We start from the raw sequence: 57,671 nt of genomic DNA, 5'->3' as shown, positions 1-57,671 counted from the left end.
CCGTTTTTGCCAAAGAATCTTTTAAATTCTTCTATGCTAACAGCCTTTGGAGATTGTTCATTAAATGGATAAAATGGCTTGATAAGGCTTTCAAAATCATCAAAAACATCATCTCTATATGCTGTTGATAAAAGTGCTGAAGCGCCATTTTCTACTTGTTTCCATGCAAGCGTCGATAACTTTTGATAATATTCATTTAACTCATCCGGAAGCTTCTTAGCATCATTATTTAAGACAACGAATGGGTCATTTTCATTTTTTATACCATTTATTGCATAAACTATTTTATCATCGTTACTTTGAAGCATTTCGAAGTTATAGTCACTAACTTTTTTATAAACGCTTGTTACATCGTTACTTATAATATCTAGCAAGTCATTAGAATTTAACGCATGATAGTTAGTAAATTTAGCACTAAAATCACTGAAAACACGCTTTATCTCACTTGAAGCAAATCCTAGAGAGTAGATATATTTTAGTAAATTCTCATCATTTAAATTTGTATTTTGATTAGTTAATTTTATTAAAGAATTTAAAGGATTTTCTCTCTTTGACAAGATGTCGAGCTCTTCTATGACCTCTTTTTTTGTGCTAAATTCATTTGGCTCTATTTCTCTTAAAATTTGGCTCCACTTATCAGCATAGTTTTGCAAATAAAGCTCTATTACAGCAATGCTTAACTCTTTCTTATCATTTGAGCTAATATCTTTTAAAGAAGAATTTGTCTCCATTAGCCAAGATTCTATTCCAGCTGTTTGATCTATGTTTGAGCTAAGCTTTGACAAGAAATCTCTTAAATTTTCTTTTGTATAAATTTTATTAAATGGCTTAAATGCTTCTTTTTCTTGGACTACTGTGTATAAATTTTCAACATCTTTTTTAATATCGTAAAAAGATTTATCGTCCTTAAATGATATGAACTCAAGTATATAATAGAGCCTTTGTGCTCTTTGAACAGGTGATAGCCTCGTATTTGCTATACTTTGAGCAACTGTATCTGCAGTTATGTTTAAATTTTCTGCCTTTAAAATAGCCTCAATATGAGCTAAAAATTCATCTTTTGCAACGCCATATTTTTCAAATTTATCCCAGTTTGTACTAATCCAAATTTTAAATAAATCCACATTTGTGTAGTCTTTGTCAAAGAGCGAATCATACATATAAAATGCTTTTATTAGCTTATCTGGATCAATTTCATTTTTTAGTATATTTTCCATTTCAGTTAAAACTGTATTTTTGAAAAAATCAGCATTCAAATCATAGTAAAGTGCTTTAACTGGAGTGAAGCCTTTATACGAAGTATCTAGTGTTATATACTCAAATTTAGTATCACCGCTAAAGATTCTTGGATAGTCATTTAGACTTTGTTTTAGTAAATTTAGAAGCTCAATCTTTTGTGTTGGAGAGAGATCCTTATATTTTTTACCATCAAGGTATGAAGAAATTTTATTTGCATTATTTATAGCATTTTGCTCTTTTATATTTTTGGTATCTAGAATAAAACTAGAACCCAAATATACTCCAGCACAAAGTATGGCTACTAAAATAAAATTTGCAAATTTTGTAAATCTATTTTGAGCACCAAATTTATTTAAGTTAGCTTTAAAAGCTATCTCTTTTAAAAATGATTTTACAAAATAGCTTTGTTTACTATAGTTATTTACTGCTCTTAAAAGTGGTTTTTTAATGTTATATCTATCGCAAATAGTATTTGTAAGGTAGTTTATAGGTATATTTTCTTGGTAAGCACTGACGAAATAAATTCCATTTATGGTTGAGCTATTTTTAAGTGCATTTTGAGAGCTTAGCTTTGTTACAAAATCTTTCACTAAAGCAAAAAAATTATCAAGTTGTTTTAAAAATAGATATGAACGTTTTTTATCCTCCAATAGGTGTGAAATAGAGTTCTTACTCATGAGATGTTTAAATAGTGACTCACTTAGGCCTTTTAGTTCAGTTTCTAGTGATTGTTTTGAGAAATTTGGATCTAAGTTTATTCCTAGAGCCTTATTTGCCACATCTTCATTGAAAAGCCTGAAATAATCTCCCATACCATCTATTAAGTCAAGTTTGCTAAAAACAATATAAATAGGGAATTTAATATTTAGATGCTTCTCGCAGTCATTAACCCTTTTTACCATATATCTAATTAATTCATCAAAATATTCTTGAGTGCCCTCGAGAAATTTTTTAGTATCTATGATTAAAACAGCACCACTTAATCTAGCGTTAAAATCATTTCGTTTTAAAAAGTGTAAAAATTCACTCCAGATACTTTTTTTAAGCAAGTAATCCCTATTTTTATCCACATCATCTTCAGGAAGCTCTTCAGTAGCTGTTGGCTGGTACAAGCTCTCTTGTGCAAAATGTATACCCTCAGTATCTAAAAGTGCGCCAAATTTTGAAATATAAAGATTAAAGTTTGTTGTACTTTTGTGTATTTTTTTATAAGTATCTAAACTATCAGATAGTGGAAATTCGATATTTGAATAGTTTATAAACGCACTCTTTCCAGCACCTTCGTTACCCATTATCATTATTAAAGGTAATTTTTTAAAATTTATATCTTTTTTCCATGTTGTTTTGGCATCTTTCAAAGAAAGCATAAAATTTCTTTTTGCCTTACCAAAGCTATCCATAGACTCTTTTTTTATCTCTTTTAGCTTATTATTTTTTTCATCTTTTTGAGATGCTAAATAGTGCATTAATGGCTTGATTAAAACAAAAAATAAAATAACTGCCCAAAATGCAATTAATATAGTGACTCTTGAACTTATACTAGCAAAGCTATATACATCGTTAAAAGCTATAAGTGGAGCGTAAAGCCAAAATAAGATGCTTAATGCAATAGAAGCTACCAAAATGGTACTGTGTTTAAATCTAAAAAAGACAAAAAATCTTCTTAGGTAATCGATAAATGCCATTGATGCACATCCTTTTACAAATAAATATATTTCTTTAATGTAATAATAACAAATATTTTAGATTTTATATCTAAAAATTTAAGAGCAAAGCCTAAATTTTATAAAATTTGACATATTTTTATTACTTTTAAGCCTTGCACCAAGGCCTATTTTACTATAACCTTCATCCATCCCAAGCTTTAATTGCATCTTTGGAGAATAGTTTATTTTTATGTATAAATCGGCGACAAATTCATTGTTTGTAAAAAAGATAAGAGTATCTTGAAGCTCTTTAAATTTTCTTCTTTTTGGGAAAAAATCAATAGCTTCTTCATAATCTATACCATTTATATAAACTGCTATCTTAGTTTGTTTCTCAAAAAGCTTTTTGCCAAGTATAAAATTTCTGCCCAAAGTCCTATTTTTAATACCAAGTGAATTTAAATTTGAAGGAGATATAAAAATTTGATTTGGTAGATTTTCTAGCAAAAATAGTTTATTTTTTAAATTAAAATGCCGCTGCAAGGCAAATTCGATCTCTTTTTTAGGTCTTCTTTGACTAATAATAAGCGGAGAAAATGGTAAAAATTTTTTTGCTAATTTTTTATTGCTTATGTTTAATATATCTAATAAAATCTTTGAAATTTTATCATCAAGCTCTTTTTCAAAGGATCTTGCATAATTTTTTAGACTAATGCTATCAAAGAAAAGCCAAAGCAAGTAATTGTCAAAAAAGTCAAAAAATTTCTCAAAATTATTATCGCTACTCTTTGAAATCTTCTCCAAAATATAGCTTGTAAGATGCGAGCCACTTCCCAAAAGACCCATAAAATTTACGACAATTTTTATTGCATCCTCTTTATTTAAGCTCTCAAGCTCATTAATCGGATAAGCAAAACTTGGGCTATTTTTTAAAAAAATATCTCTTCTATCGTGGTGCTTTAGGCAGTTTTTTACTAACTTAAAAAAAGAAGCTTGATTTAGTTCTTTGTTCATATTAATTTTTTTGTACCACCTAAAAAGTCATAATTAAGCAAAATTTTACTCTTTATACACTTTATTTTAAGCTCGCAAAATGAATTGATTGAGGCAAATTTTGATAAAAATTTAGCCAAATTTATACCTAAAGTATATACATTTCCAATACTCTCAAATTCGCTTTCATCTATATAGAATATGCATAGTAACCCTCTTTTTGCAAAGCCTTGGTCAACTCTATAAATTTGCTTCGTTTTTATATCATAAAGCGAGTTTGCAAATTTTTTAAAAAACTCATCATCTGGTGTGCTAAAGGTATTAAGAAGTGCTAAAAAAGAGCCCTTCTCTAGTATACTTTGATAGCTAAAAGATAAGATACTAACCAGTTTCCAAAGAAGATTTCCATCTATTTTTACTCGCTTTACACTAGTTGGAATGGTTAAATTTTTAGTTGTTACGCCTTGATGGGACAAAACTCTATCTATCTCGCCAAGTCTTAATTTACAAGGCAAATCACCATTGCAACAAAGTGTATCTATGCTAATGGTTTGATCTTTAGTGTCGCTTTTAAAAAAGGAAATTTCTTTATAAGAGTTTAGTTTTATATCTGTTTTATTGCTGACAAAATAATAATCTTTTGCTCGCTCATCATTTAAAAATTCAAATCTCTCAAAACTTTTATAGTTTTTTAATATCCTTTTTTCATTATTACTACTATGAGCGACCACCTTATTGATTGAAACGATTTCGTAAGCATCGATATTTGAGCGATCTAGAAAAATTCTATATTCGCTTCGTCTATTGTTATTCAAAATAGGCTCGGCACTCATTGCAAATAAATTTATTGCAGGCGTAACAAAAAGAGAAAAATATTCTAGCCTTGGCACATATCCACTTGGCATATCTTTTGAAAATATGAATTTAACATTAAAGCTTTTTGTAGAAAAATTTTTAAGAAAACTAAGACCGTTTAATCGTACAAAATTTAACTTTGAAGGAAAAAATGATAGCTCTTTTAAAAGCTCAAATGCTTCAAATCCAAACTCATCACTCTTTATCAAACGCTCGTCAAACTCATCTAAACTAAGTTTATCAGGGCTTAACTTTATCTCTTGATCGCTATCTTCAAAACTTATTGTAATAAATTTCAAGTAATTTTTTAGCCACATTAAGAGCGTAGAAGAGAAGTAAACATTATCTCCAAGATATAAATTTAAAAAATCTATATCAAATTCTTTAGTGCTAAGCTCGTCCTTTGTAACGCTTATATTTAAATTTAGAAGATAATCGCTCTTATTGTTTGACATAAAAGCTTTTGTTATCTTTAATGGAAGCAAATTTATGTCAAAGATCGTTTGAAATTTGCACGTTATGCCATTGATCTGCTTTGACTCAACTATACTCCCTTTTGGTATAAATTCTCTCACCCCCGAGAAGTCATCTCTTAAGGTAAATTCTTGCATACAAACTGATGGAAAAGGATTTGTATAGCTTGGCATTAAGATATTTACCAAAGACTCAGCGATTAGTGGGATATTTTCATCTAGTTCTTGCCTAATCCTAGATGTTAAAATAGCCATATTTTCTATTATGCTCTCAACATCAGGATCTTTGCTTTTAGTATCTAAAAAGGGTGCTACTTTTGGAAAATTTTTAATAAAAAGGGCTCTTGTTTCATCAAGATATGCCATCTCTTTTTGAAAATAAGCTAGATTATTTTCATTATAATCCATTATAAAATCTCACAATATCTATTGTTTTTAAAAATAACTTTTAGCAAATACTCTTTGAAATTATCGTTTTTATGCTTGTAGTTTATATTAAAGATAATACGCCAAGGCTTTAGTGAGTCATCGTATCCGATAGATGTTACTTCTATTCTATTCTCATTTGAGCTGATTAATTCATATATTGCCATGCCAAGTTTATGACCAAGCTCGTTTATCTCAACACCCATCGACCAAAGATCAATAATGCTATCATTTAATCGGCCGTAGTTACCAAGTCTAGAGTTTAAGATAGTATCAATGTGATCTTTTATGTCGCTGTCTAGATCTTTAAAATATGGACGTAGTTTTGATTCATCACTAAATTCATATAAAATTTTATCTATCAGCGACATAGCAAGCTTACTCTTTGTCTAGTTTTCCGACCAAAGAAAGCTCGAAATTTGCTCCCATAAATTTAAAGTGAGGTCTAGCCAAAAGCTCTATTTTATACCAACCAGGCTCGCCAGCTATATCACTGACGATTACTTTTGCGCTCCTAAATGGTCTTCTACTTCTAACATCTGCTGGTGGATTTTCCTGATCTGAGATGTATTGTCTTAGCCATTCATTTAAGCCGCGCTCAACATCGCTACGCTCTTTCCATGTACCTATCTCTTCTCTTTGAAGCACTTTTAGATAATGAGCCAAACGAGAGATCAAGAACACATAAGGCAGTTGGGTTCCGAGCCTGAAATTTGTCTCAGCAGCTTTACCTTCTGGAGTGTTTGGGAAAATTTTAGGCTTTAGTGCAGAGTTTGCTGAGAAAAATGCAGCGTTATTGCTATCTCTTCTTAAAGTAAGAGCGATAAATCCATTTTCTGAAAGTTCAAATTCTCTTCTATCTGTGATCAAAACTTCGGTTGGAATTTTTGTTTGAACGCTTCCATAATTTTCATAAGTATAAGTTGGAAGATCTTTTACAGCACCGCCACCTTTTGGCCCAATAATATTACCGCACCATCTATAATCAGCAAAACTATCTGTAAGCCTTGTAGCAAACGCATAAGCTCCATTGCCCCAAAGCATATCATCGTGATTATTTACAGTTTCTCTATAATTAAAGCTCTTTATAGGATTATCCTCTGGCACATAAGGAGATCTTGTAAGAAATCTATTTACCATACAACCTGTATATTTTGCATCTTCATTTTCTCTAAAAGTTCTCCATCTTGTATATTGTGGGCCTTCTAGCATACTTTTTAGATCTTTTATATTTTCAAGCTCACCAAAATTATCAAGTCCGAAAAATTTAGCAGAAAGAGATGTAAGAAGTGGTGAATGGCTCATTGCAGCAATTGATGACATTTTATTTAAAAAAGTCATATCTTGATTTGATTTATCTAGCTCATAGTCAGCCACTATCGCACCAACTGGCTCACCACCAAATTGTCCATATTCAGCTGAATAAATTTGTTTATAAAGTGTACTTTGAGTTATATCTAGGTTGTTTTCAAAATCATCTAAAATTTCTTCTTTTGTAGCGTCCAAAAGATCAATTTTTACATTTTCATTAAAATTTGTTCTCTCAACCAAAAACCTAATTCCACGCCAAGTTGATTCTAGCTCTTGAAAAGATTTATTGTGTAAAATTTCATCCATCTGAGCAGATAAAAGGGTATCAATGTGAGCTATCATCTCATCAAGTGCGAGCTTGTTTATTTTATCTTCAGCATTATTTGTTGTGATTATATTTGAAATAAACTCAGCAACTCCTTGCTTTACAACGCTATAGCTCTCATCATCTTTTGAATATTTACTCCTTTGCATTATGCTTTCAATGATAGGAGTTTTAACTTTAGTTTCAGACATTTTTATTCCTTATCTTGTTCGTCTTTAATCTCTAAAAGAAGTTGTTTTCTACTATCTTCATCTTTTATAGCTTCTAAAACCGCTTTTCTAAAATCAGGCATATTGCCCATAGGACCTTTTAGTGCAACTAAAGCTTTTCTAAGCTGTAAAAGTTTTTTTAGCTCAGGAATTTGATTTATAATATTGTCTGGATTAAAATCATGGATGCTCTCAAAATCAAGGTCAATATTTAAATCTTCATTATTAGAATTTAGCTTATTTTTTACAGAGAAATTTGTATGAATATCTAAGCTTTTCATAACCTGATCAAAATTTATTTTATTGATAGAAATCACTTCACGATCTTCAAGTGGAGTTTTGTTTTCACCAGTTAAATTTGCAACTACCATAAGTTTTAATGGAAGCTCTACATCAGCCTCTTGGTCATTTGTCTTAGTTTTATAAACTATATTTATGCGTTCTTTTGGTGGGATTAGATTATCTGCCATAGTAACATCCTTTTTTCATAAATGATTTAAGAATTATATTTAAATAAAATTAAAGGTGATTTAAAAAAACATATTTTATCACACAAATGTTTTTGCCTTTATATATATGTCTGATAAATAATCTTTAAGCTCGGTATTTTCTATGAAATTAACTATTTGTGCATAGGTAGCTTTTGCGTTATTATTCATGCCTTGTGCAGTAAAAATTTTTGATAATTCAAGCATAAAATTAAGCTCGCTTTGAGCACTTGAAGCATGCTTGCTTTTGTCTAGTTCTTTTATTAGATCTTCAAAACTCATATCTTTTTTACTATCACTGCTGGAAGTAAATTCCAAAGAGTTGCTTTTAATAAAAAATTTACTTATATCTTCACTAAAGAAAGCTTCTCCGCTTTGAAATTTGAGCTTTTTTATATCTGGAAATTTATCAATAAAATTTAAAACCATATCACAAACAAGATCACTTTGCCTTGCAAGTCCAGCACTATTTAAAAACTCGCAAAATATCTTAATGCCTTCTATCCAAAATGGATTAAGCGCTAAATTTCTTATAAATTTTTCTAAATCATCAAGATTTAGTTCCTTACTTTTTTTAAAAAGCATAATTAGATTTTCATCAGGATAACGTATCTGAGTTATTTGATCGCTACTTGATGGAAGTACCTTTATTCTGCCCCACATTGCTTCAAAAATTAAAGTATAAGCGGTAAAATTTTTAATATCACTCCTTAAAAGTATTAGTGATAAATTTATAAAATATTCTCTAAATTCTCTATCATTAAATGTGCTAATGTCATTGCCGCTAAATGAAACGCTTTGATGGTAAGTTGGCTCAGTTTTAGTAATTACTTTTGGCTCTTTAGCTTTTAAAATTTCTTCTTTTTTTTCTTCTATATAAAGCGTATCAAAATGTGTGCCAAACTCTTGCGAAAGCTCAGGCACAAGGTCATTAAACGCTTTTGCGTCAGCTTGATCCAAAGCTTTATCATTAGCTTGCGTAAAAAGCTCTATTGTTTGAGCTATTATCTTTTTTTTAGCAGGTAGTTGTTTTTCATTTTTTGCAAGTAAATTTGGCTCTTTTTTTAAAATAGATAGAAAAAAGGCAAAAGCTTTTATAAGCGTCTTAAAAGCCTCTTTATCGTTTAAATTTATAGCAGAAATCGCTAAAAAATTTAAAAGCTTGGCATCAAGACTAAACTCACTTAAGGCTTTTAAAGATGAGCTAAATACGTGATCCCACTTTATGCTATCATGCATCAAAGTTTTATACTTTGACATTTCATCAGTTAAACTAATATAAAGCTCATTCTCTAAAAAATCTTCATTAAATTTATTACAAAAATTATCTTGCACTTACTTATTATCCATAAAATTCTCTATCTTATTATTTAGGATGCTATCGTTTCTGATATTGTTTTGATCCATAGAATATATACTATATAAAAATGCAGCTGCAATCATGGCAATAGCTAGCAAAATGAAATAAAATTTTAAACGCTTTAACGAAAATACCTCAAGAAAACTTTTCTTTGTCTGTTTTAAGTAACTCTTTTCAAATACATTTTCATCGGCCTTTATGAGCGGAGAAACGGCTGCAGCTATATTTTCACAAAGATAAGAAATTTTTTCATTGCAATCTTCTTGTGTTTCATATTTTCCTTTATAGCCAAGCACCAAACAAGCATATATAAATTCTAAGAAATCTTTATTTTTGCCAACATTTTCAAACCACTTATCCATAATGCCAAAGAATTTATTTCCGCCTAGATTTTCATTAAAAAATCTTGTTGTCAGGGTATTATTGGCCCAAAAGCTGTTCATAAAAATTTCATTTTTTAGCAAGCTCTCATCTATAAAGACACAAAGGCAATATCTAAGTCTAATAATATCGTCTTCCTCGTAAATGCCTAGATTTGATATCTTTGAAGTAGTGCTTAAGATATCGTTTATCAATTTTTCACGTAAATTTGCCATTTCACTTTGTGAAAAATTTTGTAATTTTGAAACCCTATTTGCCAAAAGAAGCAATGGTAACACATGATCTAGTGCAAGATTTGTGCCAAGGCCTAAAAGATTTGTTTGACTTAAAACTGAGGTTTCATTTTGATTTTCGTTCATTTTTATCCTTATAATAAAGCCCACATTTTAATATCAGCATTTGGTAAATTTGCCGTTATATAAACGCTAATTATATTTTGATTTACAAAGCTTTTAAAAATTTCATCTTTTTTGTCTATCTTATAGTAGATATAATCGTTTAACTTCGGTAAAGTACTAGGAACAACAGAAATTTGCTCTACGTTTATACCCCTTAGCTGTGAAGAAACTATGCCTTTTATATTTGATTGAGTATGGATTTTGCATTGCTCTTTGAAATTTTTAAGAAGATACTCATTTTTTGTATCGCTGTGAATAGCAAAATAAATTTCTGAGTTTTCAATAATACTTGGATTATCAAAAATACAGTCATAAAAGCCGTGATTATTTTTAACAATCTGTGCCATTATATATTTTGGAGATAAGATATGTGAGAATAAAAGTCTTAGATTATTTATCAAAGGCACAAAAGTTTGAGTTAGATTATTGTGATCGTATGCTATAAATTCGCTAAAACTATTATCGTGACTAAGCGCCAACAGATCAGCCTGAAAATCAACTAATTTTTCATACAAATACTCTGGATGAAATTTATCTTTCTTTAACAAATAAGAGAATATTAAATGCCATTTTTTTAGCATATTTAGTGTTAAATATGTTGAAAAATCAAGTCTATTTTTAGCTTGATCAACACCTCCTAACAACCCAAAATAACTCTCTTGATGTTGCTTTGTAGCAAAGCTAAGCTCCTCTATAAAATTTGTTATGAAGGTGTTTTTACTGATGTCAATACAAGTTGGAATAAATTTTTCGTCAAGCGTTATTTGTTTATTTAGATCTATATTTTTTATTTTACAAATTGGTATGCTAAGCTCGTAAGGCATCTTTGAGCCAAATACTCCAAGAGATGATCTTTGGCTTGCTAGGATTAGATTTTCTTTATCTTGTGTAAAGGCAGAAGATAGTTCAAAATCATCTTTATCGTCTAGCTCGTTTAATATATCGTTGCTAGCTTCATCATGCACTCTTGAGCTAATAAGTGCTTGCTTGGCTGTAAATTTTAAATTTGGTAAATTATTTTGCAAGCTAATATCAACCAAACCTGAGCTAATAGGTAGTTTTAACACTACAATGGCTGAGTTTAGCTCACTTGGACTTATCTCAAGTGGCTCTGGTAATTCATCTTGATCTGGCGCGTTAAAAATCGTACCATCTTGAGAGATACAAGAAATTTTAGTTAGCCCTATTTTGCCTTGAAGCAAAAGATCGCTTGAAATTTCTAAATCTAAAACACCGTATAAATTTGAAAAAGAAGAGATGGTTTTTAGGTTTAAATTTCTCTCAAAATATCTTTCTTGTTGCTCGAAATGAACCTTATCAACGTTCATTCCGTTATACCAAACGACTTTTAGCTTTTCAGACATTTTATTTGCTTGCTTGTATTTTAGAGCTACTAGCGTCTAAAACATTTACGCCATTTTTTGTTATTTCAAAAACTATATTTTTTTCTTTTATCTCTTTTGTAGCTTTATAAGCCTTGATATTTGTCTTGCTCTGATCGGCATAAAGTACCAAAATACCGACATACGGAACCTCGTCAGGATATACATTTGTAAAAGCATATCTATTTGTATTTGGCTGAATTTGTGTTTTTATAGAGTCAATCTTATCATAGCCAAGTATTTCGCCATTTCTCTCGGCTAGATCGATAATGCTAGCTTCTTTAAATTTAGCCACATCTCTTAATTTATAAGCTATGATAGTTATAGGAACATTATCGCCATGATAGTTTAAATTTGAATTTGGCATATTGCTTATAATAAGATCTTTTGCACATCCTGTAAGAAATAGCATAAATACTAAAAAAGATAGAAATTTAAATATTTTTTTCATGAGTTCCTTTACCTGATTTTAATAATATAACTTTTGCGTAATTATATCTAAAAATTTAGATGATGTTCATTTTAAAATTAATGTTCTTAAACAAAACTTTTATATCTGTTCTTATTCTTTTTTATCGTTTTTATTATATTTATTGATCATACTATCTACAGCCACCTGTGTTATTTCCAGTAAGTATACTTGCTCCAGCTTCAGCCGCGGTCTTATTCTACTCGCCCACTTTTATGTTTACCCTCTTGTGGCGTTGTAACCAATCCACATTATAAATACAAATATGGCCTGTATCAAAGAGACGCCGCCTATCGTGACGTCCATTTCTTTCAAATTCTTTTTCGAAAAGTCGCTCTTTTTTATGCCGTTTTTTATCATAAAATATACATTTGTAAGCATGATTAATGCGACTACGGCATCAACATAATATTCTCCGAAAAGAAGTTTTAGGATTATTATACAAATAGCGCCTACTATAAAAAATGCTATTGACCCAAAAAATACAATCCAATTATTCTTCATTACTTATCTGCTTTTTTGTTTTATCTTTTTTACTTTCTACGCTATCTGCAATAGCTTGTCCGGCTGTAGTAATAAAATTTGTTCCTACTTCGGCCGCAGTCTTTAAATCCCCATTGCCTATTTTTATGTTTTTACCAAAATTTCCTGCTATATTGCCGAATGCACCAAAAGTTCCACCGGCAAAACCTTTTCCAACCACTCTCTCTGCATCTACATCTTTTGATCTGTCTTTAAGCTGAGAGTATAGCTCAGTAGATGAGTTGACAAAAGCGCCTCTGACTATTGCTGAGAATAAACCGCTAGCAGCTCCGCCATATGCACCGCCTAATGCATTTATTACTACTTCTGTATGGTCAATATTTTTAAAACTATAGCCGTTATTTATATACTGCGATCCAATATCTATACCTCCGCCTATGGTGGCGCCTGCTACTATACCAGGGGTTTTTGAGCTATCATAAAATTTAATATCTTTTGTTGCATCTTTTATTAAAGTACTAGGACTGCTTTCCGAAGCAGAGAGCTTTGGTTTAGAAGCTGTCACTAAATAACCTTTATCGTTAGTAATTTTATAAACCTCTACCGGTTTATTATTTTTACCTAATTGTTGATATACCACTTTATTTCCCGTTATATCCATACTATGAGCTACATACTCTTTGCCGTTATGTCTTAATATACCGTCGCTACCCAACTTTCCTCCTTTTGGAGTATTGGCTAATAGTTTTTCGTTTATTCTTTCAGTCATTCCTATTTTAGAGATATTTTTAAAATTTCTATTTATCACCGCTGCTTTGTTTATTTTTTAATTTTACATTTGTAAAATTAAACGAATTATTACTTTTTTCAAATTTAACTTTTTGCTTCTTTTGTTTTTTAGGGTTTCTATTTTGTGGTTTATCTGGTATAAATTTTTCAGGTCGAAAAGCCCAAAAAATCACACCGATAGTAGAAATCCACGAAAAGATGCAAAAATAAACTAAATACCCATTTGATTTGTAAATTGTAAATTTAACGAGAAAGTAAAAAACAATAACAATAGGAATAAACAATAATATACCTATTTTTAAAATTTTTATATTTTTAGATTTATTATAGATTATATAACAATGGCAAATAAACTTAAAACAAAAATATAGTACGAGCAAACCCAAAAAATATAAGATAATCCAAGCAACTAATGGGTGATGATTGGCTAAATATACGATTAAATCTACGATTTTATATTGAAATTCTCGCCAGAAAGCATTAAAAAAATCATTCATTACCACTACCGCCGATAGTATTGTCTTTTATTGTATTGCGAAGTTCATAATTTGCTCCTTGAAAAATTGTATGTCTAAAAATATTTCCACCATTTTCTATCATATTATTTAATAATTTATCTTCCCTATTTATTGATTTTGTATTTAAGAAATCTCTCCATTGCTTTGATATTGCCCCAATTGAATGCTTTACTTCTCGCAAAATTTGAGAAATTTGATTCATACTTAGTATCATCATCTCTATTTTTGTTTATATCTCTATGATCTTGTATATCCATCGATCTTTGGTTTTCATGAGTTATGGTCTTTACCAGATCTTTCGTATCGGTTATGTTTTTGAAATTTATATAACTAGCACCGGTTTGCAAACTCGTATAACCTTTTATTTTTTCGTCATTATATCCTCCTCTTTCATTTTTTGTACATAAGGCTATGCGGTATAGTCTTTCTCAAAGCTTTCTTGAAAGCCTTTAAGAAAATTCTTTACAAAGGCTCTACTATGAAGCTCTTCATCTTTACTGTTAAGCTTACTGAAGCTTAACAGTTGGCAGTAGCTGGATATTCCTTGGGGTATTTTAAAGGTAACCTAAAATAAAAGATAGAAGCAAGAATTTAAAGCAAATTTATTTTTATGGTATTAAAAGGGTGATGACTTTATAATCGTTAGAATTTTTAAGAGACTGTCCCACTTTAGCAACTAAGTGTTCCACTCTTAAAGGAAATTTTAAAGAAAGGGAAAGAACAAAAGCATCACTGCTAGTGCCTAAAATAGTGTGTTTTGGTGTCACGGGGGAGACTTGAACTCCCGACCTCCGGCTTATGAGGATTTTTTATGTGAGCTCACAAAAGCCTGAAATACGCACTTTAGACGATTTTTTACTTAGTCGTTACATAAAACTGTTCCATTTTTGACCGGTTGGCTATTAAATATGGGACAACACTTAAGGGAGCGAAACGGTATATATTACTACCGAGTCACACTTGCTCCAAGCATCAGAAAATTTTTTAACGAAAAGCGAGAAATTTGCTTCTCCACATCCACTAATCTCTTGGAAAAAGCCAGAAAAAGGGCTAAAATTCTAGATAATAATCTTTACCTGATAAAAAGGGCGGTTCACATGAATCTTAGTGATAACATAATCCAATCTTTTGTAAATTCTTTTATGAAAGTAAAGCTTAGCAAGAGCATCAAAGAGCACTCTCTTCTTAACAAGAAAATGGATGTAGAATTTCTAAATGCGCTCAATGACTACTTTAAACAAAGTTTGATAGATGGCGATCTACCTCAAATTTTAATTAAGGATATAAGCAATATCACTAACACTGCTGGCGCTCTTGGTAGTAAGGATAAAGAGAACATAGGGCAAACTCTTTTAGAGAAGAATATACTAACACTTAACTATCTTGTATCAAAGCTTGAGAAGAGCAGCGTGCTCTTTGATGATAAGCGTGAGCAATACTTTCTCGAAGATGATTCTAGTGATAACTTAGCCAAACATGCCAAACCTAGTTCGTTTGACGCTAAGGACATAGCTTCATTCCAAGAAAATATAAAAGAGCTTGAAGATAGCGGTTGTTTGCCTATTACGGATGGACAGCTTAAGGCTATGGCTCAGAGGATTAGCGAAACGGTTTATGCCATACTAGATCAAAAGTATGGCTCGACCTCAAATTTAAAGCTAGTAAGAACAAATAATAGCCATAGAAGCATGGAAGATATCATAATGGATCCAAATCCACCAAAAAATATCAAGATAAAATTAGATGACGATAGTAGCTTTAGTATTTTTAATCCTAGCGCCCAAGTAACACAAGAGTATGAGATCAGGCAAGCATTGCAAGTGGCATCTGGCTCTAGCAATCAATTCACAGCTTTAAATTTAGAAGATCAAAAGAGCTTAAAGGATGCATTTCATATATTTGAAACAAACACTAAAAGAGCTGACAAGTGGTCGCCAGATACGCAAAGATTAGTTACTGGCGTAAAAAAGCTCTTATTTTTATACTTTAAAGAAGATACGCCAGTTTATAAGATCACGAGAGATAACTTGCTTGAATTTAGAGATCTTCTTTATAAAGTTCCAACTAAGCTAGCCCAAAAGAGTAGGTATAAAGATAAAAGTTTATCTCAGATACTTAAGCTAGGTGAAAAGGACGATAAACTCTCTGAGCCTACTATCCAAAAATATATGATAAGGGTTATTCAGTTTTTTAACTACTGCTTTGATAGTGGCTATATAGGTAAAAGCATAACTGCAAAAATGAACGTCAAGATAGACATAGACCCTAGCGAAAGGGCAGTGCTTCCATACGAAGCATCAGAAGCTAGGAAGATCTTTGAGATAGTAACTAGTATCAAACAAAGTGGTAAATCACCAAGTTCAAGGATAGAGGCTAGTGAGCTCTACTACGTCACAATGATAGCTGCTTATAGTGGCATGAGGATAAAAGAGATCACACAACTTCATAAAGAAGATATAGTCTTAAAAGATGGAATTTACTGCTTTAACATCAATACAAATGATGGTAAAACTACCAAGACTAAAAATAGTATTAGATTTGTGCCTATTCATAGTAAGCTCATAGATCTAGGTTTGCTAAAATATGTTAATAGCAAGAAAAGCGGAAATATATTTAAGGTAAGCAATAAGGACTTCTCTGAAATTTTTAGAAGCCAGATCCAAAGAAAGTTTATAGACAAAGACTCTAAAAAGACCTTTTACTCTTTTAGACACTACTTTATAGACTATCTAGTGCAGCGCGAGGTAGAAGCTAACCTTATAGCTCAGATAGTAGGACATGAAAAGCAGTATAAAATTTTGCTAAACACTTATGCTAAGCCTATTAATGCAAACACACTAAAGAGTAAAGTAGAGATGGTATCGTATGAAAATGAATAGGAATAAATTTCAAAGCATGAGCTTTAAGACTATTCTTATATCTTATTTAGTATTATTTTAGGTATTAAATAAAGGATAAAAATGCAAACCATACGCAAAGCAATATCATATGGCACAGCACTTAAGGAAAAGAAGTTGAATTTTGAGGCTAACTACTCTAAAACTAAATGCTTTTATATTTTATAAGTATTGTTATATAATTCATAAAAATTAAAAAGGTTTTTTGTGACTTACAGAGTAGGAAGTTTATTTGCTGGAGTTGGTGGTGTGTGCCAAGCATTTAAAAATTCAAATTGTAATGTTGTATGGGCAAATGAAATTGATAAAGACGCTTGTAAAACTTACAGATTGAATCACGTCAGCACCAACCTCATTGAAGGAGATGTTAAAAAGTTAAATGGTAAAAATTTAAGTGATATAGATATATTAACAGCAGGTTTTCCTTGTCAGCCCTTTTCACTTGCTGGACATGGCAGAGGGTTTGAAGATGAACGTGGTAAGCTTTTTTTTGAAGTATCAAGATTACTAAAAGAATTAAGGCCGAAAGCCTTTTTTTTAGAGAATGTTAAAACCATAGCTTCTCATAATAACGGTGAAACTTTTAAAACCATTAGAAATGAGATAAAAAGAGCTGGATATTCTTTTATACCATTTATATTAAACGCTGCAAAGTATACAGACATACCACAGGGAAGGGAAAGAATTTATATTGTAGGCTTTAAGGATGAAGACGACTATTTATTTGAAAAACCTATAAAAGAAAATATAAAAGAAACGGAACAATCCAATCTACTATCTAGCAAGTTTAAAATTCCCAAGGAAACAAATAAGAAACCAAAAAGTATAAAATTCTTTCTAGATAACTCGTGCGTTACCTTGACTGATATTTATAACGACAAAAATAATAAAATTCACCGTAAAGTGATAGAGAGTGTTGTGGATGAAAATATTGTTTATCAGTATAGACGCTATTATGTTCGCCCTAATAAATCAAATGTGTGCCCTACTCTAACTGCAAATATGGGTGCAGGTGGACACAATATACCAATTATATTAGATGATGGTGTAATAAGAAGATTAACCCCAAAAGAATGTTTTAATTTACAAGGCTTTTCAAGGGACTTTATACTCCCATCAAACATATCAAGAGCACAGTTGTATAAGCAGGCTGGAAATTCTGTTGTTGTGCCAATGGTTGAAAAAATTGCAAAAGAGATTGTAGCGGTGTTGGATGGATCCGATAGAAATTAATCCAAATGTTGCAAATTTTATCAAATCGCTTCGCGACATAGGGTATACTTTCGAGGTAGCAGTTGCAGATATCATTGATAACAGTATATCAGCTGGCGCAAATGATATAAAAATTTATGCCATACAGCATCCTGAACCGTTTTTTTGCATTCTAGATAATGGTGCGGGAATGGACGAAGATGAACTAATAGAAGCTATGAGGCTATCATCAAAAAATCCAGATGAGAAAAGAAATGATATCGCACTTGGTAAATTTGGTTTAGGTCTTAAAACGGCTTCATTTTCTCAATGTAAAAAACTTACCGTTGTATCAAAAAAATGTAATCAGATAAACATTAAACAATGGGACTTGGACTATATCTCTAAAAGCGATAAATGGCTACTTTTGACGCCTGAGTTGAGCGAGTATAAAAATCTTGAAATCTTTAAAGATTTTTATAAAAACGATAATTCTACTCTTGTTGTATGGGAAGATATGGACAAAATCGAGCAAATTTCAGAATGTTTAGAACCGCTAAGAGAGCATTTGTCTTTGGTTTTTCATCAATTTTTAGAGGGAGCTGACGGCGCAAGAAAAATAAAAATATCCATCAACAATAATCCATTAATACCTTTTAATCCGTTTAATCCAACACATGATGCAACCTTTATGAAATCTACAGAAATAATTAAATACAACGAAAAAGAAATAAAAATTACTCCATTTATCTTACCGCATCATTCAAAAGTGACTTTATCGGAATGGGAAAAATATAGTGGGAGAGAAGGCTATATAAAATCTCAAGGTTTTTATCTATACAGAGCCCACAGGCTACTTGTTTACGGTAAATGGTGGGGTATTCTTAAATCTAGCGATACAACAAAGCTTGTTCGTATAAAGATTGAAATTTCAAACGATCAAGACGAGTTGTGGAATATTGATGTAAAAAAGTCTATCGCAAATCCAGTTGCTGGCTTGAAAGAAGAGCTTAAAAGAGTTGCTCTATACTCCATAAAAGATGGGGTAAAGCCCTTTTTCACTCGTGGTCGTAAAATAAATGACAAAAATGTTATTAGATTTTGGGATTTAGTTTGCGAAGATAGCAAAATTTATTTTGCAATAAATAAAGAAAATCCAATGCATCAAAAATTATTAGATTTATTGGATTTGCAAACGAGAGAACTATTTCAGCTATACCTAAAATCACTTGAGGCATGCATACCATTAGAAGCTATACAGGTACAGGTCCAGCAAAATCCACATAATTTTAGGCAAGAGGGTATTATTTCAAATACAGAAGCGGTTAAAATACTGGAATATCTAAAAAATATAGGACTTAGCGAAGATGAAATTAAAAAAATAGAGATTTTTAAAAAATATAAGGAGCCGTTGGATGGAATGTAGTTTTTATGAAGAAGTTTTTAATTTTTCAAAAAGTAGTTTGACCAACAAGTACTCTAAACAGAATGAGGTTTTACAAGAGGAAGATATTGACAACGAAATATCTCGAGTAAAAAGATTTATTAAGTCCGACATTAAAGTTGATATATTTAACCAAGACGGCGATTTTTCAGATAATGATTATGAAAAACTAAAAGACGACTTAGAGAAATATTTTAATGTAAGGATGAGTACGGGCTTAGTAATAAAAGGCGATGAACAAAAACGACGCAATACGTCTTGGTATAGCATAAACACAAAAGCCAATAATAGTAATTTTTACTGGGATAGATTGGAAAAATTTTATAAAGGCTTATTGCCTCCGCAAGTTATCAAGACTGTAGATGATGATACTGATATGATAATGAATCAAATTGGAGATCCAAGAGAGAATAAATTTAGTGTATACGGTATGGTTGTAGGGCATGTTCAGTCTGGCAAAACTTCAAACTATGCTTCCTTGATATGTAAGGCTGCCGATATTGGTTATAAATTTATAGTTATTGTTGCTGGAGATAAAAACAATCTTAGAAACCAGACTCAAATTCGTATAAATGAGGCTTTTGTTGGTAAAAATGACTCAAAAATAGTCGGGGTTGGACTTGATGATTTGCCTAATGCAAATAGAATGCAACCCATTAGCTTGACTACGGAAATAAGCGATTTTAATACAACAGATGCACGTAAAAACTCACAAGGTGTAAATTTTGATAATATTAATACGCCAGTACTTTTGGTTATAAAGAAAAACGCAAGCACTCTTTCCAATGTCATAAGATGGATCAAGTTTCATTATAATAATAAAATTTCAAAACATGCCATGTTATTGATAGATGACGAGTCTGACTATGCCTCCATAAATACAAAAGAGGAGGGTGATCCAACCACTATAAATAAAGAATTAAGGGCTCTTTTGGAGCTTTTCGAAAAAAGCTCTTATGTTGCATATACTGCCACACCTTATGCAAATATTTTTATAGATCATACAATAGAAGATGAGCAAAGCGTAAAAATTAAAAACATGAATGAGCAGATTTCTAAAGATTTATTTCCAAGAGATTTTATATATGCCCTTGATGCACCAACTAATTATTTCGGCGCCGAAAAGATTTTTATAGATAATCCTGATAAATATTTAATAGATATTAATGATTATGATGAAAAGATTCCTTTAAAACATAAAAAAGATCACCTTATATCAGAATTGCCACAAAGTCTATACGAGGCTATAAATGTATTTATACTAAATGTGGCAACAAGGGATTTAAGGGGTCAAATTAAGCATAATAGCATGCTTGTTAATATTAGTCGCTTTTCTGATGTGCACGAAAAAATTGAATGTTTGATAGATGAATATTTAAAAGCGTTAAAAAATGATATTAATGCTTTTATTTTACTTCCAAATTCAGTAAAACAAAGTAGCTTGATACTAAACTTAAAGAATATTTTTGAGACAAAATTTGATATAGAATTTTCATGGTTAGAGATTTCAAAAAAATTATCCGAAATCGCAAATAGTATTCAAGTAATAGCGGTTTACCAAAATAGTAAGAAGCCGCTTAAATATAATACTGGCGAAAGAGTAAATGTCATTGCGGTTGGAGGACTTAGCCTATCACGTGGCTTTACTCTAGAAGGACTCAGTGTTAGTTATTTTATAAGAAGTACAATATTCTATGATACGCTTATGCAGATGGGTAGATGGTTTGGGTATAGACAAGGCTATGAGGATTTATGTAAAATTTATATGCCAAAAGATATTCAAAACTATTTTAGATTTATTATTGAGGCTACAAATGAGCTTATGTATAAATTTAAAGAGATGGCGGAAGATGGTCTAACTCCTTATAATTTTGGACTAGCTGTCAGACAAGATCCAAACAGTCAATTACAAATTACAGCCAAAAATAAGATGAAAAACGCAGAAGAAAAATGTATGTCATTGGATTTAAGTGGAAAGCTAATAGAAACCGTAAGATTTGCTAAAAACCCACAACTACACGATAATAATTTAAATATTTTAAAAGAGCTTATAGAATCACTTAATAGAGGTAGTAAAAAAGGAAGCGCCACTATATATAAAAATATAGATAAAATGGAAATATTAAAATTTATAAATAACTTTAGTGTTATAAAAGCACATATGCAGTTAGATTTTATAAGGGCGTATCTGGAAGATAAGAATACAGTGTGGGATGTTGTTCTTTATGGAGGAAGGGGTATGTTTTTAGAAAAATTTGGGATAAATATGGAAGAGCGCTCAAAATTGCAAGACAAGGGTGATTACATAGAACTTGGGAATAGAAAACTATCGGCAGGAGATCCTGAGAAAGCATTACTAGATGATGAAATTTATGAACAAAGCAAGAAAGAAAAAAGGGGCGACAGGTCTTCATTTTTAAGAAAAAATTTGAAAAATCCAATTTTAATGTTACATATACTAGACACTAAGAACAATCAAATCGGCTTTGGTTGCGATATATTACCAGCCTATGGCGTTTGTTTTCCTAATGATGGTGTTTGTAGTAGCTCTCAAACTATTAAATATTTAATCAATAAGGTATATCAAGAAGAGATGCTTTTTGAATTTGAAGAATTAGAAGAGCAAGATGATTAATCCTTGGAATGATATGAAAAATAATACCAGAAGAAGGATTAATGGTGACAATAGATATGATATTTTTTGGATAGTGGATTTGGATGGAAGATATACTTTTGGCATTGAACTAGATTTTTGTATAAAAACTAGTAAAAAGAGTATAAAATTTATTGGTTTAAATACACTAAGAAAAGATTTTAAAGATGCTACCAAATTTTATATAGCACTAAACGATAATTCCAATTGGCAACTATTTGTATTGGTTTGCAACGATATTATTTCTCTTTTAAATACTTGCAATAATAATGAAAATGTTTTAGACAATATAGAAGCAAGACTCCTAAAATGGAAAAAATTTTTTATTTCAAATGATGATGATTTTGGGACAGAAAGGCAAATGGGGCTATTTGGTGAACTTAGTTTTTTAAATAATATTGCAGCTAAACAAGTTGGTTTTGAAGAGGCATTAAGTTCTTGGGTTGGGGCAGATTTTGATAAACAAGACTTTTTATTTAATGACTGCGCTGTTGAGATTAAAACGTATAAAGCTTCAAAGTCACCACATGTTATAATTTCATCTGCTTATCAACTTTATACAACTAAAGAAAAATTATATCTCGCGGTATACTCTTTATCTATAAATTCGCAAGGACTTAGTGTTGAGGATATCATAAAGAGTATAGAAGTAAAGGTCGCTGACGTAGAATCATTTTATAAAAAGCTTTTTTCGTATGGCTATAAATCAAATTTCCAAGTAGAACTATTAAAATTTAAAATAGATAAAATTTTATTTTTTAATGTAGATAATAAATTTCCAAAAATTACTTCCATAGATATAGATTCCAGAATTCATAACGTAAAATATACGGTAGATTTATTAAAATGCAATGAATTTTTGTTGGATAGAATAAAACTTTAAAGGCAAAAAATGGTTAGTTTAGATGACTTTCATCAAGATTTTATGCAGGATATCGTGAGTCAAGCCCAAAGCCGAGGTATAAGCAAACAAGAAGCATTTTTTGAGTCGGTCTGTGACTCTCTTGTTGACGAAGGAGAGCTATCGCAAGACTACATGATTGCTGAATACAATAAAAGAGATATGGAAGTAAGTGGATATGACTTTGATGTAGAGCGTGGTAAGCTTAGTCTTCTAGTGCATTGTTTTTTTCAAAGTGATGATATACAAACTCTCATAAAAGCGCAGATAGAATCAAAATTTAAAAAGCTGGAAAATTTCCTTTTAAGGAGTTTCCAAAAACTTTATGATACTATGGAGGAGGGTTTTGAGCATTACTCAATGGCCTATAATATATATTCGTATTTAATTAAAAATGAAATTAAAAAAATCCGCCTTATCATTATAACAGATGGAAAAATTACTAAAAATTTAGCAAGCATCCCAAATAAAGTACTATCTGGCATTGATGCGGAATATCGCATCATAGATATTGAGTTTTTATATAAAATCTATACTATAAATAACTCAAAAAACAACTTTGACGTTGAGGTTGATTTGCCGGCGCTTGTAGTAGACACGCCGGCGAAAGACTACAGATCTTATTTAAGCGTAATAGATGGTAGGACAATAGTTGAAATTTATGATACATTTGGCTCTAGACTTTTAGAACAAAACGTCAGAACTTTTTTGCAGTTTAGAGGCAACGTCAATAAGGGGTTGCGAAACACTATAGAATATAAGCCAGAGATGTTTTTCGCATACAATAATGGCATAACTGCAACAGCTAATGATGTTATTTTACAAGATGGCAAAATTATAAAAATATCAAATTTTCAGATTGTCAATGGAGGTCAGACCGTATCGGCCATATATGCTTCAAGTAAAAATTCAAAGCTAGACGTATCAAAAATTTATGTTCAGATGAAACTATCTGTAGTTGCTGACGCCGAAAAACAAGATGAATTTGTCTCAAAAGTTAGCGAATACGCAAATACCCAAAACAAGATAAATCAATCGGATTTCTTTTCAAATAGTCCTTTCCATAAAGATTTCAAAGAATGCTCAAGAAGAAATTTGGCACCAGCTGTTGATGGAATACAAGTAAGAACTCATTGGTTTTATGAGAGGGTAAGGGGCGAATACTTAAATGAACAAGCATATTTAAGTGGCACAGATAAAAAGAAATTTCAAATAGAAAACCCCAAGTCACAACTTATAGATAAAACATTTTTAGCTAAAAGCGAAATCGCTTGGCTACAATCGCCGGATATTGTATCAAAAGGCGCACAATATAGCTTTATGGCTTTTGCAAAACATATTACTCAAATGTTAGAAAAAGATGAGCTTTGTATAACGAGCAACTATTTTAAAGAAGCAGTATCTAGAATTATAATGTTTAAACAAGTTGAAAAACTTGTTTCTTACGCCACTTGGTACAATGGTGGTTATAGGGCACAATGCGTAGCCTATACCCTATCGTACTTATCGTATTATTTAGAAAAAAATAGATTATTTTTAAATTTTTCTAAAATATGGGATGAACAAAAAATATCTAATAATTTAGAGAATATAATCTCTATAGTTGCTAGCAAAATATATACTAACATAACTAACCCGCCGGAAGGCAATGCAAATATAGGTCAATGGTGTAAAAAGAAGTTATGCTGGGATAGTATAAAAGATATTGAATTGAGTTTAGGATTTGATGATGAGATATTAAGTAGTGCAGAAGAAGAAAAGTATATAAAAAAAGAAGCAAGAAAAGACAAGAAACTTGATGACAATATAGAAGTTCAATCGTTTGTCGTTAAATTTAAAGATTGGGACAAGATTTTAAAATATTATGAAAAAGATGAAATAAGACACCAAATATCTATGAAGCAAATGGATATATTGGCAAAAATTGCAAATGGAAGTATAGGACTTCCTTCTATAAAGCAAGCTATTATTTTATATGATCTTTATGAGAATGCTATAAAAGAAGGTTTTTTGATATAATGGCTATATTTTATACCAGTCAATAAGGATATACTTCAGTAATTGTATGTATAGTGTTAAAACTATTTTGGAAGCTATACTTCTTTGATTGTAGATAAAAATGAATCTTAACTGAATATTAAAAATGTATAAAATTAAATAGAAGAGAATTTTTGGTATTCCTTTTTAAGTGTCGTGCTTCAAGATATCAAGTTCATGGTATGTTAAATTTAGGATCTTGCGTTAGAATGTACTACTGAGGGCTTGTAACCCTAGAAATATTGTCTTAGATTTTTAAAGTCTTTAGTAGAGATAGTGACGTATGAAAATGAATAGGAGTAAATTTTAAAGCATGAGTTTTAAGACTATTATTATATCTTATTTAGTATTATTTTAGGTATTAAATAAAGGATAAAAATGCAAACCATACAAGCAAATTTTACAGCTAGCATAAGCGAGCTAAAAAAGTCTCCAGCTCAAATTTTAAAACAAGCTGGAGATAATGTTGTAGCTATACTAAACCACAATGTCCCTAGTGCCTATCTAGTACCCAGCTCTGTCTATGAAAAAATGGCAGAGATAATAGAAGAGTATCATCTAAGCAAAGCAGTAGACGCTGCTTTAGCAAGTGGTGAAAAACCAGTAAAAGTAAGTCTAGATGAGCTATGAGTTAGAGTTCTTACCAAGTGCTTTAAAAGAGTGGCAAAAGCTTGACAATAGCATAAAGGTGCAGTTTAAAAAGAAGCTAAGTGAGCGTCTAGAAAACCCAAAGGTTGCCAAGGACAAGCTACGAGGCTATGAAGATGTCTATAAGATCAAGCTAAGAGATGTCGGCTACCGCTTGGCATATCAAGTTAAAGATGATGAGATCGTAGTATTAGTGCTAGTTGTCGGCAAAAGAGAGAATAACGAAGTATATGAGATGCTAAAGGATAAATTTAACTAAGCATTAAGTCTCTTATCTTTAACTATCAATGAATAAATTTGACTAACTTGTAGTGCTCTTTTATGATGAGCGCAACCCCTATATTTTTATTATTTTTACCATTTTAATTTCATACTAGACTAAATTTCTAAGAGACAATCTAAAGGCTATAAAAATTATATTATATATTTCATAGTATTTTTAAAAAACACGCATTTTAGCGGCCTGAAGCCTACCGAATTCCTTGTTTTAGGCTGTGAAATTTTATAAAATAACCTTAAAAGATATTTAAAGAGCAAGTCTGACAAAAATTTTTATGGCATAGGATTTTTTGAGTGGCTTCTTCTTAGATTGGGAGTAAATTTACGTGAGTTCTGAAAAGATAAAAAAACGCAAGGTAACCAAAGTCATAACTAAAAGACTTAGGCTAAGTAATGCAGAATGGTTGGTGATTAATAATAAATTACAAGAAAGTGGCCTAACTTTCTCAAAATTTGCCCTAAGAGCTATGTTGTCTAAGCAGATTTATGCACCAATTATAAGGGAACTTCTAATTGAGCTATCTAGACAAGGACAAAACATAAACCAAATAGCCACCAAATTAAATAGTGGGCAAAGCCTAGATAGAGTTGGTATTGAGATCATAGCCGACGATAATAAGATCTTACATAAAATTTATGAAATATTGGGTAAAAAATATGTTTCTTGATTCGCCTTGTATCAATACAAATAAAGGCACTAGTGATGCTAGTTAAATTTCTTCGTACTTATACTGGTGGTGGCCTTGGGAGCATAAATTATCTTTTAAATGAGAGAAAAGCTGCTGGAACAGCAAGAGTTATAAAAGGTGATGAAAATTTAACTAGAGCTATTATAAAAGGCATCACCTATAAACAAAAGACCTGTTTTGGTGTTTTATCATTTGAAGAGAGGCATGACTTTTTAACTGAAGAGCAAAAACTAAAAATTATTAAGGATTTTGAATATGCTCTTTTGGGTGAATATATGCTTGAACGTACAAATGTATTATGGGTAGAACACTCAGACAAGGATGGACGGCTTGAGTTAAATTTCCTTATCCCTAAGATAGATCTTGAAACAGACAGGTCATTTAATCCTTATTTTGCCAAATATGATCAAACGAGAATAGATCTAATCAAAAAGATCATTAACGATGAGTATGGACTATCAAGTCCAGATGATCCAGTAAAAGAGCAAACTATATTGTCTAGCAAGAAAAACATCAATCATTATAAAAATTTAGAAGAGCTAGACCAAAAGCTGCACGATCTGGTTAAGCAAGGCTATATTAAAAATAGAGACCACATGATTGAACTTCTTAAACAAAATGGTATTGAAATAACCAGGATCAACAAAAAAGGCATAACGATCATACTGCCTACTAAAAAAACAAAAAATCGTTTAAAAGGAGGAATATACGATGCAGACTTCACCAGTGCTCAAAGACTTGGAGAACTCAGCCAAAGCTCAAGCAGAAGAATTAGAGAATTCCATGATAGAAATACACAAGCAGAGTGTAGAGAAAATAGGCGAAAACTTGAGGAGCTTATTGCTAAAAGAGATAGATTTAATCAAAAAAGATATGTCGAAAGAACTTCAAAAAACAATATCCTTGCACCACAAGGACAGATCGGTGATAATCTCGCTATCAGTGGCTACCGCACTAATTTTGGGAATAGCAATTGGCTGGGTAGTGCACGCAATGATATTAAAGGAAGAAGTAGCTTGGACGATACCAAAACAATGGAGATACAGCCAACCTACTGCGGACAAGACCCAGAGAGAGTATTACATATCGATTCCAAAAGACAAAGAGATAACAGAGAACGAGAGCAGGAAATTTATATTAATGAAAATGGAGTAGAGGATGACAGCATTAGAGAAAGCATTGCTAGAAGAGAACGAGCGCTTGACCAAGATGATCGAAGACGAAAGGAACAGACACGAATTAGAAATAATGAATTTGCAACAAGACTGCGAGAAGGAGCTTGTGATATTACGGACAAATGTGACAGCGCTAACAAAGAAAGTCAAGAGCTTGAACAAAGATTGCAACGACGCCTTAACGGAATCTTTGCAGCAACAAAGAGATATGTACGAGAGTTCAATATCTTGCTTGGAAGAAAAATTAAAAAATTCAGAAGAAAAATTCCAAAATTTGAGAGAAGCATACGAGAGCTTACAGATAGAGCACAAGATGCTACAAGAATATGTAGAGAATTTATAGAGGAGCGTGAATACTCCAAAAAAACCAGCATACATCACCATGTAAGTGATGTATGCAAGGAAAAAACTCAAAGTCTAGATATGTTTTAAACGTAGAGGCTCTACTAAGTTTATTGCATAATCATCCCATTTACTACTTCCAAACATTATTTGTTACGTTGCCATTTTAAAAATATACTAAAATATATTTTGCAGACTACAAAAATAATTTAGTCTAATTATTTTTTGTCCTTATGGCTACCTTTAATAAACTTAAGCTTTTATTAAAAAAGCCTATCTTGCATGGCCACTTTAATAAAGAAAATATTTTTTAAGCATGGGTCAAGGGAGCGGCAAGCTCTCCTTGCGAGCCTCTATGGAGCTGCAAATGGTAACATTTTGTAGCTACATAGAGTATGCTCGCCCTAATATCTGAATTGAATTTTGGCGCATACTGGAATTAAATCAGTCCCACCAAAGAATGACTTAGTAAAAGTAAATTTTTGTAATTTTTGTGATTGGCATATTTGTCACTTGTTTATTTTGACTGATAAATTTGGATAGTCAATTATTTTATGGTTACTTTAATTAAAACTTAAAAAGCAAGAAGCTAGGAGGCAAACCACGAATGATATTAGCATCTTAAGCACCAATATAAATTCATACACTAAGCAACAGCACAAACAAGGCAGGTCTGCAAATTTTAGTGATATTTTTAACCAAAAGACCAAAGAAAAGATTAGCGAGCCAAACCTGTAACAACTTGTCAAGGACTTTCTAATCATTTTTATCATTTTTTTGATGTTTTTCACTCTCAATTTCTCTAAGCATTATGCGTTTCAATTTGTCTTGCATTGTTTCAGTAGTATTTTTATTAAAATGTACAACAACTTCATAGGTAGTTTTTCCAATCTTCTTTATTGTTTTTGTTTCTGTATTATTTTTTTGCATATCATCATTCCTTTTCTTGCAATTAAAAAGCGATTAGAATTTTTTACTTTTCCAATCGCTCTCATTCATCTATTAAGTTTTGTGCTTTCTTCAGCTTTTCTTTGCTCTGTATTTTTCTTCTATCAAGTCCCGTTATCCTAAGAGGTAAACACATCTCGATTATCCTTGAATAAATCCTGCCAAGCATTATATCTTCCTGTTCTTTTTCTATATCTTTGAAATTAAGGTTAGTAGTTATAATGGTTGGTCTTGCCTTTAGGTATCTTGCATTGATTACATTGTAAATTTGCTCTAAGGCATATTCTGTATTTCTCTCTATTCCAAAATCATCAAGAATTAGTAGGGTAGGGCTTGTTATCTATTCGATATATTCGTTTCTATCAAGATTAAAGCCGCCTTTTTGTAAGTCGTTTAATATCTGTGCAAAGTTCCTCATTTTTACTGTATGGCTATATTCTGTAATTATAGCGTTGGCAATAGCACAAGCTACATAGGTCTTGCCACTTCCTACATTTCCGTAAAGTAACAGTCCAACATTATCTTTTCTCATTTCTTCAAAATGTTTTACATAGTTCTTTGCTTTTTTGATGATTTCCTTATCTGTATCTTCATCGGCATTTTTAAAGGTGTAGGCTATTTGATTTTTGGATATAAAGCAGCTTTGTCTCAACCTATCTTGTTTTAACAGTTTTTTCTTGTTCAGCTCTATCTCTATCACATTTACAAGCCGTTCTGATAATCATAGGCTTATCCAACATCGGAATTACCTTACCGTCTATTCTTTCATTACAAATCTTGCAATAGATATGTCCGTCTTCTTCATAGTGAGTATCTTTGTTGTAGATAAAATCTGTCCCTTGAATTTTTGTAGTAATCATATTTTCTTTATCATTCATAATTTTAGTCTCCTTTTCTACATCAGGCTCTATAATGCGTTTTTAAGGCTTATTTTTATCTTAACCATAGTCTGACACCTCTTTTATGATTAAACCCTTAAAAACACCTTTTATAGGCTGTCGCTGTCTTCATAGTTGGTTGAATAGGTTCTATGGCTTTTATTTTGATTATTTTTCTGTGATAGCTTTTCTTTATCCTGTTCATACCAATTCATACCAATTAAGGATTGTTACATAGTGGTCTTTGTAGTCTGTGCCTTTACTTTTGATATATCTTAATAGCTTTTCAGTCATTGTATCTGTATGACCTTTCAGCCTATCTTTTAGATTTTGGTATTTTTCATCGGTTAAATGAATATTTTGATACTCTCCATAAAGGGACACTGGGGCAACCTGTTCTATTCTCCTCTTATCTAATCTACCCTTAACTATACTATGCGGACAAACGGTTGACACTTGGTTGTCATTTGGTATACCAAGATTTTCAACCTTGATATATGCTCCATTTTCCGTTTGCGTTATACTTTGCTTTTCTTCAAGATACATCGTTTCTTTTCGTCTGTCATTTCTGATGTAGTTATTTATCTTCCAATAGGTAATGACTATAACCCCTCTTTAAAAGACAATTACAAAACCTTTTGTAATTAGAATCTTTAAGTCATCATCATCTGCCCTCATAGATAGATGAAAATACAGGCATTGGCTACTTAATGGCATATCCAAAAATAAGTCGCTATCCACTATCTTTATTGAAAACATCCTTTTATCTGCCATTTTTCTCTCCTATCTTTTGTTATGAAAATGTAGCAACAAATCGTTACTCCTTTTATCTTTTAAGGAAGTCGTGTTTCACTACCCCCTTTGATTAGTACTGTCTTTGATTTAGGTACACTCCCATTTTGGGAATGTGGCATTTGTCATCTTCTTATTTTTCTTTTGTTGTTTTAGATGTCGGTCTTAAAAATACTTTTGCTTTTCTATAAACTGAATGAGCGTTTTGAAACGGTACAATAGAAAAAGCCGACTATACTTTTAACTTTTGTTGTTTCAGTATGTCGGCTTAATGTAAGCTATCTGTTTCAAATTTTTATTGTCAAGGGTGAGCGATAGTGAATGTGCTTTACCCTTGATGATAAAAAAGCGAATGAATTATATTCAGTTGTCTTTTGCCTTTAATACGGAAAAATGCTTCGGCTTTTTTCTTTGCTCCCCGCAAGGGTAAAAGCACCGCAGGTCGCAAGGACACCTAAAGGGTGTATAATTGCGCCCTTAGAAAATCTAAGGGAATTACAATTATACTATGTCCTTGCGTTTCTTAGTCTTTTTGAAATGCTCTTTGCAAAATAGCCTTTATTTCTTCATTACTTTTCTCGCTTGCTCCCTCAATTAAACTTTCTAAGATTGCTCCTCGCTCTATCAATCTATGGTTTCGCTTTTTTCTTTCTTCAAGGCTCGTTTGCTTTCTGATTTTCTTTTCCTGATTTTTAAGCTGAGATAGTTTCTTTTCATATTTTTTTTCTTCTTACTTGCTTTCAATCTTTTCTTTTACTTTTTCTAATTCTGTTTTTATTGTCCATAAATTTCATCTCCTTTCAAGTTTTTTTCATAAGAAAAGACGATAGATGTTTTACTTTCTATCGTCTTGAATCTGTATTATTCAGCTCGACAAACTGAAATTTGACTTACTTCTTGTATTTCTCAACGATTATGCCTGCTACAATACCTACAATAAATCCCGCCGTAGTAACAGCCGAAAACTTAAACTTACCCCAAAGAGAAGGAAGCGCAGAAATCGCAAGTGCATACCAAAACAGATTACTACTGAGCAACCAACCATATAAATAACTATGCTCACCAGTTGAAATATTAGTAAATAGCCAACCAATCAAGTTGCTCTCACCAATATATCACCAGATATACAGCTATGTATCCCAATGTTATATAAACATTTTTCTTTCTCAAGTATAATCACAATCCTTTGTCAAACGGGAATTTTATTTTCCTGTCACTCGTTTATAGGATCATAGTCGGAAGGGACAGGTGCTACTATACTTACAAAGATGATATCCTCATCTCCAGTATTTTTTGCTCCGTGGCAGGAGTCTTTCTTCGATACTATGACATGGCCTTTCTTGAATGGAACCTCTTCATTAGGCTGGGGGTAGAATATTCCCTCTCCCTGAAGGACGATCCATATATCGTCGGAATTGTGGTGATAGTGCTTTTGCAATGTCTGACCGGGTTTGATAACCCAGACCGATCCGCCTGTAGATTCTGTCTGATAAAACGGTGTTCTGACAGCCTTTTCCGGATCCTCTTTTTTTACAAGGTCCATGCAATAGATTCTCTGTTCGCTCATGATTATTTGCTCCTTTGTATTCCATAGTTTAATCGAAAAAATGCGATTTAATGATATACCGACAAATTCTAATTTGTCTACTTCTTTATGTTTTTTAATCGCTCATCATAATATTCTTCTACAAATTTATGATTTTGGTGTTTTTCAATTTGCTTAGTGATAAGCTCTATCATTTGCTCATTTTGTTCTACTGTGTAGTTGAAATTTTTCCAATGAGAAACATTGTCTAAACATATTTCAACCAACTTTTCAAAGGTTAATACCCTTTCATTATCGGAATAATATGTTTCTTTTATATTTTTTGTTGTTGTAACTTGTATATTAGCCTCATATAGAGTGTTCAATACATCAGAGCTAATAGAAGTATCAAGAGTTGCTAAAAACATTTCTCTTGCACCTGTTCTTCCCATTTCTTCAGGTACTTCTTGCCATCTTTCTCTTAATGTGGTTTTTGCACTAATTAAGACAGTATTTCTCTTATTTACAATGTATTCTAAAACACCCGGAGAAACTAAATCTACCAATTTACCAAGACCTTTATTGACAAACTCTTGTTTACCTATATTACCTTGACTGTCAAGTGGAATCCCTGCACCAATCAAAATGAGTTCTATAATACTTTCAAATTCTTTACCTGCTCTACTCCTCCTACTTTGAGTATTTGACAAAGTCAAAGCATATATATGTTCCGGAAATTCTTCCACAAACCAAGTAATTGCCTCTATTGGTGTAAGAGTTTTGATATACTCATCATCAACTAACTCTTTTAGCATTTTTGAAGTAAAGTCTTTTTCTAATGGCTGAAATTCACTCCAACAGCTATTTCTAAGTTTTTCAACAACTTCACTTGCATTACTTAAAAAGAATTCTTTAGGGGCTTTGTCGTATCCTAATGTAATAAAATTATCATAAACTAAGTCATAAGGCTGTTTAAAGCCTTCTTTCCTTTTTTCTTTAACTAAGTTTTTATATTCATCAAGAGAAATATTTGCCATAACTCTTTTCCTTTCTTGAAAAATTTTCTTCTATATGGTACAATAGTGTCAAATAGAGGACAGTTAGTCCTTGAAATAACATATATAAATATAAACTTGAAATAACATATATAAAAAGGATAATATATATGAATATTATACCACAAGTCATAGATAATTCCCCTGCTATTTTAATAAAAAATAAGCGTATCAGATTACAAATGACTCAAAAAGAATTAGCTGATGCTGTTGGTATGTCCAAATTCGGAGATAGGACAATTCGCAGATGGGAAAATGGAGAAAGTCAGCCATCGTCCATTGAGCTGAAACATATTTTATCATTTCCTGAAAAAGTACCTTTCCCCAATAATGAAAATGCCCCCTATAAAATCATTGATTTATTTGCCGGAATTGGTGGTACAAGGCTTGGATTTTACCAAACAGGTAAAACAAATGTCGTATTCAGTAGTGAAATTGATAAATTTGCAGTAAAAACATATAAGGCAAATTTTGGTGAAACTCCTTTTGGAGATATTACAAAAATATCTGAAAAAGATATTCCTAATCATGATATTATTGTCGGTGGTTTTCCTTGTCAAGCATTTAGTCAAGCCGGTAAAAAGCTTGGTTTTGAAGATACTCGTGGAACATTATTTTTTGAAATTGCAAGAATTATTAAAGAGAAACGACCTAAGGCATTTCTTCTTGAAAATGTCAAAAACCTAAAATCTCACGATAAAGGTCGTACCTATAAAACAATAGAAAAAACATTAAAGGATTTAAACTACGATGTTCATTCTATTATACTTAAAGCAAAAGACTTCGGTGTTCCACAAAATAGAGAGCGTATTTACATTGTTGGATTTGATAAGGATAAAATAGATAACTATAAAGATTTTTCTTTTCCAATTCCTCCCTGCCCAGATGTTTCTGTGGGAAATATTTTAGAGCAAAATGTTGATACTAAATACACCATTTCAAATGCACTTTGGCAAGGTCATCAACGACGAAAGAAAGAACATAAAATAAAGGGAAATGGATTTGGTTACACATTGTTCAATGAAAACAGTCCTTATACAAATACATTATCTGCAAGATATTATAAAGACGGGAGTGAAATACTTATTGAGCAAAAAGGAAAAAATCCACGAAAACTAACACCTCGTGAAGCTGCAAGACTTCAAGGCTTCCCCGAAAACTATATCATTCCTGTAAGTGATACTCAAAGTTACAAACAGTTTGGTAATTCTGTTGCCGTTACTGTTATCCATGCAATTGCAAATAACATAATTGATATACTTGATACCTGTACTAAAAAAGAGATTAACTAACTTCAATCTCTTTTTTCTAACTTATTAACTTGTATACCTGCCCTTTTCAGAACCTTTAATTTTTCTTGTTTTCTCTGTTCTCTCCTTGCCTTATACCTTTCCTCATATTCCTGTTGTTTTCCATTTACTTTACGCTTTAAGTAGTTTTGATGAAGTCTATCTTTTCTTTCCTTGATTTTTCTCTCTTCTTCCTCAATTTTTAATCTTTCTTCTTCTTCAGTCAATTCTTCTTTTGGTGGCTCATAGTTACCGATAAAATTAAAATATATCTCTATTTTTTTGCTTTGATGTTTGACTACTTTTTCTATTCCTTTCATGAACAATAATCTTTTCTACAAACTCATTTATCATTGTAGTTGTAAGTTCATCAAAATTTTCATATCGGCTTATTAGAGATATAAACTTTTTCGCCTTATCTGTTTCTTTTTCATATCTTAATATTGCAAACTCTAAGTCTTTAATTTCTTTGCTTAAAGCTATTTGCTCTGTTTCATATTGACTGTTAAGTATCTCATATCTATTACTTGGTATTTTTTCAAGTATCATATCTTCGTAAATACGGCACATCAATCGTTCAAGTTCCTGAAGCCTGTTTTTACTTTCCATTAATCTTATTTTTGTCTTTTCTATCTCTACTTTTTCCTTTTCTTCCATTTCATTTTAAATGGAACGGATAAAGGCTTCGTGATCTTCATCAAGATATTTTTTAATGTCTTTTAAGGTTTCCTGTATAAGGTTTAAGACTGCTTCCGCTTTTATCCTGTGAGTAGATGGACAAAGCGTTCCACAGGGTACTTTCGTGTAAGCACTGCAAGTGTAGTAGGGAATATTTTTGTAATTACTTGTTCTATGAACATACATTTTACTGCCACAATCTGCATAATACATAAGGCCCAGTTAAAGGGTGATATTCTCCCCAACCATCGGGATACCTTTTTACATTTCCTCTTATCCTTTGCACATTATCAAAGGTTTCTTGGTCTATAATTGCCTCGTGGGTATTTTCAAATATCAGCCAGTTTTCTTCAGATACATATTTGCTTTTCTTATCCTTGAAATGCTTTCTTGTTTTGAAGTTTACAGTATGACCTAAATATTCCTGTTTCTTTAAGATACTTACAATTGTAGAACTGCACCAACGATAAGGATGTTCAAACACTTTGCTTTGATGTAGTCCATATCCTAATTTTTGCTGATGGTAAGCAGGTATATCTACTTTTTCACTTTCCAATATCTTTGCTATTCGATACGGACCATTGCCTTGCATGGTCAGATTGAATATTCTCCTTACTATCTCCGCTGCTTTTTCATCTACAATCCACTTATCTTTGTCTTTTTCATCTTTGATATATCCATAAGGTGGAGAGCTTGCCGTATGCTTTCCGCTTTCCCCCTTTGACCTGAATGTAGATTGTATTTTTCTTGAAGTATCTCTTGTATACCATTCATTCATAATATTTCTAAAAGGGGTAAAATCATCTTCTCTATAAAAGCTATCTACATTATCATTGATAGCAATGAGCCTAACTCCCTTTTGTCTTAAGATTTCCATACATTGACCGACTTTAAGATAGTCTCTGCCAAGTCTACTCATATCTTTTACGATTATACAACCTATTATATTACCTTGATTAACTCCGTTCATCATTGCCATAAAGCCCGGTCTATCAAACTGTGTTCCGCTTATTCCATCATTTGTAAAATGTATGATGTTGCTTAAATTATTTTTACCTGCATATTCTTCAAGGATTTTCTTTTGATTTACAATAGAATTGCTTTCTCCTTGAAGTTCATCATCACGACTTAATCTCTCATAGAGTGCTGTTATCTTTTCATAATTCCTCATTTTTACCCCCTTTCTCTTAGTTTCTTAAATAAAAAAGAATTAAGAAGTACATATTTCACTAATATAGTGATTAAGTGTTCTCCTTAATTCTATTACTCCAAGAGCCAGCTAAATTTACTTATACTATTCCCTCTCAAAACAGTCTCGTCTCTTTAAATTTTAATGACCTTCAAGCTTATGGCTACACAGTGGATAAAGCAGGTTTTATGGGAGCTGATTTTAACAAAGCCGCAGGCTTGCCAAAGGACTTTAAAATCCATAAAAGCACACTTGATGAGTTTAGTAGATTTGCCGAGCGCAACCATGTGCTAAACCGCATCAAAAGCAAAGACGAGCAGATAAAGATCTTTGATAACATCGATATGGCTGACACCATAAAGCACTACTACAGACTATTTGATCAAATGACCTCTGCTTTAGGCGATGATAAAAAGAGCTACACCCTTGCAGATATAGGCAAACTACCAAAAGGCTACAGCACAAAAGGCACTCGCTATGATGCCAAAGGACACCTACTAAAAGATCTATCAAACTCTACTATCTCAAACATCTACTCTAGCACTGATGAGCTAAATAGCACTAAATCTCTTAGCAAAGAACTTTCAAGTGCAGGCGTTAGGCTCATAGTAAAAGAGGTTGATTTTACGATGAGCGAAGCAGGCGATGAGTTTAGCTTCAACCCTGATATGTCGGTATATCAAGCAGATGAAGGTTACAGCAAAGAGGCTCTTTTTATGGGATTTTTGCGCAGCTCTAGACCGCTACCAAGTGATAGTGCAAAGACTAAGCTTAGCAGTGCTGCCTTAAATGATATCTCAAGCACTGGAGAGCATAAAGAGTATTTTGTGGATTTTGAAAAGGTGGGCAAGGACAACGAGAGCATAAAAGCACTCATAAAAGAAAGACTTAAAGATAATGTATGCAAGATCAAAGAACATTAGCGCAGAGAGTGTCACTTCAAACGAATATGAGAAATTTAAGCCAACTAGCGAGGATATAAATTCTCTAGCAAATTCTTGGAGCGAGAGGATAGGCTCTGTTAGCAAGAGTTTTGTGTAGAGAGAAGTCATATATAAACTAAATTGTTGAAAGGTCGATTTAGTTATTGATTATACTCTAGCCCATAAAAGCATTAAACCTAAGTAGGTTGAATTCATATTCTTTAGCTGAATGTGTGTTAGTGTATAAAACAGCACTGCTGGATAGGTGGTAATATGCTCTAATGCAAATTAATACCATTAAAACCTATGAAAGAGATGCTGGAATATCTAAACAAAGTGAGACCTTAACAATGCTTAATAATATAACCTATTCGCCAAATCTAAATAACGATTCACTATTTGAAGGAAGTAGAGTTAATTATAAGAAAGTGATGGGCAATAGCACAAACTTTACTGGAGCTTTTAAATCCTACAATGATGATAAACAAACCATTTGGGGCAAAAAATCAGATAATGATCTAGAAGGACAAAAGATACGTCAAACTTTAGAAAGATTTGGTGTGTCTTTTAGTAATGAGGGTCGTGAGCTTCTCGAGTCGTCTAATATAAGTGTAGATGAATTTATTGAGAGGTATTCTAAAGTTATAAATAGTAGTATGCCACAAGAGATTGGTGAGATGATAGACTAATGGATCAAAAAAGCGATCATGAAGAACAAGACAATCAAACTGACACGCAAAAACAAGAAACCTTTAAGCCTATGCAAGTAACTAAAAAATTTAAAACTTATGATATGCAAGCCGATGAAAAATTTAAAGAATTTTACAAATTTATAAAAACTGAATTTGATAATGGCGAAAGCATATTTGAAATTTTAGAAAAAGTCGCAAATAAAAAAGTGGATAAAACCGTATAGAGGGTCAAATTTAAAGCAATCACTACTTTATACGATAAATAAGATAGCTATTTTTTATCCATCAAGCCATCTTATTTAAAATTTGCTTCTTATCTATCTTTTGCATAAGCTCTAAGACGTCTATGTCTCTTTTTTCTTTAAATTTTAAAAGTTCTCTTGCATAGAGAAATTTCTGATCCTTATTTATATCATAGGTCTCATACTTCTTCTTAACCTGCATAGGTTTAAATTTCTTCTCAGCCTGCTCTTTAGCAAAATTTGCATTGTATTCTTGTTCTTCTTTGTGTAGTTTAGCTAGAAATTCTTTATTCTCTTTTGTAGTTTTTTCTACATCTTCTCTATAAAGCTTTTTAAACTCTTCTATACTTAGATCAGCTCTAGCAAACAATGCAGCACCATCATTACTCATCATAGTGCCTTCTGGAAATGATTTTACAAAGGCTTCTAGTTCTGCCTCCTCTTCTGCTGTGCCAAGACCAATCATAAAGCCATTTATTGTTGGCTTGCCATCAACAGAGTTTGTAAGTAGCCAATCCATATAGCTTTGTAACTCTCCAACTCTAAATTCTTCCATAGTTTCTGGAGGGTATTTTGATGCTAAAGCTCTTCTTTCTTTCATGGGGTAATCAGACAGCATATTATCTATTCGATTTATAGTATCTGTTATCCAGCCCTCTTTACTTTGGTCTATATCAATAAATTCTTTTACATTATCAGTCCAGGGTCTAAACATATACTTTGAGTAATCAAATTTCTCTTCGCTGACGCTTTTGTCTTTCTTACCTTCTTTGTTTATATTTTCTGTTGTATTTTCTTTTTGGATAGTGGTTTCTTGTATCGGTGTATTGCTAAGTCCGTTTATGCTAGTTATCATTTTAAGCTCCCCCTTACGCCTTTATATCAACGTCTCTTTTTATACCAAGCATATCCACTAGATATTTTCCAGCTGGGTTTTCATTTAGCTCTTTTACTAAATTTAAAGGTGGCATGCTAAATTTTAAAAAGCTATCCATAAAGTCTTTGCTCTTTTTGCCGTCTTTGTCTATCTCACCAAAGAGTAGCTTTAACATTTTTAGATTGCGCTCCATCATCTTTTTAAATGAGAGTTCGTCTTCTTCATCTGAATACTTACCGACAAACCCAGTCGTTAGATCTACATAGACAAGGTCTCTTTTATACTTAACATACTCTTGCATATATTCAGGCATACCAGATAGATCAGAGTCGCTTGCTTTGTTGAAATTTGCTCCAAATTTCATCTCACCCATAAGCTCAAATAGCTCAAATGCCCTACTAAATTCTTTACTATCTACGCTCTTATCAAAGCCTTGCTTCTTTCCAAAAACGGTGGTTTCACCTTCTTTGACGTCAAGGTTGCTATTTATAACGGCTGCTAAAAGTCCGCCTCTAGTTATAGAGCCATCTTTGTTTGTGTATCTTTCGCCGTGTGGATCGATAAAAACACCACTTCCCACACTCTCTTTGCCACCATTATTGTTGTTAAAGATATCTGTTGTTGGCTTTAGTGGCTGCATGCCATCTCCGCCATCAAAGCTTGGGTTGAAAAAGAGCGTGCTTATCATCTGCTTGTTTGACTCTTTGTAGTTAAAGCTAGAAGCAGCTGCATCAAAGTCATAAATGGAGTTATGGATCTTAGTTACTTGCATACTTTGGCGGTTATAAGAAAAGCCTTGTGGGAAATTTCTTATCTCGTCAATGCTAAAGCTATCTTTTGAATTTAGCGTGTCTTCGCCAACGACTTGGCAGAGAATTTTGTAGGCATTGCCAGCAGTCTTTGCTATATCTATGCTTTTAAAGGTGCGACTAAAAAATGATGTCCCCTCTGCAACATTGACTAAAGACTCCAGCGTGCTTGAGTGAATTTTATATTCACTTGGGATGCCAGCTTGTTTATTAAACTCATCTGTAAAGTAGCCATCCTTATCTACCTTGTAGCCTAAAACCTCTGAGCTGGTTTGTTTGGTGGCAACTTTGGTTGATACCTTTATGTTCTGCTCTAAATTTAAGGGGTAGCTACCAAGTGCGTTTATCATCTAATATCCTTTAAATTTAAGCCATCTTATTTAAAATTTGCTTCTTATCTATCTTTTGCATAAGCTCTAAGACGTCTATGCCTCTTTTTTCTTTAAATTTTAAAAGCTCTCTTGCATAGAGAAATTTCTGATCCTTGTTTATATCATAGGTCTCATACTTCTTCTTAATCTGCATAGGTTTAAATTTCTTCTCACTTTGCTCTTTGGCAAAATTTGCATTGTATTCTTGTTCTTCTTTGTGTAGTTTAGCTAGAAATTCTTTATGCTCTTTTGTAGTTTTTTCTACATCTTCTCTATAAAGCTTCTTAAACTCTTCTATGCTTAGATCAGCTCGGCTAAGTAGAGCAGAGCCTTTTTTACTTGACATCGCATCATCAGGTAGTGATCGCATAAAATTCTCTAACTCTGTTTCTTCTTCTTTTGTGCCAAGACCAACCATCTTTCCAGATATTGTTGGTTTGCCATCCACTGAGTAGGTAAGTAGCCAATCCATGTGCCCTTGTAAGACACTAATCTCAAGCTCTTCCATGTTTTCTGGATATTTTGCTATCAACGCACGTCTTTGCTCGATAGTAAAATCATATTTCTTAGAAAGCATAGTATCTATCTTGTTTATAGCATCCGTTATCCAGCCCTCTTTACTTTCATCTATATCAATAAATTTTGGCAATACTTCTGCAAGTGGTTTGTGCATTAGTTTATCTATTAGAGCCTTTTCTTGCTCCTTTGACATTTTTGCATTTTCTTTTTGGATAGTGTTATCTTGTATCGGTGTATTGCCAAGTCCGTTTATGCTAGTTATCATTTTAACTCCCCTTATGCCTTTATATCAACATCTTTTTTTATACCAAGCATATCTACTAGGTATTTTCCAGCTGGGTTTTCATTTAGCTCTTTTACTAAATTTAAAGGTGGCATACTAAATTTCAAAAAGCTATCCATAAAGTCTTTGCTCTTTTTGCCGTCTTTATCTATCTCACCAAAGAGTAGCTTTAGCATTTTTAGATTACGCTCCATCATCTTTTTAAATGATAGTTCGTCTTCTTCATATCCCCTACGTCTATCTTCAGGAGTGCTGACAAAGCCACTTTGTAAGTCGATATAGATAAAGTCTCTTTTAGATCTAATGTGATCTTGCATATATTTAGGCATGCCAGCTATGTCATTATCAGTAGCATTTATAAAGCCAGGTCCAAATTTCATCTCACCCATAAGCTCGAACAGCTCAAAAGCTCTATTAAATTCTTTACTATCTATGCTCTTGTCATAGCCTTCTCTTTTGCCTTGTACTGTTGTCTCGCCCTCTCTTACATCAAGGTTGTTGTTTATAACGGCTGCTATAAGTCCGCCTTTGGTTATTGAACCATCTTTATTAGTGTATTTCTCTCCATGCGGATCCATAAATACACCAATGACCGTATTTTCTTTGCCACCATTGTTGTTGTTAAAGATATCTGTTGTTGGCTTTAATGGCTGCCTGCCATCTCCACCGCTAAAGCTTGGGTTGAAAAAGAGCGTGCTTATCATCTGCTTGTTTGACTCTTTACCGTTAAAATCAGCCGCAGCCGAGCCAAATTCATGAATGGAGTTATGGATCTTGGTTACTTGCATACTTTGGCGGTTATACTCAAAGCCTTGAGGGAAATTTCTTATCTCATCTAAGCTAAAGCTATCTTTTGAATTTAGAGTGTCTTCGCCAACTACTTGGGAGAGAACTTTGTAGGCATTATTTACAGTTTTTAGTATGTCGATGCTATCAAAAACCCTTTGCATATAGTCAGGCTGCGTCTCTATCCTGACTAAAGACTCCAGCGTGCTTGAGTGAATTTTATATTCACTTGGGATGCCAGCTTGTTTATTAAACTCATCTGTAAAGTAGCCATCCTTATCTACCTTGTAGCCTAAAACCTCTGAGCTGGTTTGTTTGGTGGCAACTTTGGTTGATACCTTTATGTTCTGCTCTAAATTTAAGGGGTAGCTACCAAGTGCGTTTATCATCTAATATCCTTTTAGCTTTAACTCATACCAAAGATATCGTCTTTTTTATAAAAAGATTTATTTCGCCAGGGATTTCTAGTCTGCATAAATTTACTCCTAAACTCTCGTATCTACTTTTTTATAAAGCCTATCTTTGTTAGATAGTTCCTTAAATTTGAGGTCGTTTTCAAGGTAGGTGATGTTGTAAATTTCTTTAGTGGTGATGCTTTTGCCGTTTTCAAGTCCGATCAGGAATTTGCTTGTAAATTTATCAGAGAGGTTTTTAACGAGCTTTGCTCCAAGCTCTTTTAGACTAGATATCTTATCATCTTGCTTTATGCCTATATCTTTAAAGTCAAGTCTATTTAGCTCTACATCATTCATGCTCTTAGCATCTAAATTTATACTTGCTCTTTTGCTATCCTTGTCATCTTTGCTGATTAGCTTGCCAGTGTCGCTATAAATTTCTTTTACCTCTAGCTCTCTTCCGCTGTCAAATTTAAGTGTGATCGTGCCATTTTTATTTAGCTTCATAGCTATTACGCTGTCTGTGTCTTTTAGTGCAGCTGCTGCCTTGCTCGTATCACTCTCAAAAGCATGCTTTACTCTTTCTAAATTTTCTAGGCTAAACTCAAGCCCAGTTGCTTTTTCAAACTCACTCTCCATAGCGATCATATAAGATGACTTTGTGGCTTTTAGCTTTGAGATGAGATCATCTGCATCCTCTACATCATTTTCTTTTAAATTTTTGCTTATCCACTCTACGTCTTTGCTGTGAGCGCTAGACTCTTTTTGGTAGTCGTTATAAAATTTCATAAAGCTATCTTTTTGATAGCCTGCGTATGAAAAGCTCTCATCTTGTTTAGGCCCAGAAGGCTTTATGATAGGGTTAAACTCGCTAAGCTTTTTCTTGCCGTCAAAGCCAACTTTCTCATAGGCAAAGTTATTTAAGCCGCTCTCTTCGTTAAATATCTTATTATCCCTAAGATCTACCCAGCCGTCTTTGTCTGCATGGTCTTTGAAAAATTTATTAGTCTCTTCTTTGTCTATCTTTTGGTAGCGATACTCGGCTGAAAATAGAGTATAAGGGTTTGAGTTATTTAAACTAACTCTGTAATCAACTGTGTTCTTGCTAGCAAAGTCCATAGCCTCATGGCTTAAATTTCTAATATCCTTTTTAATAAAGTCGTTAAGGTTTATCTCGCTTACAACTTCGCTTAGTTTGAAAATTTTCTCGTTTCCGTCTTTATCGTAGCCTCTAACCTTTAGCTTATCAAAGTATTTATCACCAGAATTTATCACTCCGTCCTTATTGCTATCAAAGTTAAATAAAAATCCATTTGCATCTAGCTTGCCTTATGCCTAGTTTGTCATTATCGTCATAAAGATCCAAAAAGACCTCTACATCACCCAGTGAAGTTTTTATCGTTTTTTCATAGGCGTAGTCATTTAAATTTGTAAATTTAGTATCTGCTGCCGCAATGGGCTTAATGGGAGTTTTTGAATTTATAGATGAAAAATAGGTGCTAGTTTGATCCACTTTCCTTAGTGCTGAGGCATCTTCGCCAAAGAGATATTTGTTTTCAAAGTCCTTTTTGTCCCAGTTTCTCCGCTGGATATCCACGTAAGAAAAAGCATCGTTTGTTCCGTTGTCTGCTTTAGCATACTCTGACTTCACGCCACTGGTGCCTGCACTTTGGATGATAGAGTAGGTGCTATTTGAGATGAGCTTAGTAGCGATGTCTTTAAGCTCAGACTTTAAATTTATGTTGTCTAAAGTTTGCACTCTATCTACACCAAGAAGGACCCTTGAATAGATCATATCTTTGGGTAGATTTATATTTATGGGCTCTAAATTTGGTGTTACCATCATTTTAAATCTTTTTAAATATATAGCTTATATCGGCAAATATAAAAAATGTTTAGTAGTATGGTAGCCAAAAGGGCTTAGAGCGAATGCCTACTATGTTATATATTTTATAGCTCTCCTACCTTCGTCCTCTCATCAAATTCTTTTAAAACGTCCATTATCTTACTTGCTAGCCCCTAGAGCGTGTGATCCTTTTTAAGCTCTAAATTTCTAAGCTTTAAAATCCTAGCTAGTATATCTTTTAGATCTTTCTTACCAGATAGTATCTCATCATAATAAGCCTTTGGTATGCCTATCTCGCTTCTATCTTGTTTTGTAAGTATGAGTTTGTCTCTATATACATTGCGAGCCTCATCAGTTATCCTTGTTGTGCCACCTTGTAGCACAAGACCTTGCTCGTTTTTTAAAAATGCCACAAAGATTTGCTCCTTTGTATAGCCTTGTTCGTTATCATACACAGACATATCAGGCTTGAAGTCATATCCAGCACTGCTAACCCACATATAAGGGATAGTATGCTCAGTCGTCATCACTTCTGGAGAGAAGTCAAGGAAATTTCCATTGACTTCTACATTTATATCACTTAGATCATTTATTAGCTTGCGTGCATTTTCTACGTCTTGAGTTGTTCTAAAGATATGAGTTACCTTCTCATTACTCCTATCAGTTAGCCCATCTATCTCGTCACTTGTCATCCTACCCATTAGATATTCGGAATAATCTATTTTTTTATCTTTTGAAAAGTAACCCTTTGGCATCTTTGCTAGATCTTCATTTGAGTAAAATTCTTTACCCTTGCTAATAACTCCAGCTGAAATTTGATCAAAAATTTTATAGTATTGCTTTATAGTGTCTGCTAGATCGATATTTGCAAAACTATCCTCTCCAAATAGCACATTATCTTTTTTTGTATTCATTGAAAAATTTGTAAAGTTTGGGTGTTTTTGATTGTGTAGAACTATCGCATCAAGCGTGCTTTTGTGGATTTTAAAGTCCTGTGGTAAGCCTGCAGCCTTGTTAAAGTCAGCTCCCATAAATCCTTTAGCATCTACACTATACCCATAGCCCTCTTGTGAAGTAAATTTAGCCTGATAAATAGAGTCGATAGCGCTAGATGAAACAAAGTCATTTTTAGGAATAGTGACTTGGCTGATCGAATTTATATTTGGAGTGTTAGGCAAGAAATTTGCAAAGCCTTCGCTTTTTGTCTGTTTTTGGTAGTGCTGTTTTGTTAAGATGGAGTTATAAGAGACTTTCATAGCTTACTCCTTGAAATTTACTTCAAAGAGTAAGCAAAAGTTGTGCCGAAAAATTTAAGCGAGATAAATTTATGTTTGCTCGCTTTGAAATAAAATTTTACCTATGGGCAAAAATAAAAGCAAATTTATAGAAAGCATCTTGTAAAATAAATCAATCCTGAAAAAATGTACCGCTTTTTATAAAAACTGTACCATACTTTTAGGAAATTTTAAAGAAAGGGAAACTGCAAAAAGGGCAGTTAAAGTATCGATAAGTAGGACATCTATGGTGTCACGGGGGAGACTTGAACTCCCGACCTCCGGCTTATGAGACCAGCGCTCTAACCAGCTGAGCTACCGTGACACTTTAAAATAAGTTTCGGATTATATAATTTTTAAACTTATTTGTAGATAAAAACCATCTTTATCTACAAACACAAAGTAAAAGCACCAAGAATCGACAAAACGTCTATTTTACAAAATAATTTTGAGCTAGAGATTTATCCTCAGGTATGATACTAAATTTCTCGCTATCGATGCTAACTTCAAATTTATTTTCTCTGCTTGCTTTTGTATAAGCTAATGCAAGCCTTGCAGCTAGCTCTTTGTCAGCTTTACTAGCGTTTTTGCTTATGAAGCTAACGGCTCCTACGATGTCATCACTCTCTTTAAATTTTACTTGTTCAAATTTATCATTTGGATGCGCTAAAAGAGCGTTATTATCGCTCTCGTCACGGCCTATTATCATTTTTGCACCATCTGGTAAGCGCAGATGCCTACCAAGCTTTAGCCACACGACATCGATATCTCGCATCTCTTTATCAAAATTTAGATAATCCTTTATCTTCACAGCAAAACTCTCGATCGTTAGCAAACATCCACCTCCAGGCGTTGCAAAGTCCTCAAAGCCAAATTCCTTTGCCAAAGCAAGCTGCGGCTTTCTATCGCGTCCGCTTATATCAAGCAGCTTCTCTCTATCGACCCAGCCCTCGCGCTCTGGCTTAGTTGGTGGCAAAAGCTTAGCACACATCGGACGAAGCACTAGATCATCCTCATCATCAGCTAGACGCTTAACCTGAAAGAGTGCGTCTCTTCGCTGACTCATCGGCCTTTGACCCAAAACTTCGCCTGTGATGATGAAATTTGCATTTTCACTTTTTAGCATATTAAGAGCGGTTTTAAACATATATCCGTGACAATCAATACAAGGGTTAAACTGCTTGCCGTAGCCGTATTTTGGGTTAAAAAGCACATCACGAAGATACTCATTCCTCATATCAACCACTTTTAAGCTAGCTCCAGCCAAAGCTGCACGGCGTCTTAAAATTTCATGTTTTTCTTCATCTACGCCAAATCCGGTATCCATATAAAGTGCGACCACTTCGATGTTTTGATTGCTTATTAATTTCATTGAGAGCATGCTATCAAGCCCTCCGCTAAACAAAGCTAAAGCCTTCATTTTTGTCCTGAAAGTAAAATTTAAAGCCTAAATTTACTAAATCTAGGCTTTTATGAAGTTTATTTAGCAGCGTTAATTACGATTTTTTTGATGACTTCGCTCGCGGCTTTTAGACTGCTAACTGGCAAATACTCGAAGACGGAGTGAAAGTTATTTGCCCCTGTGAATAAATTTAGTGTTGGCACACCTTTTGCAGATATCACAGCGCCGTCATATCCGCCTCGCATCGGCTTTATATTTGGCGTGATATTTAGCTCACTAAAGGCATCTTTTGCTAGTTTTATAGGCAGTGAGTTTTCATCTTTTAAGAACTTAAAGACGTTTTCATAGCGTGTTTTTAGCGCGATCTCGCAACGATCTCCATAAATTTTATTAAAAGAATTTGCCATATCGCTTAAAAACTCAAGCCTTTTTTGAAATTTCCCCTCGTCAAATTCTCTTATATCGATCTTAAGAGTTGTTTTTGCGCTGTTTCCACTAAGCTCTTTTACCCAAAAATAGCCTTCTTTGCCCTCGGTACACTCTGGCACTTCGCCACCTGGCAAAAGCGAGATAAATTTATGCGCAAGAAGTAGCGAATTTACAAGCTTGCCCTTTGCGTTCATCGGGTGAGCCGAAACGCCTTTAAAGACCATCGTGCAATCAGCCGCGTTCCAGTTTTCATATATTAGTTCGCCTATCTCGCAGCAGTCTAGGCAGTAGCCAAAATCAGCTCCCAGCAATTTTACATCAAGTGCTTTTGCACCAAGCAAGCCCTGCTCCTCATCTGGCACGAAGCAGATCACTATTTTACCGTGCTTTTCATTAGGATTTTGCATAAAATAGCTAGCCATATTTACGATACTAGCGATTGCCGCCTTATCATCAGCCCCAAGCAAGCTAGTGCCGTCAGTCACGACTATGTCGTCGCCAACGTATTTTTTAAGCTCTGGGTTGTCGCTAAATTTTAGATAAATTCCCCGCTCTTCGTGTAGGCAGATATCGCCACCTGTGTATTTTACTATCTTGGCTTTGGTATCATTTTTTTGCTCACTACTTGTATCTAAGTGCCCAAAAAAGGCGATGCTTGGAGCATTTTCGCAGTTTGCAGGAATTTTTGCTATCAAGATAGCATTGTCTTGCAAAATGATATCTTTTATGCCTAGCGAGCTAAGCTCTTCTTTTAAAAACTTAGCCAGCTCATACTCGGTTGGGTTAGAAGGCATGACACCTTTTAACCCATTCTCTTTATTTGTTGTGGTGTTAAACTTTGTGTAGTTTAAAAATCTCTCTACGATATCCATTTTTCATCCTTTTAGATGACAAAAAATGCAATCGCTACAACAGAGATAAACATACCTAAAAATGTTCTTTTAGCGATTTCAACTGGACTAACCATAGCAATGCCTGCACAAACGATAGCAGCACCAGCAATCGGGGAAGCTGATCTACCTAAAGCACCAGCAATAGCTGCTGCCATACCAAGCTTATCTTGTTCAAAGCCAAGTGCAGCGGCGTTTGTTGTGACAGCTTCGTTAAATGCAAATGTAGCGGCGTCACCTGAACCTGTAACTATACCCATGATAAATGGCACAAATGTTCCGCCAAATTTAACGTAACTTTGATCTGTTTTGAGCCATGCAATGACCACATCAACGGCTCCACATGCCTTTAAACCAGCAACAAAAACACCAGCTGCGATGATGATACCCATAACATCAGCGTAAGCGTGACCCATACCGTTAAAGAACTCTTTTGTGATCTTTTGTGGGTTTGTAAGCGTAGCAAAGATAGCTATGACAGCACCAAGTATCATCGCTTCAGCAACGCCCATCTTTGTCCATGCTAAAAAGCTGTAGTCTTTTGCTAGGCTTGTTCCGCCAATAACCAAGATAACAAGTGGGACTAGAGGCATAATAGCGTAGATGAAATTTACTTTAAATAGCGGCTTCTCTTCGCTAGTGGCACTACTTTCAAGAGTGAAATTTGTATTTTTTTGATAGTCTTTAAGCAGTATCGCAACAATAACTAATGCGATCACTACGATAACAAGAGCAGTAAATGCACTTGGAATTTGTACTTTTATGACATCTTGAACTGTGTAGCCCTCAACCGTTTTTTTAACAAGATCAGCTACATAGACGTTGTGAGCCGATCCTGGGCTTAAAACTCCACCAAATGTCCCTGCAAAAACAGCAGCACCAGCCATAGCTGGGCGGATGCCTGAAGCCATTAGAAGCGGTATAAGTGTCGCACCAACAGCAGCGGAGCATCCTGCAGCTGAAGGGATAGCGATATTTATAAAATAAGTTAGCACGGTTGTTGCTGGGATTAGTATAAAGCCCACATTTTTAAGTGGCTTTGTAAGAAGTGCGACAAGGTGCTTATCACACATTGTATATTTCATAACAAATGCAAAACCCATACTAGCACATATAGCTTTTATAAGCCCTGCTTTAGTCATATAGTCAGTAAAAGCACTTAGTGCCCCCATCGGTTTTAGTGCGATTATACAAAGCACCAAACCAACACCTATTAGCACCGTTCTTGTCTCTTTTTTTAAGACAAGAAGTGCCACAACAGCCGCGATGCCAAGAATGGCAGCAATTAGCTTAAATGTTTCCATACCTCTCTCCTTGTTTAGATTTTAAATTTAGTTCCAACTTCTATTTTTTCTATCTCTTTTTGATACTCAAATTTTAAAATTTCACTATGTCCTATGACCTGGGCCTCGCTATTCTCTATGAGCAAAGCCGTACCCTCAGGCAGTGCGTAAATGGTCTCTTTTGGATTAGCTATTAAAAATTCCTCCAGCCTCTCCTCCCTGCTCTCGCCGTTATGGCCTGCTAGCTTGCCACTTATGAAGTGCGGGTTTATTTGATGAGGGAAGATATTTAGACTATCAAATGACTTTGGCATGATGATAGGCATATCATTTGTTGTCATCATCGTCTTACCGGCGATATTTGCACCAGCTGACCAGCCAAAATATTTTGCGCCATTTGCCACAGCTTCTTTTATAGGCTCTATCAAATTTAGCTTATAAAGCATGTAAAGCAGCATAAAGGTATTGCCGCCACCAACTGCGATACTGCTAGCATTTTTGATAGCTGAAATTTTATCCTCGTAGTGGTGGATTGATTTTATATTGCTATTTTTTAATCTATCAATTACTTTTTGCTCGTACTCATCATTTGTTCGCCTAACTCCAGCGTAAGGGATAAATAAAATTTCTTCCTTGCCGCATTCACCTAAAAATTCCTTAATCCAGTTTTTGCAGTGCCTTAAATAGCCAGTATCTTGATAGCTTGAAGCACTGATTAGTAAAGCATTTTTCATTTTTTTACTCCATTTAATTTGTAAGCAGATCTTAGATAGACATCAACTCCAGCTACCAAGCACTCCTCATCAAAGTCAAATTTGCAGTTGTGATGGCCTGCTTTTAAATTTGTTCCTATCATCATATAGCCACTCTTTGCGCCCCTATCTTGCAAAGCTCTCATAAAATGAGCGAAGTCCTCGCAAGCACCAAAATCAAGCTCTTTTACGATCTTATCATCATCTATAAAAGGACTTTGCTTTGCAGCTTCATAGAAAATTTCAGTTACTTCTTTGTCGCTATCGGCTCCGTTTGTGCCGCCAGTTTTTACGACTTTGCTCTCTACGCCATAAATTTCGCTCACACCTTTAACTATATCCATGCATTTTTCATACATGAAATCATTTAAATTTGTATCTTCACCTCTTGTTTCGCAAGCTAGATAGCCATTTGGTGCGATGACGTTTCTGCCCTCACCTGCTCTTAAAACGCCTACGTTTATCCTAGTCACACCCTTTGCATGTCTTGTGATACCATGCATGCTTAGTGCCATTTGAGATGCGGCTAAAAGGGCATTTGCACCATCTTGTGGTGCTCCTGCTGCGTGAGCTGAACGGCCGGTGATATGTACGTCAAATTTTGAAGTTGCAAGTAGCTTATTTGTCCCGCAGATGATGCCTCTATTGGTTTTTGCTTGAAAGCCGATATGACCGCCCAGTAGGTACTCTACACCATCAAGCACACCAGCAGCTTCCATAGCCACAGCACCTCTTGTGCCCTCTTCTGCCGTTTGGAAGATAAATTTAAACTTACCATTTAGATCATCTAAATTTTCAGCTATAAGTTTTGCCACACCAAGGCCTATAGATATATGACCATCATGCCCACAAGCATGCGTGATACCAGCGATATCTGCGCCAAAACCCTCTTTATAAGGTCTGTGAGTAGGCTCGTCGCTCTCTGTCACATCAACACTATCAATGTCAAATCTAAATGCTGTAAATTTACCAGGCCTTTTCGTATCTATAAAGGCAGTTAGGCCTGTTAGTCCATCTTTCATATAAGGAAGATATTTTGCCTCTTCAGGGCTTAGGAGCTTTTTGGCTCTTTCTATTGCTTTTTCGCACTGCTCTTTTGAGCCAAGGCCAAGCCTTGCATCGGCTTTAACGACCTTCTCACCAAGGCTTATTTCATATCCTAGATCACTAAGCCTCTTTGCTAGTACGGCGGTTGTAAAAAACGTAAACCAGCCAGTCTCTGGATGTGAATGAAAATACCTGCGATCCTTGATCAGCTCATCTTTTAAAGAAAGAGCCAAATTTGCTATCTTATCCATAGGTTTCTCCTTATTCATTTGATAGTTTAATTAGTGCATTTGTTAAAATTTGTGTAGCTTTGAAAGCATCATCAAAATTTATAGCTTCTGCTATATTGTGACTGATACCACCAACGCAAGGTATAAAAAGCATGCCAACGCTACTTGCAAGTTTTGTTAGATTCATCGCATCGTGTCCAGCTCCGCTTGGCAAAGTAAGCGTTTTTATGCCCAGTTTAGCAGCCTCTTCGCTTAGTAAATTTATAGCATGATCACTAAGTTTTACTGGCTCGTCACTGCTTAGTTCTCTTATCTCATAACTAAAATTTAGCTCACCGCTTAGCTCTTTTATAAAATTTCTAAGCTCTAAATTTAGCTCTTCTAGGCTTGCCTTATCAATATCTCTTAGATCAACTCCAAGCCTTGCCTCGCCTGGCACGACGTTTAAAACGCCTGGTTTTGCATGTGCGTAACCAACAGTAGCCACAGCTGTTTTTTTGTTTTTAGCAAATTTATTGGCTGCGATTATGATGTGTGAAGCAGCTAGCAGCGCGTCACTACGCATATTCATCGGCGTTGCACCGCTGTGATCTGCCTTACCATGAATAATAATTTCAAATCTAATAGGAGCGGCGATACCGCTTACTACGCCAACGCTTATGCCGCTTTGCTCAAGCACTGGGCCTTGTTCAATGTGAAGTTCTAAATATGAATGAAGTGAGTGTTCTTTTAAAATAGAATCATTTAAATTTTGTGGCTCAAGTCCAAATTTACTCATCGCTTCAAAGAGCGAGATACCATCTTCGTCTTTTAGCTCATGAAGCCTTTGCAAACCAAGTTTGCCGCTTATTATCTTGCTGCCAATGGTCGCTGTCTTGAAACGACTTGACTCTTCACAGCAAAAATTTATGAGCCAAAGTGAGCGTTTTAGTTTAATGCCAGCTTCTTTTATCGAGGTTAGCGCCTCAAGTCCAGCCATAACGCCAAGCGTACCATCATAAAAGCCGCCATTTGGCACACTATCTATGTGAGAGCCCACACAAACTGGCTTCTCGCCTGGCTCACAGCCATCATCATAGATGGCAAAGATATTGCCAACATTGTCAATTTTAAGTTTAAAGCCATTTTCTTCTATTAAATTTATAAGAAAATTTCTAGCTTCCAAGTCTTCTTTGCTAAATGCAAGCCTTGTTAGCCCTCCACCTTTTAATGCTCCAAATCTGCTTATAGCATTAAAATTCGCCTCAAATCTTTTAAAATTTATCATAATAAATCCTTAAAAAATAAAACTAATCTTAAAAACATTTATTACTTTGAACATTTTACATTTAGTTTTATGATTTAAAGCTGAATAAGTGTTAAATTTTGAAATCTAATTTTTTTGTAGTTTGTCGTATATGCTTTTTATAATTTCTGAAATTTTTTGCATTATTTCGATTTTATTTGGCTTTTGTGATTTTCTGGTATCTTCACGAAGCTTCTCGTAGTATTTTAGTTTTAGCTTTAAAATGGCCTCTTTAAGGCTATCTTCGCTCGAAGCTACGTTTGAGCTTTCATCAACATAAATTTCTCTAACAAGCACCGCGTTATCTTCAATATTTGGCAATAAAACAGCCTGAAAATAATCTTTATGATGCAAGAAGAATTTCTCCTCAAGCTCGTTTAAAACGATAGCTTCGTAATTTTTATTTGCTAGCATACTCTTTAAAACACTAAATTCTAAAATATCAGTTTTATCTTTTTTTTGAGCCACTTGTTTATTTGTTGTTACAGCATTTGTAAAATTTTGATCTTGTCTATTTATATATCTTTGTCCATGAAGGCTAAAAGTATTTAGCTCTATTTTGAGTAAATTTGAGACCAGTAATTCGTAGCTTTTTGCGATTATTGGCTTTAGAGAATTTGTAAATTCCACTATCTCTTCTAAACATTTTTGCTTTTGCACTGGGCGCGTAATATCATATTTTTTTACAACTTGCTCAATATAAAACTCGCCAAGCTCAGTCCCTGAGCCAAACATCTCTTTTAGCTCGTCGCTTCTACCTGCAAAAACCATATCCGCAGGGTCTGCACCATCTTTTATAATAACAACGCTTCCATCTATTTCGTTTTGCACTAAAAGACGAGATGATTTTATGGCGGCATTTATACCAGCCGAGTCACCATCAAAACAAAGTATTACGCTTATCTCACCTCTTTTTAAAAGCGGTAAGTGATTAGTCGTAAGCGCAGTCCCAAGCACGGCAACAGCGTTTGTAAAGCCAGCAAAGTGCAGCATGATAACGTCCAGATATCCCTCTGTGATGATGATCTGCTTCTTTTCAAAAATGCTTTGCCTAGCCAAATGATAGCCATAAAGCAGCTTTGACTTATCAAAAACCATGCTTTGTGGAGAATTTACATATTTTGCAGGATGATCCGAGATCGTTCTACCGCCAAAGCCAACTAGTTTTGCTGTGTGCGCATATATGGGAAATGTGATACGCTCGATAAAACTAGCATAAATTCCCTTCTCATTTTGCTTTACGATTCCAACTTCAAGCGCCTCTTTTGGCTCAATATTTTCATTTTGTAAAAGCCTAATAGTACTAGCACTATCCCCAGCCCAGCCAAGCTCAAATTTCTCAATCATCGCATCATTGATGCCACGAGAATAGATATATCTCACAGCGGCTTCATGCTTGAAAAATTCGCTCCTATAAAAGGCATTTGCCTTTTCTAAAATGTGCTTATTTTCTTTTTGTGTTGAGGCTTTGTCACTTGTGTATTCAAGGCTAAAATTTACAAGACTAGCTATTCTTTCGATAGCTTCTGGATAGGTTAACTTCTCATAATCCATTACAAATTTGATCGCATCTCCACCGGCCTTGCAAGCAAAACAGTGAAAAATTTGCCTACTTTGGCTTATGCTCATGCTAGGATTTCTATCATCGTGAAATGGGCAGACGCATTTGTAGTTTGCACCCATTTTTTTAACTGGCAAATAGTGCTCTATAATGTCAACGATATCGATTTGATTTTTGAGTTTTTCTATGGATTTTGGATCTATCATAAGCAAAATTATACAACCGCTTTGTTATAATTAAAGTAAAATTTTATTACAAAGTATGAGCGTGGATATTTTTTTCATTGGGCATAGAGATCCGATATTTAGCCTTATTATTTTATTTAGCATTATTTTGATGATAGCTGCATTAAGCTATGCTTGGGGTATCTTTTCGAGCAAAGATGAGAAAAAAAGAATCGAAAAATTTATAAGAAAATTTGATAGCAAAGAGGGCATAAGCAGTGAGCATAAACAGATGCTACAAAGTCCGGAGATAGACGCTCAAAGCCTTTGCATGCTAGGGCAAACTTTTGCCAAAAATGGTGATTTTGAAAAATCAATTAGTGTTTATCTCATCGCACTTGGCAAAGTTAGAGATAAAAATGAAAAAGAATTTATCCTAAACGAGCTTGGAGAGGTCTATTTTAAGGCCGGATTTTTAAAAAAAGCTAGCGAAGTCTTTGAAAAAGTGCTTGAACTAAGCCCAAGAAATGTGCTTGCACTTCGCTTTTTAACGATGATAGATGAAAAACTTAAAAACTACAAAGAAGCTCTTTATGCGCTAAATTCTCTTGAAGAGCTTGGTGTAAATGTAAAAGATCAAAAGGCCTATATAAAGGCGATCAGTACGCTTGATGATAGAAATTTAAGCTTTAATGAAAAGGTAGAAATTCTATCTCGTCTTAGCCAAAATTTTGAGCTTTTAAGACGTATGATCTTAGCACTTTTCATAAGGCACAATGAAAATTTAGAAAATTTAAAAGATTTTGCTCGTTTTGAAGATGTGATCGATCTGCTTTACAACCTAAAAACGCCTATAAATTTAAGCGATCCAAAGTACAAATCACTCTTTTATGCAAAGGGCGATATAGATGAGCCATGTGAAATTTATGGCTTTGAGCTAAACGTCATCAAAAAACTAAAAGACGCTAAATTTGATGCGGCTGGGCTAAGCTTTAACTACATTTGTAAAAGCTGCAAAAACTCATTTCCTATGCACTTTTACCGATGTCCGGTCTGTCACGAGCTAGGAAGTGTTAAAATTTTATCCCACATCACAGAAAAACCAAGTGAAGATAGTAACACTTTTTAGCGATGGCTCGTGCCTTGGAAACCCTGGAGCTGGTGGCTGGGCGTATATATTGAGATTTAATGAAGCGCAGAAAAAAGCAAGTGGCGGCGAGGCATATACGACAAATAACCAAATGGAGCTAAAAGCTGCGATAATGGGGCTAAAAGCGCTAAAAGAGCCCTGTGAAGTGAGGCTATTTACCGATAGCTCATACGTGGTAAATAGCATAAATGAGTGGCTTTCTAACTGGCAAAAGAGAAATTTTAAAAACGTAAAAAATGTAGAGCTTTGGCAGGAGTATTTAGAAATTTCAAGGCCTCACAAAGTCGTGGCAAGCTGGGTTAAGGGGCACGCTGGACACCCTGAAAACGAGGAGTGCGACCAGATGGCAAGAGATGAGGCATTAAAAATAAAAGATGAGAATGAAAGATGAAAATTTTAGAAGAATTTGAAAAGAATCTTGGATATAAATTTAAAAAAACTGCACTTTTAGAAGAGGCACTAACACACAAGAGCACAAAGCAGGCTCTAAATAACGAAAGGCTCGAGTTTTTGGGCGATGCGGTGATGGATCTGCTCGTGGCTGAGTATCTTTTTAAGAAATTTAACAAGATCGCAGAGGGCGACATGAGCAAGCTAAGAGCCGCACTTGTAAATGAAAAAAGCTTTGCAAATATGGCAAGGCATCTAAAAATGGGTAAATTTTTAAGCCTAAGTACGGCTGAAGAAAACAATGGCGGACGTGAGAAAGATAGCATTTTAAGCGATGCGTTTGAGGCAGTGATGGGCGCTATCTACCTTGAGGCTGGACTTGATAAAGTGCGAGAAATTTCGATCGCTCTGCTTGAGCTTTGCTATCCACAGATCGACTTTGCACACCTAGAAAAGGACTACAAAACCGCTCTTCAAGAGGTCACTCAGGCCAGTCTTGGCGTCATCCCAACATACGAGCTCATCGGCACGTCAGGCCCTGATCATAAGAAAGAATTTGAGATAGCCTTGCTACTAAATGGCAAAGAAATTTCACGCGCCGTTGGCAGCTCTAAAAAGCAAGCTCAACAGCTCGCAGCAAAAATCGCACTAGAAAAAATCAAAAAATAGGAAAAATTTTGAATACATTTGGCAAAAAACTAACCTTAACGACCTTTGGCGAGAGCCACGGGATGGCGATCGGTGGCGTGATAGACGGACTTCCAGTTGGGCTAAAGATAGATGTAGATTTCATCCAAAGTGAGCTAGATAGACGCCGTCCCGGACAAAGCAACTTTACAACCGCAAGAGATGAAGCCGATAAGATAGAAATTTTTAGCGGTATTTTTAACGGAGTAAGCACTGGAGCACCGATAGGTTTTGCCATTTTTAACAACAACCAAAAGTCAAACGACTATGACAATTTACGTGAAATTTTCCGCCCTGGCCATGCGGATTTTACATATTTCAAAAAATATGGCTTTAGAGATCACAGAGGCGGCGGACGCTCAAGCGCAAGAGAAACGGCCATTAGAGTAGCTGGTGGAGCTTTTGCACAGCTACTTTTAAATGAGTTTAATATAGAAATTTTAAGTGGAGTGCTTGGCATAGGCAAAGTTTTTAGTGACAAAATAGACTTTAACTTTGCTAAAAATTCTCAAATTTATGCTCTTGGCAATGAAGAAGCGATGAAAGAAGTGGTAAATAAAGCTAGAAGCGAGCACGATAGCGTGGGAGCTGTGGTTTTAAGCGTGGCTAAAGGCGTGCCAGCTGGTCTTGGCGAGCCACTTTATGATAAGCTAGATAGCGCGTTAGCAGCGGCTTTGATGGGCATAAATGGTGTAAAAGCCGTTGAGATAGGTGCTGGCGTAAATGTAAGCTCCATGCTTGGCTCAGCAAACAATGACGAGATGGACGAGCTTGGCTTTTTGAGCAACAACGCTGGTGGCATACTTGGGGGTATAAGCAGTGGCGCCGAGATCGTGCTAAAGAGCCATTTTAAGCCTACGCCTTCGATATTTAAAGAGCAAAAGACGCTAAATTTAGCTGGCGAAGTGGTAGATTTTGAGCTAAGAGGTAGACATGATCCGTGCATAGGCATACGAGGAAGTGTCGTTGCAACTGCGATGATAAGGCTAGTTATCGCCGATATGTTACTACTAAATGCTAGTACAAAGC

The 57,671-nt window shown here is 33.9% G+C and carries 58 protein-coding genes, 1 tRNA gene and 1 pseudogene (2 of these 60 cut by a window edge); 19 read left to right on the top strand and 41 right to left on the bottom strand.

The genetic code is table 11. The annotated features are described in order from the left end of the window. The 14 genes from tssM to A3854_RS09505 form a co-directional block, all read right to left on the bottom strand. Positions 1-2,924, bottom strand: partial view of a type VI secretion system membrane subunit TssM gene (tssM, locus tag A3854_RS08020; RefSeq protein WP_084042032.1) — the 5' portion only. The gene continues 565 nt to the left of window position 1, outside the view; 2,924 of the gene's 3,489 nt are visible here — the first part of the coding sequence; it begins with the start codon at positions 2,922-2,924; the stop codon falls past the left edge of the window. 78 nt (positions 2,925-3,002) lie between these two features. Continuing rightward, positions 3,003-3,899, bottom strand: coding sequence for a type VI secretion system baseplate subunit TssG (locus A3854_RS08015; protein ID WP_084042031.1), 897 nt, complete (start codon positions 3,897-3,899; stop codon positions 3,003-3,005). Next, complete coding sequence (tssF, locus tag A3854_RS08010) at positions 3,896-5,614, bottom strand: type VI secretion system baseplate subunit TssF (protein ID WP_084042030.1); 1,719 nt, start codon at positions 5,612-5,614, stop codon at positions 3,896-3,898. The genes A3854_RS08015 and tssF overlap by 4 nt, the downstream gene beginning before the upstream one ends. Continuing rightward, complete coding sequence (locus tag A3854_RS08005) at positions 5,614-6,003, bottom strand: hypothetical protein (protein WP_054195920.1); 390 nt, start codon at positions 6,001-6,003, stop codon at positions 5,614-5,616. The genes tssF and A3854_RS08005 overlap by 1 nt, the downstream gene beginning before the upstream one ends. 7 nt (positions 6,004-6,010) lie before the next feature. After that, positions 6,011-7,459, bottom strand: coding sequence for a type VI secretion system contractile sheath large subunit (tssC, locus tag A3854_RS08000; RefSeq protein ID WP_054195919.1), 1,449 nt, complete (start codon positions 7,457-7,459; stop codon positions 6,011-6,013). Positions 7,460-7,461: 2 nt separating this feature from the next. Beyond that, the gene (tssB, locus tag A3854_RS07995; RefSeq protein ID WP_084042029.1) at positions 7,462-7,947 is read right to left on the bottom strand and encodes a type VI secretion system contractile sheath small subunit; all 486 of its coding nucleotides are present in this window, start codon (positions 7,945-7,947) and stop codon (positions 7,462-7,464) included. A 78-nt stretch (positions 7,948-8,025) separates the two neighbouring features. Then, positions 8,026-9,300, bottom strand: coding sequence for a type VI secretion system domain-containing protein (locus A3854_RS07990; RefSeq protein ID WP_084042028.1), 1,275 nt, complete (start codon positions 9,298-9,300; stop codon positions 8,026-8,028). Next, positions 9,301-10,065, bottom strand: coding sequence for a type IVB secretion system protein IcmH/DotU (icmH, locus tag A3854_RS07985; protein WP_084042027.1), 765 nt, complete (start codon positions 10,063-10,065; stop codon positions 9,301-9,303). An 8-nt stretch (positions 10,066-10,073) separates the two neighbouring features. Next, positions 10,074-11,468 (bottom strand): type VI secretion system baseplate subunit TssK, encoded by a 1,395-nt coding sequence (gene tssK, locus A3854_RS07980; protein ID WP_084042026.1) that lies wholly within the window; start codon positions 11,466-11,468, stop codon positions 10,074-10,076. Position 11,469: 1 nt separating this feature from the next. Next, entirely contained in the window at positions 11,470-11,937 is a 468-nt protein-coding gene (gene tssJ, locus A3854_RS07975; RefSeq protein ID WP_054195914.1) for a type VI secretion system lipoprotein TssJ, read from the bottom strand. Positions 11,938-12,174: 237 nt separating this feature from the next. After that, positions 12,175-12,459: a hypothetical protein gene (locus A3854_RS07970; protein WP_084042025.1), complete on the bottom strand. Its 285-nt coding sequence runs from the start codon at positions 12,457-12,459 to the stop codon at positions 12,175-12,177. After that, positions 12,449-13,246, bottom strand: a complete 798-nt coding sequence (locus A3854_RS07965; RefSeq protein ID WP_084042024.1) for a hypothetical protein — start codon at positions 13,244-13,246, stop codon at positions 12,449-12,451. The genes A3854_RS07970 and A3854_RS07965 overlap by 11 nt, the downstream gene beginning before the upstream one ends. Then, entirely contained in the window at positions 13,236-13,724 is a 489-nt protein-coding gene (locus tag A3854_RS07960; protein ID WP_084042023.1) for a hypothetical protein, read from the bottom strand. The genes A3854_RS07965 and A3854_RS07960 overlap by 11 nt, the downstream gene beginning before the upstream one ends. Then, positions 13,717-13,959, bottom strand: coding sequence for a hypothetical protein (locus A3854_RS09505; RefSeq protein WP_141081842.1), 243 nt, complete (start codon positions 13,957-13,959; stop codon positions 13,717-13,719). The genes A3854_RS07960 and A3854_RS09505 overlap by 8 nt, the downstream gene beginning before the upstream one ends. An 883-nt stretch (positions 13,960-14,842) precedes the next feature. On the opposite strand from A3854_RS09505, the gene A3854_RS07950 reads away from it, so the two are divergent. The 10 genes from A3854_RS07950 to A3854_RS07905 all read left to right on the top strand — a co-directional run bounded on the left by A3854_RS07950 (position 14,843) and on the right by A3854_RS07905 (position 28,091). Beyond that, entirely contained in the window at positions 14,843-16,624 is a 1,782-nt protein-coding gene (locus A3854_RS07950) for a site-specific integrase (RefSeq protein ID WP_084042021.1), read from the top strand. A gap of 225 nt (positions 16,625-16,849) precedes the next feature. Then, positions 16,850-17,875 carry a DNA cytosine methyltransferase gene (locus A3854_RS07945; protein WP_084042020.1) on the top strand — a complete coding sequence of 342 codons (1,026 nt, stop codon included), beginning with the start codon at positions 16,850-16,852 and terminating at the stop codon, positions 17,873-17,875. After that, the gene (locus tag A3854_RS07940) at positions 17,856-19,259 is read left to right on the top strand and encodes an ATP-binding protein (RefSeq protein WP_084042019.1); all 1,404 of its coding nucleotides are present in this window, start codon (positions 17,856-17,858) and stop codon (positions 19,257-19,259) included. The genes A3854_RS07945 and A3854_RS07940 overlap by 20 nt, the downstream gene beginning before the upstream one ends. After that, complete coding sequence (locus A3854_RS07935) at positions 19,249-21,912, top strand: Z1 domain-containing protein (protein ID WP_084042018.1); 2,664 nt, start codon at positions 19,249-19,251, stop codon at positions 21,910-21,912. Before A3854_RS07940 ends, A3854_RS07935 begins: the two co-directional genes overlap by 11 nt. Continuing rightward, positions 21,905-22,813, top strand: coding sequence for a PD-(D/E)XK motif protein (locus A3854_RS07930; protein WP_084042017.1), 909 nt, complete (start codon positions 21,905-21,907; stop codon positions 22,811-22,813). The genes A3854_RS07935 and A3854_RS07930 overlap by 8 nt, the downstream gene beginning before the upstream one ends. Positions 22,814-22,822: 9 nt before the next feature. Beyond that, complete coding sequence (locus tag A3854_RS07925) at positions 22,823-24,850, top strand: AIPR family protein (protein WP_084042016.1); 2,028 nt, start codon at positions 22,823-22,825, stop codon at positions 24,848-24,850. 396 nt (positions 24,851-25,246) lie between these two features. Then, positions 25,247-25,498 carry a type II toxin-antitoxin system Phd/YefM family antitoxin gene (locus A3854_RS07920; protein WP_084042015.1) on the top strand — a complete coding sequence of 84 codons (252 nt, stop codon included), beginning with the start codon at positions 25,247-25,249 and terminating at the stop codon, positions 25,496-25,498. After that, positions 25,488-25,775: a type II toxin-antitoxin system RelE family toxin gene (locus tag A3854_RS07915; protein WP_035167048.1), complete on the top strand. Its 288-nt coding sequence runs from the start codon at positions 25,488-25,490 to the stop codon at positions 25,773-25,775. Before A3854_RS07920 ends, A3854_RS07915 begins: the two co-directional genes overlap by 11 nt. 346 nt (positions 25,776-26,121) lie before the next feature. Beyond that, positions 26,122-26,463 (top strand): plasmid mobilization protein, encoded by a 342-nt coding sequence (locus A3854_RS07910; protein WP_009295459.1) that lies wholly within the window; start codon positions 26,122-26,124, stop codon positions 26,461-26,463. A 35-nt stretch (positions 26,464-26,498) separates the two neighbouring features. Beyond that, the gene (locus tag A3854_RS07905) at positions 26,499-28,091 is read left to right on the top strand and encodes a relaxase/mobilization nuclease domain-containing protein (protein WP_084042014.1); all 1,593 of its coding nucleotides are present in this window, start codon (positions 26,499-26,501) and stop codon (positions 28,089-28,091) included. 666 nt (positions 28,092-28,757) lie between these two features. Here the strand turns inward: A3854_RS07905 and A3854_RS07900 are convergent. The 8 genes and pseudogenes from A3854_RS07900 to A3854_RS07865 form a co-directional block, all read right to left on the bottom strand. After that, on the bottom strand, positions 28,758-28,931 hold the full coding sequence (locus A3854_RS07900; RefSeq protein WP_009295461.1) for a transposon-encoded TnpW family protein: 174 nt from the start codon (positions 28,929-28,931) through the stop codon (positions 28,758-28,760). Positions 28,932-28,992: 61 nt separating this feature from the next. Further along, positions 28,993-29,289 carry an ATP-binding protein gene (locus A3854_RS10090; protein ID WP_107698022.1) on the bottom strand — a complete coding sequence of 99 codons (297 nt, stop codon included), beginning with the start codon at positions 29,287-29,289 and terminating at the stop codon, positions 28,993-28,995. Beyond that, positions 29,290-29,649 (bottom strand): ATP-binding protein, encoded by a 360-nt coding sequence (locus A3854_RS10085; protein ID WP_009295463.1) that lies wholly within the window; start codon positions 29,647-29,649, stop codon positions 29,290-29,292. Next, positions 29,603-29,827 (bottom strand): hypothetical protein, encoded by a 225-nt coding sequence (locus tag A3854_RS10080; RefSeq protein ID WP_009295464.1) that lies wholly within the window; start codon positions 29,825-29,827, stop codon positions 29,603-29,605. The genes A3854_RS10085 and A3854_RS10080 overlap by 47 nt, the downstream gene beginning before the upstream one ends. 201 nt (positions 29,828-30,028) lie before the next feature. Beyond that, a complete protein-coding gene (locus A3854_RS09710; RefSeq protein WP_009295465.1) occupies positions 30,029-30,373 on the bottom strand; it encodes a hypothetical protein in 345 nt (114 codons plus the stop codon). A 769-nt stretch (positions 30,374-31,142) separates the two neighbouring features. Then, positions 31,143-31,331 (bottom strand): annotated as a pseudogene (locus A3854_RS07880) (DUF3847 domain-containing protein); the annotation flags it as partial. A gap of 501 nt (positions 31,332-31,832) precedes the next feature. Further along, on the bottom strand, positions 31,833-32,186 hold the full coding sequence (locus A3854_RS07870; protein WP_009295467.1) for a cupin domain-containing protein: 354 nt from the start codon (positions 32,184-32,186) through the stop codon (positions 31,833-31,835). Positions 32,187-32,263: 77 nt separating this feature from the next. Further along, positions 32,264-33,181, bottom strand: a complete 918-nt coding sequence (locus A3854_RS07865; protein ID WP_009295468.1) for a type II restriction endonuclease — start codon at positions 33,179-33,181, stop codon at positions 32,264-32,266. Positions 33,182-33,309: 128 nt separating this feature from the next. On the opposite strand from A3854_RS07865, the gene dcm reads away from it, so the two are divergent. After that, positions 33,310-34,491: a DNA (cytosine-5-)-methyltransferase gene (gene dcm / locus A3854_RS07860; protein ID WP_009295469.1), complete on the top strand. Its 1,182-nt coding sequence runs from the start codon at positions 33,310-33,312 to the stop codon at positions 34,489-34,491. Between the two features lie 2 nt (positions 34,492-34,493). On the opposite strand, the gene A3854_RS10075 is transcribed toward dcm, so the two are convergent. From A3854_RS10075 to A3854_RS10060, 4 genes are read right to left on the bottom strand one after another with little or no spacing between them, the layout of a single operon-like run. Continuing rightward, entirely contained in the window at positions 34,494-34,808 is a 315-nt protein-coding gene (locus A3854_RS10075; RefSeq protein ID WP_009295470.1) for a hypothetical protein, read from the bottom strand. Further along, on the bottom strand, positions 34,750-35,145 hold the full coding sequence (locus tag A3854_RS10070) for a DUF4368 domain-containing protein (RefSeq protein WP_009295471.1): 396 nt from the start codon (positions 35,143-35,145) through the stop codon (positions 34,750-34,752). Before A3854_RS10070 ends, A3854_RS10075 begins: the two co-directional genes overlap by 59 nt. A gap of 6 nt (positions 35,146-35,151) precedes the next feature. Then, the gene (locus tag A3854_RS10065) at positions 35,152-35,352 is read right to left on the bottom strand and encodes a recombinase zinc beta ribbon domain-containing protein (RefSeq protein WP_429807978.1); all 201 of its coding nucleotides are present in this window, start codon (positions 35,350-35,352) and stop codon (positions 35,152-35,154) included. A gap of 1 nt (position 35,353) precedes the next feature. Continuing rightward, the gene (locus A3854_RS10060) at positions 35,354-36,337 is read right to left on the bottom strand and encodes a recombinase family protein (RefSeq protein ID WP_021086466.1); all 984 of its coding nucleotides are present in this window, start codon (positions 36,335-36,337) and stop codon (positions 35,354-35,356) included. Positions 36,338-36,525: 188 nt separating this feature from the next. Here A3854_RS10060 and A3854_RS07845 point away from each other — a divergent pair, with 188 nt between their 5' ends. From A3854_RS07845 to A3854_RS07840, 4 genes are all read left to right on the top strand, one after another. Then, entirely contained in the window at positions 36,526-37,278 is a 753-nt protein-coding gene (locus A3854_RS07845) for a Cj0814 family flagellar-dependent secreted protein (RefSeq protein WP_257639902.1), read from the top strand. Next, positions 37,253-37,396 (top strand): hypothetical protein, encoded by a 144-nt coding sequence (locus A3854_RS09865; protein WP_257639901.1) that lies wholly within the window; start codon positions 37,253-37,255, stop codon positions 37,394-37,396. The genes A3854_RS07845 and A3854_RS09865 overlap by 26 nt, the downstream gene beginning before the upstream one ends. Before the next feature lie 163 nt (positions 37,397-37,559). Further along, the gene (locus A3854_RS09860; protein WP_257639900.1) at positions 37,560-37,967 is read left to right on the top strand and encodes a hypothetical protein; all 408 of its coding nucleotides are present in this window, start codon (positions 37,560-37,562) and stop codon (positions 37,965-37,967) included. Then, the gene (locus A3854_RS07840; protein WP_257639899.1) at positions 37,967-38,194 is read left to right on the top strand and encodes a hypothetical protein; all 228 of its coding nucleotides are present in this window, start codon (positions 37,967-37,969) and stop codon (positions 38,192-38,194) included. Before A3854_RS09860 ends, A3854_RS07840 begins: the two co-directional genes overlap by 1 nt. Before the next feature lie 61 nt (positions 38,195-38,255). Here A3854_RS07840 and A3854_RS07835 read toward each other — a convergent pair whose 3' ends face one another. The 15 genes from A3854_RS07835 to dnaG form a co-directional block, all read right to left on the bottom strand. Beyond that, complete coding sequence (locus A3854_RS07835; RefSeq protein WP_084042013.1) at positions 38,256-39,068, bottom strand: cell surface protein; 813 nt, start codon at positions 39,066-39,068, stop codon at positions 38,256-38,258. A gap of 13 nt (positions 39,069-39,081) precedes the next feature. Further along, positions 39,082-40,248: a Cj0814 family flagellar-dependent secreted protein gene (locus tag A3854_RS07830; RefSeq protein ID WP_009295476.1), complete on the bottom strand. Its 1,167-nt coding sequence runs from the start codon at positions 40,246-40,248 to the stop codon at positions 39,082-39,084. A gap of 16 nt (positions 40,249-40,264) precedes the next feature. Continuing rightward, on the bottom strand, positions 40,265-41,053 hold the full coding sequence (locus A3854_RS07825) for a cell surface protein (protein ID WP_084042012.1): 789 nt from the start codon (positions 41,051-41,053) through the stop codon (positions 40,265-40,267). Between the two features lie 11 nt (positions 41,054-41,064). Further along, the gene (locus A3854_RS07820) at positions 41,065-42,246 is read right to left on the bottom strand and encodes a Cj0814 family flagellar-dependent secreted protein (protein WP_084042011.1); all 1,182 of its coding nucleotides are present in this window, start codon (positions 42,244-42,246) and stop codon (positions 41,065-41,067) included. 96 nt (positions 42,247-42,342) lie between these two features. Further along, positions 42,343-43,527, bottom strand: a complete 1,185-nt coding sequence (locus A3854_RS07815) for a response regulator (RefSeq protein ID WP_257639898.1) — start codon at positions 43,525-43,527, stop codon at positions 42,343-42,345. 22 nt (positions 43,528-43,549) lie between these two features. Continuing rightward, positions 43,550-44,098: a hypothetical protein gene (locus tag A3854_RS09855; protein WP_257639897.1), complete on the bottom strand. Its 549-nt coding sequence runs from the start codon at positions 44,096-44,098 to the stop codon at positions 43,550-43,552. 173 nt (positions 44,099-44,271) lie between these two features. Next, positions 44,272-45,354 (bottom strand): Cj0814 family flagellar-dependent secreted protein, encoded by a 1,083-nt coding sequence (locus tag A3854_RS07810; protein ID WP_084042010.1) that lies wholly within the window; start codon positions 45,352-45,354, stop codon positions 44,272-44,274. Between the two features lie 266 nt (positions 45,355-45,620). Continuing rightward, positions 45,621-45,697, bottom strand: a tRNA-Met gene (locus A3854_RS07805). Between the two features lie 105 nt (positions 45,698-45,802). Further along, the gene (locus A3854_RS07800; RefSeq protein WP_084042009.1) at positions 45,803-46,792 is read right to left on the bottom strand and encodes an argininosuccinate synthase domain-containing protein; all 990 of its coding nucleotides are present in this window, start codon (positions 46,790-46,792) and stop codon (positions 45,803-45,805) included. A 59-nt stretch (positions 46,793-46,851) separates the two neighbouring features. Next, entirely contained in the window at positions 46,852-48,075 is a 1,224-nt protein-coding gene (pepT, locus tag A3854_RS07795) for a peptidase T (protein WP_084042008.1), read from the bottom strand. A gap of 11 nt (positions 48,076-48,086) precedes the next feature. Then, entirely contained in the window at positions 48,087-49,397 is a 1,311-nt protein-coding gene (dcuC, locus tag A3854_RS07790) for a C4-dicarboxylate transporter DcuC (protein WP_084042007.1), read from the bottom strand. A gap of 14 nt (positions 49,398-49,411) precedes the next feature. After that, positions 49,412-50,110 (bottom strand): dipeptidase PepE, encoded by a 699-nt coding sequence (gene pepE / locus A3854_RS07785; protein ID WP_084042006.1) that lies wholly within the window; start codon positions 50,108-50,110, stop codon positions 49,412-49,414. Further along, positions 50,107-51,426: an amidohydrolase gene (locus tag A3854_RS07780; protein WP_084042005.1), complete on the bottom strand. Its 1,320-nt coding sequence runs from the start codon at positions 51,424-51,426 to the stop codon at positions 50,107-50,109. Before A3854_RS07780 ends, pepE begins: the two co-directional genes overlap by 4 nt. Positions 51,427-51,436: 10 nt before the next feature. Next, entirely contained in the window at positions 51,437-52,672 is a 1,236-nt protein-coding gene (locus A3854_RS07775) for a M20 family metallo-hydrolase (RefSeq protein WP_084042004.1), read from the bottom strand. 105 nt (positions 52,673-52,777) lie between these two features. Continuing rightward, positions 52,778-54,457 carry a DNA primase gene (gene dnaG / locus A3854_RS07770; protein WP_084042040.1) on the bottom strand — a complete coding sequence of 560 codons (1,680 nt, stop codon included), beginning with the start codon at positions 54,455-54,457 and terminating at the stop codon, positions 52,778-52,780. 55 nt (positions 54,458-54,512) lie between these two features. Between dnaG and A3854_RS07765 the strand changes: the two genes are divergently transcribed. The 4 genes in view from A3854_RS07765 to aroC are tightly spaced (at most 8 nt apart) and all read left to right on the top strand, a layout consistent with a single transcriptional unit that may run on beyond the window. Then, positions 54,513-55,544, top strand: a complete 1,032-nt coding sequence (locus tag A3854_RS07765; RefSeq protein WP_257639896.1) for a tetratricopeptide repeat protein — start codon at positions 54,513-54,515, stop codon at positions 55,542-55,544. Beyond that, positions 55,522-55,956: a ribonuclease HI gene (gene rnhA, locus A3854_RS07760; RefSeq protein ID WP_084042002.1), complete on the top strand. Its 435-nt coding sequence runs from the start codon at positions 55,522-55,524 to the stop codon at positions 55,954-55,956. Before A3854_RS07765 ends, rnhA begins: the two co-directional genes overlap by 23 nt. Then, the gene (gene rnc, locus A3854_RS07755; protein ID WP_084042001.1) at positions 55,953-56,624 is read left to right on the top strand and encodes a ribonuclease III; all 672 of its coding nucleotides are present in this window, start codon (positions 55,953-55,955) and stop codon (positions 56,622-56,624) included. Before rnhA ends, rnc begins: the two co-directional genes overlap by 4 nt. 8 nt (positions 56,625-56,632) lie before the next feature. Then, positions 56,633-57,671, top strand: partial view of a chorismate synthase gene (gene aroC / locus A3854_RS07750; RefSeq protein ID WP_084042000.1) — the 5' portion only. Its footprint extends 29 nt past the window's final position; only the first 1,039 of its 1,068 coding nucleotides appear in the window; the start codon lies at positions 56,633-56,635; its stop codon lies beyond the right edge, outside the window.

It is taken from the genome of Campylobacter concisus (assembly GCF_002092845.1).
GTDB lineage: Bacteria > Campylobacterota > Campylobacteria > Campylobacterales > Campylobacteraceae > Campylobacter_A > Campylobacter_A concisus_AQ.
The sequence above is the reverse complement of the archived record's forward strand: the minus strand, read 5'-3'. Positions and strand labels throughout refer to the sequence as shown.

Coding starts and splice junctions, on each gene's coding strand:
- A3854_RS08015 (WP_084042031.1), bottom strand. CDS start 3,899: ATGAACAAAGAACTAAATCAAGCTTCTTTTTTTAAGTTAGTAAAAAAC.
- tssF (WP_084042030.1), bottom strand. CDS start 5,614: ATGGATTATAATGAAAATAATCTAGCTTATTTTCAAAAAGAGATGGCA.
- A3854_RS08005 (WP_054195920.1), bottom strand. CDS start 6,003: ATGTCGCTGATAGATAAAATTTTATATGAATTTAGTGATGAATCAAAA.
- tssC (WP_054195919.1), bottom strand. CDS start 7,459: ATGTCTGAAACTAAAGTTAAAACTCCTATCATTGAAAGCATAATGCAA.
- tssB (WP_084042029.1), bottom strand. CDS start 7,947: ATGGCAGATAATCTAATCCCACCAAAAGAACGCATAAATATAGTTTAT.
- icmH (WP_084042027.1), bottom strand. CDS start 10,065: ATGAACGAAAATCAAAATGAAACCTCAGTTTTAAGTCAAACAAATCTT.
- tssK (WP_084042026.1), bottom strand. CDS start 11,468: ATGTCTGAAAAGCTAAAAGTCGTTTGGTATAACGGAATGAACGTTGAT.
- tssJ (WP_054195914.1), bottom strand. CDS start 11,937: ATGAAAAAAATATTTAAATTTCTATCTTTTTTAGTATTTATGCTATTT.
- A3854_RS07970 (WP_084042025.1), bottom strand. CDS start 12,459: ATGAAGAATAATTGGATTGTATTTTTTGGGTCAATAGCATTTTTTATA.
- A3854_RS07960 (WP_084042023.1), bottom strand. CDS start 13,724: ATGAATGATTTTTTTAATGCTTTCTGGCGAGAATTTCAATATAAAATC.
- A3854_RS09505 (WP_141081842.1), bottom strand. CDS start 13,959: ATGATACTAAGTATGAATCAAATTTCTCAAATTTTGCGAGAAGTAAAG.
- A3854_RS07950 (WP_084042021.1), top strand. CDS start 14,843: ATGAATCTTAGTGATAACATAATCCAATCTTTTGTAAATTCTTTTATG.
- A3854_RS07940 (WP_084042019.1), top strand. CDS start 17,856: ATGGATCCGATAGAAATTAATCCAAATGTTGCAAATTTTATCAAATCG.
- A3854_RS07935 (WP_084042018.1), top strand. CDS start 19,249: ATGGAATGTAGTTTTTATGAAGAAGTTTTTAATTTTTCAAAAAGTAGT.
- A3854_RS07930 (WP_084042017.1), top strand. CDS start 21,905: ATGATTAATCCTTGGAATGATATGAAAAATAATACCAGAAGAAGGATT.
- A3854_RS07925 (WP_084042016.1), top strand. CDS start 22,823: ATGGTTAGTTTAGATGACTTTCATCAAGATTTTATGCAGGATATCGTG.
- A3854_RS07920 (WP_084042015.1), top strand. CDS start 25,247: ATGCAAACCATACAAGCAAATTTTACAGCTAGCATAAGCGAGCTAAAA.
- A3854_RS07915 (WP_035167048.1), top strand. CDS start 25,488: ATGAGCTATGAGTTAGAGTTCTTACCAAGTGCTTTAAAAGAGTGGCAA.
- A3854_RS07905 (WP_084042014.1), top strand. CDS start 26,499: ATGCTAGTTAAATTTCTTCGTACTTATACTGGTGGTGGCCTTGGGAGC.
- A3854_RS07900 (WP_009295461.1), bottom strand. CDS start 28,931: ATGCAAAAAAATAATACAGAAACAAAAACAATAAAGAAGATTGGAAAA.
- A3854_RS10080 (WP_009295464.1), bottom strand. CDS start 29,827: ATGAATGATAAAGAAAATATGATTACTACAAAAATTCAAGGGACAGAT.
- A3854_RS09710 (WP_009295465.1), bottom strand. CDS start 30,373: ATGTATCTTGAAGAAAAGCAAAGTATAACGCAAACGGAAAATGGAGCA.
- A3854_RS07870 (WP_009295467.1), bottom strand. CDS start 32,186: ATGAGCGAACAGAGAATCTATTGCATGGACCTTGTAAAAAAAGAGGAT.
- A3854_RS07865 (WP_009295468.1), bottom strand. CDS start 33,181: ATGGCAAATATTTCTCTTGATGAATATAAAAACTTAGTTAAAGAAAAA.
- dcm (WP_009295469.1), top strand. CDS start 33,310: ATGAATATTATACCACAAGTCATAGATAATTCCCCTGCTATTTTAATA.
- A3854_RS10075 (WP_009295470.1), bottom strand. CDS start 34,808: ATGAAAGGAATAGAAAAAGTAGTCAAACATCAAAGCAAAAAAATAGAG.
- A3854_RS10070 (WP_009295471.1), bottom strand. CDS start 35,145: ATGGAAGAAAAGGAAAAAGTAGAGATAGAAAAGACAAAAATAAGATTA.
- A3854_RS10065 (WP_429807978.1), bottom strand. CDS start 35,352: ATGTATGTTCATAGAACAAGTAATTACAAAAATATTCCCTACTACACT.
- A3854_RS10060 (WP_021086466.1), bottom strand. CDS start 36,337: ATGAGGAATTATGAAAAGATAACAGCACTCTATGAGAGATTAAGTCGT.
- A3854_RS09865 (WP_257639901.1), top strand. CDS start 37,253: ATGTATGCAAGATCAAAGAACATTAGCGCAGAGAGTGTCACTTCAAAC.
- A3854_RS09860 (WP_257639900.1), top strand. CDS start 37,560: ATGCAAATTAATACCATTAAAACCTATGAAAGAGATGCTGGAATATCT.
- A3854_RS07840 (WP_257639899.1), top strand. CDS start 37,967: ATGGATCAAAAAAGCGATCATGAAGAACAAGACAATCAAACTGACACG.
- A3854_RS07835 (WP_084042013.1), bottom strand. CDS start 39,068: ATGATAACTAGCATAAACGGACTTAGCAATACACCGATACAAGAAACC.
- A3854_RS07830 (WP_009295476.1), bottom strand. CDS start 40,248: ATGATAAACGCACTTGGTAGCTACCCCTTAAATTTAGAGCAGAACATA.
- A3854_RS07825 (WP_084042012.1), bottom strand. CDS start 41,053: ATGATAACTAGCATAAACGGACTTGGCAATACACCGATACAAGATAAC.
- A3854_RS07820 (WP_084042011.1), bottom strand. CDS start 42,246: ATGATAAACGCACTTGGTAGCTACCCCTTAAATTTAGAGCAGAACATA.
- A3854_RS09855 (WP_257639897.1), bottom strand. CDS start 44,098: ATGATGGTAACACCAAATTTAGAGCCCATAAATATAAATCTACCCAAA.
- A3854_RS07810 (WP_084042010.1), bottom strand. CDS start 45,354: ATGAAAGTCTCTTATAACTCCATCTTAACAAAACAGCACTACCAAAAA.
- A3854_RS07800 (WP_084042009.1), bottom strand. CDS start 46,792: ATGAAGGCTTTAGCTTTGTTTAGCGGAGGGCTTGATAGCATGCTCTCA.
- pepT (WP_084042008.1), bottom strand. CDS start 48,075: ATGGATATCGTAGAGAGATTTTTAAACTACACAAAGTTTAACACCACA.
- dcuC (WP_084042007.1), bottom strand. CDS start 49,397: ATGGAAACATTTAAGCTAATTGCTGCCATTCTTGGCATCGCGGCTGTT.
- pepE (WP_084042006.1), bottom strand. CDS start 50,110: ATGAAAAATGCTTTACTAATCAGTGCTTCAAGCTATCAAGATACTGGC.
- A3854_RS07780 (WP_084042005.1), bottom strand. CDS start 51,426: ATGGATAAGATAGCAAATTTGGCTCTTTCTTTAAAAGATGAGCTGATC.
- A3854_RS07775 (WP_084042004.1), bottom strand. CDS start 52,672: ATGATAAATTTTAAAAGATTTGAGGCGAATTTTAATGCTATAAGCAGA.
- dnaG (WP_084042040.1), bottom strand. CDS start 54,457: ATGATAGATCCAAAATCCATAGAAAAACTCAAAAATCAAATCGATATC.
- A3854_RS07765 (WP_257639896.1), top strand. CDS start 54,513: ATGAGCGTGGATATTTTTTTCATTGGGCATAGAGATCCGATATTTAGC.
- rnc (WP_084042001.1), top strand. CDS start 55,953: ATGAAAATTTTAGAAGAATTTGAAAAGAATCTTGGATATAAATTTAAA.